Origin of the sequence: Portibacter marinus (assembly GCF_021533195.1) — a bacterium.
Taxonomy (GTDB): Bacteria; Bacteroidota; Bacteroidia; order Chitinophagales; family Saprospiraceae; genus Portibacter; species Portibacter marinus.
The window spans coordinates 1-57,671 of the sequence record NZ_JAJNKB010000006.1 but is presented as its reverse complement, the minus strand read 5'-3'; the positions used below and the strand labels follow the sequence as shown (position 1 = coordinate 57,671).

The following is a 57,671-nucleotide window of genomic DNA, read 5'->3' as shown; positions in this document are numbered from 1 at the left end:
TCGCCTCTCCATCATATTATATTTTTCAAGGTGGAAGTAATCATGGATACACCCTATCTCTTCTTACTTCATCCATCGATCCCTTTATTTATGCGGGTGGAAGCGGTGATGGATACGACATGATTCTGAATCTTCGTGAATTTACGTGGACTGGCGCAGTTGGTACAGGTTGGAATGTTGTAGACAACTGGAATTACAGTACGATACCAGATATCAATAGAACCGTTGTTGTTCCGGCAAATGCTATTAATTGGCCCTACCTAAATTCAGGAACTCTTGCCATCGGTAGTAATCCTAATGGAGGTGCCTTCACTGCGGGAAGATTATGGATTCAAAAAGACGCCCAACTCTATACAAGAATTAACAACTTTATAGAAAACTATGGACAACTCCGAATTGACGGGATCATGGAGGTAAGAAATTCTGCAAATGATAGCTTTATCAATTGGGGAGATGGAATTATTTCTATAGGGAAAACTGGTCAGTTAATCTTTACCAATCAATAAGTCTGCAACGAACTTTATACTTTGCTTCTCGTTCTACTGTATAGAAGATCATTTATGCCTCAACTGCTCGAACAAGATGATAAAGGAATATACTGTGCCGTGGCAGATGTATATATTGATCCCTGGAAGCCCGTAAAAAAGGCATTTGTTACTCATGCTCATGCAGATCATGCAAGGCCCGGATCGGCTCAATATGTTTGCGTAGACGCTTCGCGAGAAATCATCAAGCACAGATTAGAAGCTACGAACGTCGATTCACTTCCCTTCGGAAAACCCATAACCGTTAATGGCGTTAAGTTTTCATTTCATCCTGCAGGACATATCATAGGATCTGCACAAATCAGGGTAGAACACAAAGGTGAGGTTTGGGTGGTTTCAGGTGATTATAAAACTGAAAATGATCAGCTTTCCGGAGGCTTTGAGCCCTTAAGATGTCATACTTTCATTTCCGAATGCACCTTTGGATTACCAGTCTTTAATTGGCAACCACAAGAAACTGTCTTTAATGAAATCAACAAGTGGTGGAACACCAATAAAGAGGATGGCAAAGTCAGTTTTATTTCAGCTTATTCACTGGGTAAAGCCCAACGGGTCATTAGTGGTCTGGATGGAACGATCGGTCCCATCTATTGTCACAATGCTGTTGAAAACATTAACGAAATAGCCCGGGCTGAAGGTTTTGAGATCCAGGATACGATGCGTTTAAATATTGAAATGGATAAAAAGAGCCTTACAGGAGGTTTAATTGTTGCCCCACCAGGATTTATGAATTCAAACTACATTTCGAGGATGAAAAACGTTGATCTGGCTTCTGCTTCAGGCTGGATGAATCTGCGCGGTGCTCGTCGTCGCAGAGCTGTTGACCGGGGTTTTGTATTAAGTGATCACGCAGACTGGAATGGCCTATTAAGCGCCATCTCAGCTACAGAAGCGAGCAAGATTCTGGTAACACATGGCTATGTAAATGTCTTTTCTAAGTATCTTCAGGAGTTAGGCTATGACGCACAAATTCTCCAAACGGAATATGAAGGGGATGAAGTAGAACAAGAAGTTGTTGCTGATGAAGGCGTTTAGTACACTATTTACTAAGGTTGAACAGACAACCTCTACCAATGCTAAAGTACAAGCTTTGGTAGAGTTTTTTCATGAAGCTCCTGATGAAGATAAAATTTGGGCCATCGCTTTATTTACACATCGAAGACCACGGAGAACGATCAGCACCACTTTATTAAGAGAGTGGGCTGCGGAATTGGCTAATATTCCCGCCTGGCTTTTTGAAAACAGTTATCATATCGTAGGAGATCTAGCAGAAACAATTGCGCTTGTCCTACCGGCCAATGAGCATCAGATTGATAAATCTTTGAGTCAATGGATTACCGAAATATCTGAACTGAAAAAACAAGACGATTCGGTCAAAAAAGACTGGATTATTACTGCCTGGTCGGGATTGAATAAGAATCAACGGTTTATTTTAAATAAATTGATCACCGGAGGGTTTAGGGTGGGTATCTCCCAACGGCTCATCACCAAAGCACTGGGAAAGTATTTGGAAGTAGACGACAGTAAGATTGCCCATCGACTGATGGGAGATTGGTCTCCATTTGATACAAGTTTCGAAGAACTGATGCTTTCTCAAGATTTTAAGGATGCTATTTCCAGGCCGTATCCATTCTATTTAGCTTATGCCATAGAAAAAGAATTGGAAGATTTGGGGTCTGCAGACACATGGAGTGCTGAGTGGAAGTGGGATGGTATTAGAGGTCAATATATTTATCGAGAAGGCGAGATCTTTATATGGTCTAGAGGAGAGGAACTGGTTACGGACCGTTTTCCTGAGTTACACACGGTTCCAAACGGCATCAACGAAAACTTCGTTATAGATGGGGAAATATTGGCTTACTACGAAGATCAACCGATGAATTTCCAACATTTGCAAAAAAGAATCGGTAAAAAAACCGTAGGGAAAAAATTAATTAAAGATGTTCCGGTAGTATTCATGGCATATGATCTGCTCGAGCTCAACGGTCAGGATATGCGTCACAAAACCTTTGCAGAAAGGCGATCACTATTAGAAGATTTAGCATCTCAAAGCAAAAGTGAACATCTCATTTTGTCTAAATTGATAGAATTTAATGATTGGGATGTCCTGCGGAAGCTAATTAAAGAAGCGAGAGAACGTAAAACGGAAGGGTTTATGTTAAAAAACCTGGCCTCTCCCTACAGAAATGGACGTAAAAAAGGAGATTGGTGGAAATGGAAAGTCGATCCATACACGATAGATGCAGTCATGACTTATGCTCAGCGTGGTCATGGTCGTCGGGCAAACCTCTTTACTGACTTCACTTTTGGGTTATGGAATGAGGAAGGAAACTTAGTCACTTTTACGAAGGCCTATTCAGGATTAACAGATGTTGAATTTCAAGAAATCAGCAGATGGGTTCGAAGAAACACCTTGGAACGTTTTGGTCCTGTGAATGCAGTTAAGCCTGTCCACGTATTTGAAATTGCATTTGAAGGAATACAAGAATCCAGGCGACATAAATCTGGAGTTGCGCTCCGTTTTCCCAGAATTTTGCGTTGGCGAAAGGATAAAAAACCAGAGGATGCCAATACCCTCGAGGATATAAAGCAACTGTTACAGGAATAGATTTTTTTATGAATTCAGCATTAAAAAATATAGCTAAAATCATCCTCTCGGGTGATCCTTTAAGTTCAAAGTCTTTATAGATTTAGAACTTAATATTTAACGCTATGAGACCATTATTGTTAATTGCTTTTATGCTTACCATCCTTTCACTTCATGCAACTCAAATATATTGGACCGGAACCAATAGTATTGCATGGGACGATGGCGGCAACTGGGATTTAGGACGAATTCCTATCGCCTCTGATTCTGTTTTTACTTTCTATGGCGACAACATAGCTATACCTGTAGGCTATACCGCCAGAGCGAAGTATGTGCGCCTGCTTGGAAACCTTACCATTAATCCTTCCGGACAACTTATCATTAAGGACGGAGCTTTTGATGCCTGGGGAAACGTTACCAATTATGGTACCATCAAAGTTCAAACTTCGCCAAGAGAAGAAATTTACTTTAGAACTCAAGCTTCTGATGTAGAATTTCATAATTATGGAGAAATTCTTATTGATCAGGCGGCTGAAGAAGGTTTGTTAATATGGAATGGCCAGGTTTTTACGAATCATAATGATCCAACTTTACTTGGAAAGGTAACTATAACCAATTGTGGAAAGGCTTCTCTGCATTTATTGATAGGTACTTTTGTTAATGAAGGCATTCTTCAACTTGGTTCCACTACAGAAGGTATTGCCCTTAAGATTGAAAATACATTATCTGAGTTCATCAATAATTCTTGCGGAAAAACCGTTCTTCTCAACGGTTTATCCTTTATCGAGGGTAGCTTTACTAATTACGGTTTTTTTCGGCAAAATTTCGATGGTGATAATGATATAGATGCCTCAAATACATTTTTGGCTAATTATGCTTCAATTGAAGATATCAACAATAGCTTCAATGTTCTAGACTTCGACGTTCAAAGTATATGGACAAACGAAGTTTCGTCCGAAATACGAACAGGTGATACCTCAGTATTTTTCGTACCGTCTTTGCCAAGCGGTTTCGTAATTTCCGACGTATTTGCGGACGCCTTATTAACTATAACCGCTGGTCCTGTTGACCTCACAACTAATACATGGGTTCCAAACGCTAATGCAAATGGACTTACTCGCTTTTACTACGAAATAAACGACAATTCGAATTGTAAAGATATCGTGCAATTTGATGTATCGATGCCTGTAATCGCTGTGACATATTGGGTGGGTCTAGAAACAGGTAGTTGGCAATTTGGATTTAATTGGAATACCGGCATTACTCCAACGATTAATGATAATGTGGCCATTTATGATCCCACAGTCACCGTCAACATACCTTTAAGTTATCAAGCTTTCGCAAGAACATTGGATCTGCGGGGAAAATTAAACATAACAGCTCTTGCATCTTTTGAGCTGGATGGACAAGGAGATAATGTGGGGATTACCACTTCTGATGGCGCAGAAATTGTAAACAATGGAACGCTCCTAATATCTGATGTTTTTACAGGTATTAAGGCTACTAATACTACTATCATAAATAATAACACTACATCCTTTACTCAAATTTATACTGAGGGTATCGATATTCGAACCAATTCACCGGGATCGAGTGAGCTTAGCAATAATGGTACCCTACAAGTTAATAATGCTAATTTAATTGATGCGGATGAAACGCCTTTTTTCAATAGAGGTTTATTGCTTGTGAATGAACCGATAGGCTATGCAATCAATTGTGAAAATCTCATCAATACGGGAACAATAGAAATTACTGGTGCCAATAAAACGGGTAAGGGCTTTTTAGGAACTATTATTAATCGGTTTGGAGCTAGTATTATTGTTGATAACCTTGATAACGGTTTATATTTTCAAGGCGGGGATAATTTTGGTGTTATTTCAGCTCACAACTGTAATACTGGAATTACTATAGATGGCGATTTTAGCAATTCTAGTACTGCAACCATGGATATTACTGGTTGCAATATCGGTGTTTATCATACAGATGAGGACTTTAATAACTTTGACGGTGCTCACATACGCATTCTGAATTCTGGTCAAAGCGGTTTTGTACAATCCTCTTTGTCGTCTCAAGCAAAGTTTTATAACAAAGGCTTTTTAGAAATCTCGGATTCAGAGCTTTACGGTATAGAGTGTTTAAAAGACGTGTTTAACCAAGATAACGGGAAAATTACGATCACAAATTCAGGAAACAGTGGCTTGTTTGTTTATGCACTTTCTGCAGAATTTTTCAATGAAGATCAAGCCATAATTGAGATAAAAAATTCTACGCAGTACGGTATTCTTATGCAAGGTGGCACATTCAATAATAAAGACAACGGTCAAATCATTATTGATACTGCTCAGATGGCAGGAATACTTATCGATGAATTTACTACTGGTGGAATAGCACCTGGTGTTTTTACAAATTCATCAACTATAGAAATAGGTCGAGACTTTTCTGCCACTGGAATTGAAATAGAACCTTTTTGCTCTTTCACTAATGAAGCATGCAATGGTAACATCTGTAATTTTGGAACCTTTGTAAACGATGGGACATTCACAAATGACGGTATTTATAGGCACTTGGGTTACGGGATCAATAACTCGACGTTACCTATTTCAAACAACGGTATTCTTTACGATCCTAATCATACCATTCCACTATCCAATATTAGTAATCTAAACGTGGTCATTCAAGAAAAAAATGGAAGCTTTGATGAAGAGGAAATAATCCCTGCCTTTCTGAATGTCAACTATCCTTTGGATCCAAACTTTGAAATAGAATCTCCTTTTTATGTAGATGGTCAATTACAAACAGTAGGAGGACAATTTAATACGAATATAAATGAATTTATGGTTGCCAATGCAGCAGTAGGTGCTTCCGAATTTTATTTTAGAATTAGAGCTCTGGGATGTCCTTCAATGGATATTGATACCTTCAAACTTCCCTTGCAAAATCCCATTAATAAGATTTGTAAACAGCTCACTTGGAATGGTGGTAAAGGTCAATGGACAGATGCTTCCAAATGGGATATTGGAAGGACACCTTCCACATGTGATCAAGCTTCAGTAAATGGAATTTTAGATTCTGTACTTGTATTTGATACAAACACCATCACCATAGACGCCATTCAAAATTTTGGTTTTCTGCAAATTTCACCTTCTTCTCAAATTGATTTATTAGGAAGTGCGACCCATGGTATTAGGAATCAGGGTAGAATTATAAATAATGGAACTTTGCAAATCGTAAATCCGACATTGAACGGTTATTTCGGTGAAAGTAACTCTATCTTCACGAACAATGGCACTCTTAATGTCTTTAATCCTATGCAAGCTGCAATTCGACTGAAGGGTAATTCTATTTTATATCAAAAAGGTCTATTAGACATTCAATAAATCTATTAGAACAATACCTCGGACGGATATTCGTAAGAGTTTATAGATTTAGTCGAATCGAATCTTGTATTGCTAAAATTTAAAGTGTCGCCTACGCGTTAAATTTTAATGCGTAACCAATTGATCCTTTTTCACACCCACACTATATGATATAGCGATACACTGAACCCTTTGTTTATATCGTTATGATTCTCTTTTCTTTTTATCCTCGTCTTTTTATTCCTCTATTATTAGGTCTCTTACAGATAGGTGCTATATACAGTCAGGACAGCCTTGCTTATAAACATTTACGTTTAGCAGAAGAATTTGCTGAAGCGAATAATGAGGCACTTGCAACCAAACATTTTAACAAAGCCTATGAGTTTTCAGTCTTTGACTACACCATACAACAAAAGGCCATGGACTTCTTCTTTAAGAATAAAGATCTTGAAAATTTAGAAAAGTTTTTGAGGTTAGACATGATGTCAAATAGCAACCATAATGGAAAAGCGCTTAAACTCTACTATCGAGGCATCATCGAAATGAAAGGTGGTGTTGAAAAATTTCATGATGCTTACCAATCCTTCCATCGAGCCAAATATGAAATTGAACGTTCTGAGTTTCCAGATTTAGACCTTTGGGCAGATATTCTTGTGGCTTGTGGTTATTCTAAGGTTGTTACACGATCTCTTAGCAGTGATGGAAAAGGATATTACTTCAGTATTTTAAGAGTAGAAGACTTTATAAATGCGTATACCTATTATAAAAAGGCGACGATTTTGGATCCTGAGCATGAAATCGCTCTTAAAAATTTAGATACCGTCGAAGTTCGAATTCTAAATTGTGGTAAAGAGCTTCCCATTAATGGAGCCTTCACATTCGAAACAGAAGCATTAAAGAAGAGAATACATCAGGACAGTATAAAGAAAGACTCTCTCAATCTGATAAATCAATTACGCTCCATCAATTTGCAACATCTTCCAAAGCAAATAGGTCAGATGATATCTTTGGTCAATAATTATGATGAAATCGTACTGGTTATGGATATTTCAGGATCTATGGATGATCCAGTGGATTGGGCTCAGCAAGTAAGCAGATTCATGGTTATGCAGGAGTTAAGTCTGGCAATCCTCAAGCAAGCGAATGTCAGAATCAATATAGGTGCTATCACTGTAGGGGGTGAGTGTGGTTTAGCGCCCATATTGAAGTCTGGAATTGGGGAAAATAGAAGACTAGAGTTGAGCAATTTAATCACTAGGGTAAAACCTTACGGGTGGACACCATTAAATAGGATGCTTAATGAGGCTAGTCAGTTATTTACTTCAGCATCAAACCGGAAAACTGTTCTTTTGATCTCTGATGGAATGGATTCATGTAAAGAGGGTATCAAACTATGTGACACCGCAGTGAAATTACATCACTCTGGAATCGATCTTTCTGTATTTTCCTTTCTATTTGAAGGAACTAGCTATGAAAATAATTTTGCTTACCAAATCTACGAATGTATGACAGAAGCTGCCAATGGCAAAATTTTCTACTTAGATGAAAATGGGCATGTGGTCGAGAGAAAAAAGAAAGAAAAACGCGAACAATTTGTAGACTTTACACTGCCTGCATTCATCAATACCAATCGTTACCGTGTCATAGATTGTCTTTGCGAATTTGACTGGGAACCGGTTAGAAATTCTGATCATATAATGAAGCAATAGGATGCCAGCTTTTTATCATTAGTTTAGGTGCTCGCAAGCGGTCCACCATGCATCCGTAAAATCTCTGTTAAAAAGTATCTTCCAGTCTTTTTTTCTATTTTTTCTGATAAGTGATATTAACTTTTGTTGCCTCGGACTTAACAGGTCCGATGGATCTTCATTTTCGCCCAGTCTTACATTGATTTTTTGAGCTTGATATTCGCTCATTGGCAAGTGTTTGTAGATACTATTTGCCAGGTAATACTTCGGTGTCTTGTCTGCTCTGTAAGATTTGAGCATTCTGGCTTTGCGATTTGTTAATTGATAAGCTAACCTTTGCTCATCCGGATCATTGGAATAAACTTGATCAGCACATTTTTGGTTGCTGGCCTGACTTACTATTGTAGAATAATTTACCAAGTCCGGATTGTATTTGAATCGAACAACTTCCTTTCCATCCATGAATCCCGCTTCCGTCTCTGCCACACCTTTGATATTTCCTATGATCTTTTCACCGGTCCAAAAACAATACATAGAAACATAGGATTCCTTCAGCTGTCCTTGCTTTACTTCCAATTCTTCTCTGAGCAAGTGTAAATATTCAGGAACGATCTTATTGGATTCTAATAAAGCATTGATCATGGTTTGTACAACTCCTTGCTGACTGTAGTTGCTGTAAAGTCTACGAACAATATTTTTACCATTTTTATCCACGATTCTAACTACAGGATTGTTCCATGTAGGCTCATTATACTTTTCTAAAACGCTCTTATCCGCACCACCTTTATTATTATAGATGACGAGTGGAATAAATTCATCTTCAATGGCTTCCACAATCAATGGATGACTTAGAACATGGTTGCCATAATTCTTGCACGTCGAACACCCTGGAACTTCTTGAAAGAGAATAAACACAGGTTTATCAAGGTTCTCGGCGAGTTTAAGTACTTCATTATAGTTTCTGTGCCAAGTTACTTTTCCCAGTTCTTCAGGATTAGAATTTACGGGTGTTTGAAATAGTGACCACAAGCTGAGCAGGAGATAAATCATGATTTTTCTTTTAAAACTTTCACCTAATTCATAAAAGTGCCAGAAAGAGGGCATAAAGCTGTTAAATGTATCCCAGAAAACAAAAATGGCCGTGACAAGAATGCAACGGCCATTATATATGCACTGACTAGTTATAAATTCTATACAAATTCAACAATTATCAGGAATTGTTTGTAATTACACTGGGCTAGAGAGTATCGTTCGATCTAGTTGATAGTATAAATGACAAATAAAGAGTCCATACAATTCGCCTCCTCATGGTTCAATGCCAATCAATGGCAAGTATACCCATTTCAACGTAACGCTTGGACCCATTTTTTAAATAAGTACTCGGGAATTGTCAATGCACCAACCGGAAGTGGTAAAACTTACTCCTTGCTGATTCCGGTCCTCTTAGATTACCTGCAAAGAAGAGAATTGGCTGGAACTGAAATAAGAGGTTTGCAATGTATATGGATCGCTCCAATTAGAGCATTGACCAAAGAAATTAAACTTGCCGCTGAAAGAGCCATCGATGGTTTTGGATTAGATTGGAGGGTAGAAATCAGGTCAGGTGACACATCGACTACTGATCGAAAGAAGCAGTTCGAAGATCCTCCTGAGATATTAATAACTACTCCTGAAAGTTTGCACATTATACTGTGTAACAACAATTACCCTAAGCTATTAAAGCATCTAAAAAGTATCATAGTAGATGAGTGGCATGAATTAATGGGATCAAAGCGTGGTGTCCAGGTTGAACTCGCCTTATCACGAATAAAGAACATAACAGAAGACCTTAGAATCTGGGGTATTTCAGCAACCATTGCTAATTTAGAACAAGCTAAAACTGTACTATTGGGAGTCACTGATACAGATAGCAATTCAGTGATTATAAAAGCCAATGTAAAAAAGGAGATTGAAATTAAGTCCTTAATACCAGATCAAATTGATAATTTTCCCTGGGCTGGTCACCTAGGAATTAAAATGTTGGACCACATCATTCCGATCATCTACGAAAATACGACTACCCTTGTTTTTACTAATACCCGTTCCCAATGTGAAATATGGTATCAGAAAATCTTAGACCGTGATCCTGAACTGGCTGGATTGCTTGCCATGCATCACGGTTCATTGAGCAGAGAATTAAGGGAATGGGTAGAAGAAACTTTACACCAGGAAAAATTGAAAGCTGTAATTTGCACCTCTAGTCTTGATCTAGGCGTAGATTTTAGACCTGTCGAAGCTATTATTCAGATCGGCAGTCCTAAAGGTGTTGCTAGATTTCAACAGCGAGCTGGGAGGAGTGGACATGCTCCTGGTAAAGTGAGTAAGATTTACTTTGCTCCTACACATTCTTTAGAATTAATGGAAGCCGCAGCATTGCGATATTCTATAGAAAATGAGATCGTGGAGGAAAGAATTCCATACATCCGATCTTTCGATGTGCTGATTCAATATCTGGTTACACTTGCAGTTTCAGGTGGATTCAAACCCGATGATATATATAAAGAAATTAAAAGCACTTTCTGTTATGAAAGTGTTACCCGTGAAGAATGGGATTGGGTTCTTAATTTTTTGGTCAATGGTGGTGACTCTCTTCAGGCATACGATGAATACCAAAAGTTAGGGGTTTCTAATGGCGTCTATAAGGTATTAAACAAAAGAGTGGCGACCATACATAAAATGTCTATTGGAACCATAGTGGGATCTGTTAGTATAAATTTAAAGTATGCCAACGGCAAAAAGATAGGTACCGTAGAAGAATACTTCATTTCACAATTTCTTCCTGGCGATGTTTTTTGGTTTGCAGGAAGGCCTCTGGAATTAGTCAGATTGAAGGGCTTAGATGCACAAGTAAGAAAAAGTACTAAAAAATCAGGTAAAATTCCCTCGTGGCAGGGTGGTAGAATGTCTTTGTCGTCGAATTTAGCCGAAGCTTTACGATCTCAATATGTGAATCTAAAGAAAGGTAATTACGATCTATCTGATCCTGAGTTGATGACCCTAAAGGATTTATTTGCTAAGCAGGAAGAAATTTCCCACGTACCTGACGAAACAGAATTCTTAATTGAGTATTTTCAAACGAGGGATGGTTTTCATCTTGTGATGTTTCCATTTGAAGGTAGATATGTTCATGAAGGACTGGCAGCATTAATCGCTAGACGCCTATCGTTCAAATTACCCATTAGTTTTTCACTGGCTATGAATGACTACGGTTTTGAATTGTTATCCGATCAATCTATTGATGTAGCAAAATATATCACCCATGATATTTTCTCTACGGTTGAATTATTTGAAGATATACAAGCGAGTATCAACGCCATTGAGTTGGCCAGAAGGAAATTCAGAGACATCGCTAAAATTTCAGGTTTACTGTTTGAAGGATTTCCAGGCAAAACCAAAAAAGAAAGGCATCTACAAACAACTTCTCATCTATTGTTTGATGTCTTTCGAGAGTATGAACAAGACAACCTATTGTTCCAACAGACCTTTGAAGAGGTTAGAACCTTTCAATTGGAGGAAGACCGAATGAGAAAAGCCTTAAAAAGAATTGGTCAACAAAAATTGATTATATCATACCCAGATAGACCTACACCTTTCGCTTTCCCTATCATTGTCGACAGTTTGAGTCGAGATAAACTGACATCTGAAACACTAGAAGATAGAATAAGGAAAATGACTATAGAATTAGAAAAGTAATAAACATTATATTATTTTATAATATATAAGTACTTAAAGCATAATTTTAATTTAATTCTTTTATCCACATTTTATATGTTAATCCATGTTGGTAATGCCCTACTTATCCACTTATATAAGTTACCAACACTGTTTCATATTAAAAAAATTAATATATGAATTTTTCTAATGTTTTTATGATCACCGGAAGTGACTTTACTCACTTAAATTTTCTCAGTTAGTTATCAAACGAATGGTTTTAAACATTCCACAAGTCAGATGTTAACTTAATATGTATCAAAGCATTAATACTAACCTATATGTTGGTTTATAAACATAAAATGATAGTAATCAAAATCGGTAATAAGTTGTTCAATTATTACAAACAAACTAACAGTGCTGATAGTAATGATTCCTTTATTAATAATATAGAATTATTATAATTAGAGAAGAAAGGATATTGAGAAATTAAAAGTGCTTGTAGAGTTTTAAATTTGCAGAAGAATGTCAAAAGAAATAGAAATGGAGGTTTCGAAATGGGTTAAGATCTGGTTGTATGTGGGTTTAATAATGCTGATGGGACAAATCATTATCGGAGGTATTACTAGACTTACGGGCTCTGGACTTTCCATAACGAAATGGGAGATCGTAACAGGAACTTTACCTCCTACTAATGAAGCCGCCTGGGAAAAGGAATTCGACTTGTACAAAGAGACACCACAGTACGCAAAAATAAATGAAGGGATGAGTATGAAAGAATTCAAATTTATTTACTTCTGGGAATATTTCCATAGACTGTGGGCCAGAGCTATGGGCATTGTCTTCATGGTACCCTTTATCGTTTTTGCAGCAAGGAAAATGTTGCCTAGAAGTTTGATGTGGCGTTTGGGACTGGTGGTACTACTAGCTGCTTTAGCAGCTTCATTTGGATGGATTATGGTAGCAAGTGGATTGGTGAATAGACCTTGGGTTAATGCTTATAAGTTGACATTGCATTTGTCTATAGGTATTTCTGTATTCATAGCTTTGTATTGGGCAGTCTTAAATGTTGAAATTCCCATAATGAGAATTATAGAAAAGCAGACCAAGTCTATGGCTAAAGTGTTAGTAACGTTGTTGATAATTCAGATTTTATTAGGCGGTTTAATGAGTGGTATGAAAGCTGCATTGTTTTATCCTACCTGGCCTGATATGAATGGAATGATTATTCCACAAGTACTTTTCAACACTTCACATTGGAATGTGGAAAGCATCATCAATTATGATACTAATCCTTTTATCAGTGCATTGGTCCAAGTTTTACATCGAACTATGGCTTACATAGTATTTGGGTATGGATTATATTTTGCATGGAAATTATTTAGAAAGAATCTGGGGAGATACTCAAGTATTCCATTGGTGATTTTTGTGCTTTTGTTATTAGTTCAAGTACTCTTAGGTATCATTACTTTAGTGATGAGTAAGGGGAGTATTCCAGTATTTTACGGTGTAATGCATCAAGGATTCGGGATTCTTCTTTTGGCTAGCGCAGTTTATTTTTTATTCATGTTTCGTAAGAAACTCATTCATCCTTAGCCAGGCTTTGTAAAAAATCATCGCTGACATTTGCCTGTAGAACTACTTCGGTTGTTCCGGATTTTAAAAATTCCAAAGAGTCTGCTGCTCTTCTCGTTAGATCTATTATTCTGTCTTTTGCAAAAGGTCCTCGGTCGTTAATTTTAACCATGATAGATTTGCCATTTTCAAGATTGGTTACTTTTACCTTTGTACCAAATGGCAGTACTGGATGAGCAGCTGTTAAAGAATCCTGATAGAAAACTTCTCCACTAGCGGTTTTTCTTCCTATAAATAGATTGGCATAAAATGACGCTTCTCCGATTTCTTCGTAGTTGTATGAAGGAGAGCAATTAAATATCAGTAATAGGACCACTAAAATGAAAAAGGAAGATGATTGCAAATTGGTTTAATTTAGTTTGATACTAATTTATACTTTTATTACATGAAAGATCTCTGTTTCTTCATCTTTTTATGTTCCACGTGAAACAATGGCTAGGCTTGAAAGTTTCAGTCATCGTGAGGCTGTCCATTGTGCATTAGCAGTGAATATTGATAAAATTGAATTCACATATGATAGAAAAAATCCGAAATACTCTAAAATCACCTTTCAAAAGTCACTGGCTAAGATTTGAAGTCATCGATCTACATACAGGAGGTGAGCCACTTCGAGTAATCTTACAGGGATATCCGGAAATTAAAGGAGCCAATGTTCTGGAAATGAGAAGGTATTGTGAAGAGTATCTGGATGATTTTCGGAAATTGTTAATGTATGAGCCTAGAGGACATGCAGATATGTATGGTTGTATTTTGACTCCTCCAAATGATGAAGGTGCTGATTTTGGGATCATATTTATGCATAATGAAGGATATTCAACCATGTGTGGTCATGCCATTATTGCCATTTCTAAACTAGCAGCAGAGATGGAATGGATTACAATTCATGATGGTGAAAATATTTTGAGAATTGATGCACCATGTGGAAGGATTGTAGCCACCATTGTAATAAAAAGGGGAAAAGTAGAACACATTAGTTTTCAAGGTGTACCAAGTTTTGTTGTTGGATTGGATTTGAAAATTAAAATAGCAGAAATAGGCGAGATCGTGTATGATCTAGCTTATGGTGGAGCTTTTTATGCTTATGTAGATCTAAAGAAAAATAATCTTTCTTTTCATTTAAATAAAGACCACTATCGACCAATTATTGAATGTGGTATGAAAATAAAGAATGCCATCATTGAAAGTAAATTAAAGATTGCACACCCATTTGAGCAAGATCTAAGTTTTTTATACGGTACGATTTTTATTGATCATTCAGTGCAAAAGGGTATTTCAGATAGCGTCAATGTTTGTGTTTTTGCAGATGGAGAAGTGGATAGAAGTCCAACGGGTTCTGGTGTGTGCGGCAGGATGGCTATTCATTTTCAGAGAAATGAAATTGATATTGGCGAAAAGATGAAGATTGAAAGTATAACCGGGTCTGTATTTGAGGGTTGGGTTCGAAAAAAAATCGATTATGGTGAATACAAGGCAGTTATTCCTGTTGTATCTGGATCAGCATATATTACAGGTCAACATACTTTCTGTTTGGATCCGGAGGATTACTTTCAAAAAGGAATTTTACTCAGGTAGCTGTAGTTATTCAAGGCCAGCAAAAAATACAAATTAGCATCAGCTGTTAATACAATACATTCAACCGGATGTAAGTTGAAGAAAATGTTGTATATAATCGAACTGTAATACAAAAGGATTCATAGAAAAGGTATGCTAAATGAAGAGTTATAGACTAGTCCTGGACAATGTGAAAAGTTATCTTTCTATTTTATATTTGATTGTTCGATCATCTCCTTTTTACTCAAACTTCTTTAATTGAACTGCTTTACTCAATTGTCTGGAAGCTGTCTCAGTCGAAATTTCCTTAAACATAGCGAGATAAGATTTTCGCGAAAATTCTTCATTTTAGAAATTTTATATAAAATAATCAATCCATACTTCATCCGATAATTGGATTCTTTGAGACCCAATTATTTGTTGAAGTGATTAGTTTAAAATGTTAAGCATATATTCAATAAATACAGTTGATACTCCTTGTTTATCAGATATTGATAATAAATATAGTATTGTGACTGTGTGTTTCTAACTTTTTCCTCATTGGGTAAAAATTCTAATAATGGATTTTTTTTCATCATAATGATAGTCTGCCATAAACGAGCCATCCTTTCATTGCCATCCATGAAAGGATGTATAGTTTCCATTTCATAATGAAACACACAACTTTTTATCATCAGATTATCTTCTCTTGTAGCTAAATAATTAAGCAGCTCACTCATTAGTTGAGTGATGTTTGTCAACACATTTGGTTATAAATCGGCCTATATTCTCTACTAATTCTTCCATTAATTAGAAATGTGGACATAAATAAGGATCTATGTAATACGGATCAAACTGATCGAATTGGTTGTAAGCATTTATTGCATTCTTGACTTCCAATATATCTTTTGAAAGGCCAATTACTCTCTTATTTTTAAAAAGCGTGGTTACTTGGTCTAGGGTTAAAGTTTTTCCTTCGATTTTAAAGGAAGATTGGATTGACTTGATTCGATTTTCTTTTCTCACATTGGTTTTAGGCTTTCGTAAATAGGTGGTATCTACAACTCCTAAAAGTTTTCCTATTTCTGTTGAAAGATTAATAATTTCAGGAGTTCCATCATGGTATTTTGAATCGCGATAGTATCATTTGATAGCATAAGTATACATTGTATTAGATAAATGATTTGAAATACTTTCAAATGATGCGATCATTCATTTGACCTAACTAAGTTAGATGACTTATTGTGGAGGAGATTTATATAAAAATGAATATGATCAAACGAACTTTCACATTTATCTTAATGATGAGATGTCAATCTTGACAATTCACATTATGTGACGTATCAAATGGTAGAAGAGTTCTCAAAATGATCACGAAACCATTTCCTAAATCCATAGTAATCAGTTCCTAGTTGATGATATACTTCGTCAAGGTGTCGTAGTTCACTCAGTCGTTTTGGGATTTCAATAGACACATTTAAGGTATCTTCGACTGTCTCCTTAAACTTGCTAGGATGTGCAGTTTCTAGGAATATGATGGGACCCCTAAAATGCGTCTCTTGTAGATATTCTACTGCAGCAAGATATCCAACTGCACCATGTGGATCCATTAGATATCGATATTGCTTGAAAACTTGCTTGATTGCTTGTCGCGTTTGCTCATCAGTATAAGAGTATCCTTTCAATTTATTTTTTACATTGTTCCACGTGGAACCTAACAACTTTTTAAGTCTTGGGAAATTCGAAGGGTTTCCGACGTCCATAGCATTACTTATAGTAGCCCGAGATTGTTGGGGTTGGTACTTCCCGGATTCTAAATATGCCGGAACAATATCATTTATGTTGGTAGCCGCCACAAAATGTTTAACGTTTAGCCCCATTTGATACGCTATGATTCCTGCTGTTATATTGCCAAAGTTACCTGAGGGTACAACAAATACCACTTCTTCTGCTGCTTTTAATTGAGCCACAGCATTAAAGTAGTAAAACGACTGCGGTATTAATCTTGAGATATTAATAGAATTAGCTGAAGACAAAGTAAAATCATTACTTAATTTCTGGTCTAAAAAAGCCTTTTTTACAATTGCCTGGCAATCATCAAAGGTGCCATCGATCTGTATTGCAGTTATATTTTGTCCTAAGGTAGTCAGTTGTTTTTTCTGAAGTGGACTTACCTTACCCTTTGGAAATAAGATGACAACTCGAATGCCCTTTACACCTAAAAATCCAGAGGCAACAGCACCACCTGTGTCCCCAGAAGTTGCTACCAAAATGAATAATTCACTGTCTTCTTCTTTAAAATACTTCATGACTCTTGACATGAAGCGTGCGCCAAAGTCTTTGAAAGCCAACGTGGGTCCATGAAAAAGTTCTAATGAGTAAATATTATCATGAATTGGTACTATAGGTGCTTGAAAATTTACAGTTTCACGGACTATCGATTTTAATATATCGTCAGGTATACTATCTTTTAAAAGTGTTTTAGCTACTATGTAAGAGAGTTCCTCAAAACTATAACTTTGCAAATTTTGTAAAAATGAGGAACTTAATGATGGAATATCTGAGGGCAAATATAAGCCATTGTCCGCAGGTAAAGATTGCAACACTGCTTCTTTTAAATCAACCTTTAGGGATTCGTTATTTGTACTGTAAAGATCCATATTCATAATATAGTTAAGCATTCAGAATCTAGCACAAGATAGCTCCTTCCTTATTGATCTTGGAATGAAAAATAGTAGATTCGATTTTACTATCAGAAAATACACGCTGCATGGCATTTGCTGCGTTTTCTGCAATTAAACTGTTGTCACAAATGGCAAATATGGAGGGACCGGCACCTGAAATACTGCAACCTAAGACTCCTTCAGATAAGGCTGCGTTTTTTACTTTGTAAAATTGTGGTATAAGATGCGCTCTTTGAGGTTCTATGATTACGTCAGTCAGCGAGTTCCTGATAAGATCAAAATTAGATGTTTGCATTCCCAATATCAGTCCGGCTAGGTTTGATGACTGTGCAATATGCTTACTCATCTCGACTTTATCCTTTAATATACCTCTTGAATCTTTGGTCAGAATTTCAATGTGAGGATGAATGACCACGATATGTAATCCCCGTGGAATATATATCTTGTAAAAATCAAGACTGGGAGTATCGCGAATCAAGATCATTCCACCTAGTAATGAAGGTGCAACATTATCCGCATGATATGCCCCATCTGCTATTTGTTCACCCAGTACAGCAAATGGAAGTAACTCTGATTTACTAAGAGGTCTTCCCAGAATCTCATTGACAGCCATAGCACCAGCTGCCGCGCTAGCAGCGCTTGATCCTAAACCAGAACCAAACGGCATTTTTTTGTGGATTTCCATTTCTATACCCCCTTCGTATTCCAGATATTCCAAGAGCTTTATAGCGGTATATCCTGCTGTATTCTTCATAGGATCGTAAGGTAATTTGCCCCCAGTAATCGTACTGATCACAAATCCTTTAGTATCCTTTTTTCTAATAATAATCTCATCTCCAGGCTGCTCAAGTGCAAAACCTAATACATCATACCCGCATGCTACATTAGCCACCGAGGCTGGAGCAAAAACTTTTAATCCTGACATCTAAGTAAAACTATTACTAATTCCAATAATTTCTGCGAAAACTCCTGCTGCTGTTACATCTGCACCTGCTCCCGGACCACGAACCACTAATGGCAATTCCTGGTATCTTTCAGTAGTGAAAATGATCATATTGTCACTACCTTTCAGACCATAAAATGCATGATCTGCATCTACTGATTCCAGTTGTATGGTGGCCATATCGTTTTCATACCTTGCGATCATTCTTAATTTTTCATTCTTTGATTCCGCCTCTTTGACCAGTTTTGCGAAGTGCTCGTCATTCTTGGCCAATTCATCATAGAATGCTTCCACGCTTTCTGCTTTTCTACAAGATAGCGGAAGGATATACTCCACTTTAACATCTTGCATTTCAATTTCTGCTCCACTCTCTCTAGCCAATATGGTAATTTTACGTTTAATATCTCCTCCATTCAAATCCTCTCTGGGATCAGGTTCTGTATATCCAAGTTCCTGAGCTTTTATAACGATCTCTGAAAAGGTATCTTCTGATGAAAAGGAATTGAAAATGTATGATAATGAGCCCGATAAAACTCCTTCTATTTTCTTAATTTTATCACCACTGTTGATTAAATCTTTGAGTGTATTCAAAACTGGCAAACCTGCTCCAACGTTGGTTTCATATTTAAATTTCACACCTCTTAATTTGGCAAGATTTTGAAGTTTCTCATAATATTTAAAAGAGGAGGAAGCGGCAATTTTATTGGGGGTCGATACCGAGATGATATTGTTTAAAATGTATTCGTACTTTTCAGCAATTTCCGGACTGGCAGTATTATCTATAAAAATGGCATTCCTCAAATTCAATTCAACCATCTCATAGGAAAACTGATCCATTGAAAATGTTTTTCCTTGCTCCAAATCTTCCTTCCATGAAGAAATGTCAATTCCATGCTCGTTCATTATATATTTTCGACTATTCGCGATACCAACGATCTTTAAGTCAAGATTCCTTTCCTTAATCAACTTATTTTTCTGCTTGTCAATTTGATCAAGAAGGGTAGAACCTATCAGACCTACGCCGATCATAAATACATGAACTGCTTTGGTTTCCGATAAGAAAAAAGACTCATGTAAGGCATTTAATGCTTTTTTTTCATCTTCCTGATGTATGACTACCGAAATATTTAATTCTGAAGAACCTTGAGCGATTGCAATGACATTGACCCCATTTTGTCCCAGCGATTTAAATAATCTTCCTGCTATTCCTGGTGTTTCACGCATATGTTCCCCAATGATAGCAATGACAGATAAAGCTTCTTCTTTTTTAACATGATTAATAGACCCACTTTTTATTTCGTGTTCAAATTCTTTTTCAATGGCAATGATTGCTTTTTTGACTTCTTTGGGTTGGATAGCAAAACTGATGGAATGTTCAGATGATCCTTGCGTGATCAAAATAATGTTGATCCCTTGTCGGGCAAGTGAGGTAAAAAGCCTTCCAGCTGTACCAGGTACTCCAAACATACCTGCTCCTTGCAAAGACAATAAGGCAATATTGGAAATGGAAGAAATCCCTTTGACTGGCTTTTGGTTTTCGCCCTTTTGGTTTGAAATCAATGAACCCCGATGTTCAGGATTAAATGTATTTTTTATGTAAACCGGTATTTTAGCCTTCAGCGCCGGTTGTATGGTAGGAGGATAAATGACTTTCGCACCGAAGTGTGACATTTCCATCGCTTCTTCATAAGTCACTGTTGGTATGGTGAAAGCATCTGGTACTTTTCTTGGATCGGCTGTAAGGATTCCATCGACATCAGTCCAGATCTCAATACATTTCACATTTAATGCAGCACCCAAAATAGCAGCTGTGTAGTCTGAGCCGCCTCGACCCAGAGTAGTAGTCAATCCACCAGTATGGGAAGAGATAAATCCAGTGACTACTTGTATATTGCCTACATTGGAATAATGCTCTTCAATGGCCTTATTGGTTTTCTCAAACTTTACATTTGCCGAACCGAAAGACTTATCCGTTTTAATAATCTTTCGCGCATCTAAAAAATCTGATTTTAGGCCTTCATTGGATAATACATGGCTAATAATGTAAGCTGAACATCTTTCTCCGAATGATAAAACATAATCCATTGTTCTGGGAGTAGCCTCCATAAGTAAATGTATTCCGTCCAGAATGTTTTTCAATTCATGATATCTTGACGCTAATCCATTGAGCGTTTTCTCCAGGTTGTCATTCTCTAAAAGTAATTTTGCACATTCATTATGGCGAAATTTAAATTCATCAAAGTAGGATAAATAGTCTTCAGAACCAGAGGCTGCCACTTCACTCATTTGTATGAGAAGATCTGTTATACCTCCCAAAGCAGAAAACACAACTGTAAATGGGTCTTCCTGAGATTTTAGTATTTCAATTACTTTTTTGATTCTTTCAGCACTTCGAACAGAAGATCCACCAAATTTTAAAACTTTCATTTCTGTTTATTTAAGAAATCAATTGCAATTGCATTTATTTTTTCTGTTTCGATAAGAAAACCGTCATGACCAAATGCAGACTCTATAAAATGTAATTCGCTGTTAGGAATATAATGATGTAAAAATTCCTGTTCCTCTATCGGATACAGTATATCAGAATTTATACCAATAATTAAACTGTTGGCCACAATTTCCGATAATGCTTTCTCAACACCACCTCTATGCCTTCCGACATTATGAGAATCCAATGTATTTAACAAATAATAATATGAGAATGCATTGAATCTTTTCGTTAGTTTTTTTCCCTGATATCTGATATAACTGTCTGATTTATAGCTAATTAAGGTGTCATCTTTATCAATTTGTGCGTTGATAAAGCTCTTATACGTGCGATAAAATAACATTCCTACACCTCTGGCCGTTTCTAAGCCCTGCATTCCGGCATCATCTTTATCCATTTTCCAGGTTGGATCTGTTTCGATGGCCATCTTGTGCACAGTGTGTATGGCTTTTCCCCAAGATGATTCTGCAGCACTAGTTGCAATATATACTGCAGAATCAAAATCTTCCGGATAAGAAGCATTCCATTCCAGTAAAACACTTCCACCCATGGAACCTCCGAGACCCATGGAAATTTTAGGAAGACCTAGATGTATTTTCAATAACCTGAAACAAGAAACAATATCTCTGATTGTCAAATAAGGAAAATCATAGTAGTATTTGCCTCCATTAGGCTTTTCACTTAAAGGACCGGTAGATCCATAGCAAGAACCTGGCATATTGGCACAAACAATAAAATCTTGAGTGGGATCAAGCATTTTTCCTTTACCAAAAAGTCCAGACCACCAAGAGCCAGCATCAGAATTTGCCGTCAAAGCATGGAAAACCCATTTGACATTGCTGCCATTGGAATTCACTTTACCATAAGTATGGTAAGCGAGGTCAAAGGGAAAATGGACACCACCAAATTCTGTAACAATCCCTTCCTTACTGGAAAACAGTTTCATATTATACATTTACAAGAACTTGAAATGTACTGAGCAAAAAATTCTTATTGATTAGAAATGGAAAAACTGGTAAGTTTTAACATACTTATCTAACTGAAAAAATTCAATCTAATCAGCTAGGAATTAGCACCTTGACAAAAGAATCAGGTTGCTAAGGTTTCAAAGGGCCTATTCCCTCCACCTTTCTTGATAAGTACAATTCAAAGAACTTTACATTTCTCTTACGATAGTACAAAGCAAAGAATAATTCAGGAGAAACTCTAATATTCTTAGGGTTATATAAATGACTTAAATCTTAACTGGTACATTCTCAAATTAGAGACACACAAAACCATTGACATCTATTGATACAATAAGTCTCATGTAATTCCATATTTTTACTACTTCTTACTCTTCAAAATTCAATATTTGGAAATCACTTAGTAAAACGTCCTTTAGAAGAGTGTAATCAACATTTTGAACTGCCAGGTTTGAGTTGATGGCTAAACAAGCTGCTGTTGCTGCTGACTGACCCAAAATCATGAATACTGGTTCCATTCTGATTGATCCGAAAGCTATATGCGATGCAGAAAGACAAACCGGAACCAATAGATTAGAGCATTCCTCTATTTTAGGAACTATGGCTTTATAACTGATGGGATAAGGCTTAAACCCTCCGACTTCTACATCACCTTCATTCTTTACAAATCCACTGGAATCTATATACCGTTGCATGTGGTGTGAATCCATGGTATAAGCACCCATTCCTATAGACTGTTCAGCAGTGATGGAGTCTTGCCGGCAATGATGTTCTGTCATTACAAAATCACTAACCATTCTTCGTGCTTCTCTGACATATAATTGCGGAGGCCAATGGTCATTTTCGATAAATTCATCTTTAGCATATCCCCATTTGCTAAACTTGTCTCTAATATCCCCGGGAATTCGTAGATGGTTAGCCAATGTCCACATCAGACCTTTTTGATAAACTACATGTTGGGTGATTATTTCTGCCCTGGTTGTGTAATCTGCCTCAGGATACTGAAAATTCATGCCAATATAGTCCGAGGAAAAAGGTCCTTTGTTATTAGAATCTGTTTTATGATTGGGCATCATTGACATAATAAAAAAAGGTCCATCGTAACCGGCTTCTATTGCTCTAAAAAGCAACTCATAGTCGGATTCATTGTATTGATCAGGTTTAGTAAAAGGTACCCTGTTTTCGGGCTCATTAGTGAGACACATTCGAAAGCAATAGGCCTGGATTCGCTGGTCACCGGTTCCATCTTGAGCTACTTGTTTGTTCATATTGGACATAAGACCACTTGATGGATCATTCTCTACCACATAAGGACTGACGCCATCCGGGAATTGATGATAAATGGCATATTTGGTCTGTACCCCATTTAGTGTCTCGTTATATTGTAGGTTTGATTCTCTTCCGTAAGTGTATGAAACACCACTCTGAGCCATTAAATCACCCTCGTAAGTCGCATCAATATACACCTTAGCTTTGTATACATTTCCGGATTCCATAACAATACTTAGAATAGAGTTCTCATTTTTAACCAAACCTTTGTCAAGTTTCAATCTCTCATTATAATCAACTTTAATGTCGAATTCCGCTAACCAATCCTGATAAATCTTCATGGCCACCTTTGGCTCAAAAGTCCACTGGGTAGTATCTGAACTGTAATTCAATAAATAATCTGATCTTTTCTGATAAGGCCAGTGGTCTGGATTTTGATAAGATTCGAATACCTTATGATAAAATTCCCTGGATAGTCCTCCTATTACATGTTTATTTCCTATATCGGTACTACCCAGGCCACCTGTGGTGAGTCCTCCTAGATGAGAGGTAGGTTCGATAATAACAACAGACTTACCCATTTTTTTGACTTGAATGGCAGCTGTAATACCAGCAGATGTAGCACCATAAATGACTACATCATATTCTTTGATCTGAGCATTGATGCTGACAATCACTGCAAAAAAGAAGAATATTAATGAGTATATATATTTCCTGGTCATCAGTTAGCGTTTAGCATTTCTGAATATACAACATAAAGTGTTTCTAGGAGAGGCTAATTAGTATAAAGGGCGTTTTGATGTTATTCGAATCAGCTGTGCTGAGTTTAAGATTCAGACAGCTTGAATAAGTTGATCATTTCGTTTTCCTTTTCGCGCATTATTCCAGATTCCTCTTCAGTTTTATCCTTATAGCCTACAAAATGTAAAAGACCATGAGCCATTACTCTCAAAAGTTCTTTTTCAAAAGTAGTATCGTGATCAATGGCATTTTCTTTAACCCTGTCCACGCTGATAAAAATATCGCCCTCTAATGCATTCGGTGCCTCTGAATAAGGAAAACTGATGATATCCGTGTAATATTCATGATTTAGATAAGTACGATTGACCTGCAAAAGATATTCATCAGAGCAAAAAATATAGTTGATAGCTTCGATTTCCTGTCCTAGATGTTCCATGATTACATCAATCCATTGCTTGAATTCCGCTGGGTTGTCAAGCGTAAATTCAGTTTCTTCATAAAAAAAGTGAACAGACGGAAAGGAATGAGACTCAGTCATCATTATAAGTAGAACTGCATTTCTACAGTTCTACCATTATTTCTGTAACTGACTATATCTGATAGCTGTTGTATTAGAAAAACGCCTCGACCTCCTAATTTTTCCAGATTTTCCTCCAATGTTGGATCCGGTACATCATCTGGGTCAAAGCCATCGCCCTGATCGCTGACTTGTATGGTAAGTGTTCCGTTCTCTTTGTGCAGCTCGATCTTAACTTCTTTATCTTTGTTTTTTCGATTCCCGTGAATAATGGCATTGTTCACAGCTTCGGTAACACTGATTAAAATGTTTGGATAAATACGTTCATTTATCTTGAGATCTTTAGCAAAACGCTTGACGAAGTATTCAACTTCTATGATTTTTCCAGGATCAGACTTTAATATTAACTCTGTAGGATACATGATAGACCTATGTCCTAGTTATTTTCTTTTAATGACTTGTAGTATTCCTCTACCAAGTATTTATAATAAGGTTTTAATGAAGGGGAAACGGTTTTATACATTTCTACCTCAGACTCCTTCTTTTTAATATATTCTTCAATTTGCGGAGGATATTTTCTTTGTTTTTCAGTTGTACGCTCCGCTAATCTCTTCTCATCTAACTCTCTCTGCCTGTCAGCTTTTTCAGCCTCTAATAATCGAGTGACAATATCTTGCTGTCTTTTCAACATCTCATTGTTCAACCTCTTGTTTACAAGATCAGTTTCTATCTTGTCCATTTGTTGAATCATCTCCTCCAACCCTTGAGAGCTCTTTCCTTGTTCATCACGCCCTTGTTTAATTTCTTCCAGGGCCTTCCTCAATGCTGCCTGTCTGGCCGCAGCCTGAGCAAACTCTTTGGACATCCCTTTTTTGCCGCCTTCTTTCTGTCCCTGCATCATCTCTTTCATTTTCTCACCTAAACCCTGCTGACCTTCTGTTATCTTGTCCATAGGCACTGAGCCTTGATTGCCTTTTCCACCTTTAGATTGTCCCTGCCCTCCTGGATTCGGACAACTTCCACTTCCTGCCATTGAAGACATTTGTTGTTGCATATTCTCCATGGACTCAGCTAACATGACCGCAAGATCATTCGTATTCTTCATGACTCGTCTTTGATTATCATTAGCGAGTGGTTTTTGTCTGTTTTCCAGATTTTCCAGTGAAGCATTCAAATTAGATTTAATTTCTGAAACCTTATCAGTTACAAAAGTCTCAATTTGATTGACCCTTTTACTTAATGCTATCAACGAATCCTGAATCAAGGAAAAGTCGTCTTTTAGCTTAAATTGCTCCTGAACAAGTGAAACATACTTTGGAGTTGTAGAATTAGTTCGGGAAACATTCTCTATTAAATCTTCCTGATCAAATGAAAGGTCCACTAGATTCTCAAGAAGTTGCCTCAATGCAGCAATATCTTCTTGCATTTGTTCCATCTCTCCGGCCTGCATTGCTCCTGCCATTTCACTGGCCATTGATTTCATTTTTTCAGCAGCTTTCTTCTGAGACTTAGCAGCATCATTATTCTGTTTTTCTCCCAACTTTTCTTCACTATTCTGCATCTCCTCTTTGATCTCTTCGCTTTTTTCCTCATTATCCTGTCCGAGATCTTTCGGTACTTCTAACTCCTCATTTTTCTTTTCTAGTTCTTCAAGTTTCTCTTCTAACTTTTCAAACTGCTCTTCAATATTTTGCTGCTCTTGCTGCAATTCTTCTTGTGATTTTTCTTCACTCAAAGTTTCCTGACTGAGTTTTTCCTGCTCTTCTGCAAGTTTTTCCAACTCCTGAATCAATTCATTCGCCTCTTTTTCTACTTCTAGTTGCTTAAATAACTCCAATAATCTCTCCATATTTTGCTCCTGTCTCTCATCATTCATCTCCATCTCTTCCATCATCTCCAGAGCATTATCTTTCTCTAGCTCCTGGAGCAACTCTTGTATTTGTTCCATTAACTCCTCCATTTCCTTATTCTGCGCTTCTTCAAAGAGCTCCTGTAGTTTTTCTTGTTTTTCCTGAAGTTCAGGATCTTGTTCCTGCATCTCTTCCTGATTTTTCAGGTTTTCTTCAAACTTTTTCTTTGCTTCCTCTAATTTTTTCTGTAATTCCTTTTGCTTTTCAAGCATTTCTTCCAACTCCTTGCGATCCTGCCAGTCCAACTCATTCTTTTGGAGTAACTTTTCTTTTAGCTTTTTCAGTTCTTCTTGCAATTTTCTGGATTCCTTCATCGATTCGAGCAAATCTTTCTTAATTTCCTCTTCATTGATATTCTCCATTTCCTTTAGTTCCTCAATACTGGCCTTGGAATAAGTCATGATACCTGTACGGGCAGATTTGCTACCATTAACACCGTCATTATCAAAGACTTCAAAGTAGAAACTGACGTTGTCGCCGGATTCAAGTTTTAAATCATTGATATCAAGTAGATAGTCATAAGAAACTTGAGTGTTCTTTGGGTCGGGAAGTTTGGTGCTCACCAATGGCATCGTTTGACCATTGGCCTTCTGAATCGTATAGTTAAAAGAAAGTGATCTCAGACCATAATCGTCTGATGCATTTCCAATAAAATAAATGACGTTCTTTTCGACAGTATCCTGAATCTTTTCAACAGAAATCGTGGGACTCAAATCAGGAATGACATTTACTGAATAGGAGGTGCTGTCACCCTCTGGAAGGAAATTATTAGAGACGTAAATCTTATAGAAAACATCTCTCATCAGCTTCTTAGTTTCAGCAAAGCTATTAGGAGAAGTCTTCTTACTTTCTACTCTTTCCTGAGAATCACTGAATCGGAAAGAAACCATTTCCGTATTCTCTACGTTCATATTCCATTTCACGACTGTTCCTTGTGGAACTACGAAATCTCCAACGCTATTAAGTGTTTCATCTTTTCTACCTGTGTAAGAAGGATAATCCAGAGTCACGGAAAAATCGGTTAAGTTGGGCTTTTTCAGTACGTCAAGTTTGTACTGTTCAGATTGAATATTACCAGAGAACAACTTGAAGTCGGTAGCTTTTTGAATGTTTCGAAATACGTATGTAAAATTACCGTCTTTGTTCTCTTTGAGTCGATATTGATAACCATCTACATCTATAAATACTTCCTGAGGCCTTACTTCTCCCTCTACGCTTACTGATAGTGGGTAATCATCGTATTGCAAAACCTCTAGCTGGTCTTTGTCAATGATAAATTTAAACGGAGCATCTTTTTCAAAATGTCGGTTGTTGTTAATGATTCTATGTGTAGGGTCTGTGATTAAAGACGGAGCAGCAAATACCAGAATAATCAGAAGCATGAAGGGAGGTAGCGCATATTTTAAGTATTTCCTGTTTTTGCTCAGGTCAATGGCAGATTGAAAAGGAACGATTTTTATCTCCTCTGATTTTTGATCAATACTGGCATTGATCAATGCCGCACTTTCAAAATTATTGGACTGTTTTTTCAATTGTAAAACATTCAGTAGTTTATCCTGGACATCTCCAAAATGATTACCAATGATACTGGCAGCTTGCTCATGAGAAATAACATTTCCGAGTCGAAGATAATTTAGCAGAGGAATCACTACCCAAACGGTCAATAAGCCGACCATGGAAATCAAATAACCATAAAATAAAAACTTTCGAACCCCTGTCGAAAAATAGAATTGTGATTCAAGAAGGGTGAAAACAATGAAAGCAAGCAAAGATATACTCAAAAACAACAGACCGCCTTTCAGCATCTTATTGGTATAGTATTTCTTAATAAAAGAATCCAGCTTTCGGATTAACAGGCTATAATTATCTTCTCTTCCTTGCATTTGCTACATTTTTGCTCCAGGTTAAAGTTATTCCCCGGAATATTAAAAACCAATAAAGTGCCAAAAAGATTTCAGCTCACCCCGAAATACTCCTTCAATTTAGCACAAAACCCACTTAGTATCAAGTAATTAAAGTGTTATTGCGGTATTTATTATGTAAAACGTTATTTTTTCGACAAATGCATCCACCATTAAAAAAAAATTGGCATACCTGAAAATTCAAGTAAGCCAATTTTAGTTTCAAACGAAAATAGGTTTAAGCTTTAGAGAAGCTTTTATACCTCATTTGCAATTGAGGATTCTTTTCAATTTCAATGATCTCTTTTATCGCTTGATCAATCTTCTTTTGGATTTCTTCCATAGCTTTAAAGCTGCTTTCATCTTTATCTTCACCCATATTAGCTGAAAACATTTGACTTAGACTGTTTAGACTGCTTGTTGCCATAAATCTCTTAAAATTCGATTTATCCTTTTTACCGAGATCGGCCAAAAAGTCTACACTTCCGGAAAGGTCTTCTGTTGAAAGATTCTGAAGATAAGCAGCGTAGCTTCCAAATACAGGGTAAGAATTGTATCCACCTAAACCTAAAATCTTAGACTGGAAATAATCACCATATTTAGGATCATCAGTAGTTGAAAAAATATCTGAAAGCCCTGAAACAATATCGTAATTTTCTTCATTCATCAAACCTTCTGCCAATTCCAAACCTTTTTCTGGATTATGGGTGTAAAGTAAGTTCAATGCAGCTGCTATAGTGGGATAAGCCCTCTCTTGAGCAATTACCTTTTCTGCAAAGTTTGCTAAGGAGGGATCACTCACTTCTGTCAACTTATTAAGTGCAACCGTTCTTACTTGAGATTTATCATCATTCAGTGCCATATCCTTAATTTTATTGATCATCTCATCATTATTAGGATTGATTTGAGTAATCGCAAATCTTCTAATGGTGTAAAACGAATCATCAAGTGCTTCCTGGAAAACAGACTTGGCTTCAGGATATCCTTTAAGTGCATTCATAGCATCCGCCCGATCTTGGTAGGAATTCGTATTTCTGTATTGGAAAATACTTTCTTGAATAGATAAATCTTCTTGTCTTGTTCCTAAAATCACGTTGTCCGCATCAAAGTTGACAAATGCTGGTCTTTCTGTCATCTCAAACTCGAAAGTCTCCTGTCTTTCATCTACCCAAATCTTTTCAGTAGTCTTTGATCCATCTGCATTATAGAAGTCAACTTTTACGGGAAGAGTAAAAATAGCTCGATGAGAGGATGGATCTTGTTTTTGATTAACAGTAAGCTTATAAGAACCATCAGTATAGCCATGGATGATTTCTAAATCAGGATGACCTTTATCAAAATACCATTGATTAAAAAACCAATTCAGATCCTCACCAGTTACAGCCTCGAAAGCCAATCTTAAGTCATGAGCTTCCACAGCGGTATAGGCATTGTCTTCTAAGTATTTTTTCAATGAAGCTCTAAAAGCTTCCTCACCTACATAATTTCTGAGCATATGTAATACCAATCCACCTTTATTATAACTGTGTGCGTCAAACATTTCCTCCTTATCATCATACTCAAAATGAATTAAATCATGGGTTCCTTGATTCTGAGCTGAACCGAGATAACCTCTTAACTCGTTACTTCTGAGATGATCTGCCGCTTCTTTACCTCTTTTATATTCTTCCCATAAATATTCACTATAATTAGCAAATCCTTCATTCATAGTTAGGTTAGACCAGGATTCACAAGTCACATAATCACCGAACCAATGATGGAACATTTCATGTGCTACAATGTAATCGTTGTTATTATCGATCAATTCTCGTTCGGTTTTTTGAACAAAATCGCCGAAAATCACACCTGTGGTATTTTCCATTGCCCCTGAAACATAATCTCTCACGACAATCTGAGCATATTTATCCCATGGATATTCTACGCCTACATAGTCAGAGAAAAAAGTCAGCATTTCTGGAGTATGATTAAAGATTTTAGAAGCATCTTTCTCGTATTTTTGTTCTACATAATAGGACAAGGGCACATCTTTCCATTGATCATCTACTTTGGCAAATTCTCCTACTGTGATCATAAACAAATAGGGTGCATGGGGTTGCTTCATGTTCCAGTAATCAGTCCTTGTACCATCACCATTGTCCTTTGAACTTTCAAGAACACCATTAGACAAAGTCTTGAAACGATTCTGTACAGTCAAGTACATTTCCTGTGTGGTTCTTTCATTGGGCTTATCCACTGTGGGGAACCATCGGCTGTTATTTTCAGTCTCACCTTGTGTCCAAATCTGCATAGGCTTATCCGGATCTTCTCCAAGTGGATTGATAAAAAACAAACCTTTATCAGAAGTGATTGCCGCACTTCCGCCTTCTGGATTTTCTTCTGGCTTGGCAGTATAGTCAATTACCACTTCTGCCATTTCACCATTTTCATAAGTTTTGTCAAGGTCAATGGTAATTTGTGCACCATTGTATTGATATTTCAACGGAAGACCTGTTTGATTGTTTTTCACACTATGGATGTCGAAGCCGATAGCATCAAAAACAGCTTGATCTATTGGATAGAATATGGGATCGAATGTTAAAGTTGCTACCCCCAAGACATGTTGTTTTTCCCAGTCAAAACTTAGCTCTAACTTAGTATGATGTATGTCCAGCGTTCGTTTGTGAGAAGGCCTGTAAACTTCCGGGACCAAATCTGGTTCAGGTGCAGTTATTTTGGGCGCCACGACCATCATAGTGTCCAGAACCCTTTCTTCATACTCTACAGGTGCTTCTGCCACTTGCCTGGTTCCAGTGCATGAGATGGATATCACCAATAAGAGTAGATATAATACTTTATTCATCATCTTTATTACGTTGTTAATTTTTCTAGTAAACTTTTTATTTCCAGTATAGTAACGTTTATCTTTTTTTCAATTTGATTAAATAATAACATTCTGGATTGTTGTGCATTCAGACTAACCGGCTGAGACATTTTTTTAACCCTGTCAAACCAATCCTTGGTAAAAGCAATCAGTTTTTCATTGCTGGAAAGCATGAAATTAGGGTTGTTGTAGGTAGTGAAAACCTGGTCATGGTGGGCAGAACAAATCAACATGATATTATTTGTGTACGAAAGTTCATTATGATAAAGATCGTAATCGCCACTGTCAGCGGTCACCTCCTTTCCCGGAAAAAACTTTTTGCCCTTTTCTGCCATTTTCAGCAAATGCTTAATGAGCATCCTCATTTTTTCACATAACACCAAAGCCTCTTCAGGATGTTCAAAAAAGCCGCTAATTAAGAAATATTTAATTTGGTTGAGCGTATTGGTCATGATGTTCTCATTCCAAAGTTCTACGTTTGGAGCTCTGAAATAGTGTTCTAGTATCTCTGTAGTATGTTCTTTGATGAGGTGGCTACCGGAGAAATCATTGATACTAAATTTTAAATTCTCGTAGCCCTTCAGGTTCCATAATGTTTTAGCGTGAAGAAACATCTTAAAATTGGACAAATCATTATCTAGAAAGTAATAGAAGAGATGCAATTCACTTGTAGCGTGGTGTATCTTGACATCAGGCAAAGTGGCCAGAGAAGTCACAAATGACTTGATAGGTTCTAAAAAATCGAAAAAGGATTTGACAGTTTCTCCACTAGTGGGCAAGTGAAAGTCCACGGTCAATTTATCAGTATGAACCAATTCATCAAAACTGACATCGAATTTTTTCATCAGAACAGCCAAATCATAAATGGACAAAGCGGTCGTGCCATTTAGTCTTTTATATATGGCCGGCTTACTGAGCGAGAGTGTATCTGCGATGAGGTCTACCCATTGATCTCTGCCCCCGACTTTATCTTTGATCTTATTGAGAAGGTCTTCCTGAAGTTTAAAGGCATCCATTGAATTGTGCTTGGGTTGATAAAGAGTTGTATGGCATCCTATACCGCCACGTCATAATCTCTCAACGCGTTGTTCAATGAAACCTTTTTATCAGTGGAAGGTTTTCTCTTACCGATGATCAATGCGCAATTGACATTAAACGAACCTGCAGTAAAATTTTTTGTGTAGCTACCAGGGATAACAACGGAGCGTTCTGGAATTTCACCTTTAGTGGTTACGGGCTCGGAACCGGTAACATCTATGATATGTGTCGACTTGGTCAACGTTACACCTGCGCCTATGACTGCTTCTTTTCTGACGATAACCCCTTCTACTATAATACATCTTGATCCGATGAAGCAATTGTCTTCAATAATTGTAGGCGTAGCTTGTAGTGGTTCAAGCACGCCACCTAAGCCCACTCCTCCAGACAAATGTACGTTTCGCCCTACCTGAGCACAAGATCCAACAGTTGCCCAAGTATCTACCATAGTTCCCGATCCAACGTATGCTCCAATATTGACATAACTAGGCATCAGAATGGCACCCTCCTCAATGAAAGACCCAAATCTTGCTATAGCATGTGGCACCACTCTTACGCCCTGCTTAGCAAAATTTTGCTTAAGTGGTATCTTGTCATGAAACTCAAATGGTCCTACTTCTATGATTTTCATGCTCTGAATGGGAAAATACATGACAACAGCTTTTTTGATCCATTCATGTACTTTCCATTCACCGTCTACAGGCTCGGCAATTCGTAAGAGACCTTGATCTAACTTACCTATAGTACCTCTTATGGCGGCTTGAATTTCCTGAGATTTTAACAGTGTGCGGTCTTCCCAAGCCTCAAGAATACTTTCTTTTAATTTTTCTATCATATTATGTAAATAAGAAACTGAATGCTATCAATTGTGAAATTATGCCTATCAAGTATCCGATACTTACTTCCTTCAAACTATGAGCCTGAAGTAAAAGTCTCGAAGTTCCAACTACTCCTGCTATAAACAAACTCAGAAATATCAGTATATCCGTACTTACCACGTAGGAGCCTAAACTGCCCAACTCTAAACCAAAACTTTCATAGCTAAAGTTATACTTTATCAGCAATATACCCACGAAAAATCCACCTACTCCAGTTGTGTGCAGACTAACTTTAGTGAAGAGACTAAAAAAGAATGTAAGGAATAACCCTATGGTGGAACCTAGAACAAAAATACTAAAAGCCAAAGGTATGGTCGTATTCTCGTATATATTGACAAACAACCATAAGTAAAAACCACCAGTAATGATTAATGGGATGATTCTCTCTGTCCTTTCTTTTAAATGTATGGAATTTACAAATCCCATTGCACGCATTAACATCACTGTTAATCCGGGCATAATAATCGTTAGCATCACCACATAAATGATCAATATATTTAGTGCCCTTTCATTTTGAACAGAAAATAAATAAGGATTAATGATCAAAAGGAGCATCAGCAGATACGAGATGATGATCAGGGGGTGAAAAATAAACGATATGACGTGGGCGATGTACTTCATTAAAATAGAAGCGCAAATATAGTTATTCTGCTAGAACTTGAATTTCAACACGTCTATTGCGTTTGCGCTCTTCTTCTGTAGCATTATCATTAAGCGGAAACTGATCACCAAACCCGACGGTTTCTATGCGTTCTGGTGCAATCCCTTTATCTACCAAAAAGGCTTTAATTGCCTCTGCTCGATCTTCCGAAAGTTGTAAAAGTAGTTGTTTATCGCCTACATTGTCGGAATGTCCTTCTACTCTGATCCGTAAGGCAGGAACATCTTTAAGTACCTGTACTAATTTTCCAAGTTCAGTAAATGATTGAGGCAGCACTTTTGATTCAGATCGCTCGAAATATATATTTCGCAATGTAATTTTACGCTTTGTTCCAAAGGGATAAGGAAGCTCTACGACCTGGTTGGGATCTTTGTCAGCCTTTCTAACGTAAAGATCAAGGTTAAATTTTGTGACCTCATCACTTACGATTTCAAATGGATCGATAATCTTTTCATCTCCTATATATCCTCTTTTTAAGACTTTAAATTTTACCAATTCGTTTTCTGTCAATGTAACTTCGTACTGACCGTTGTAGGTTCTAAAAAAGCCGTCGAAACCCATCACATGGGCTTTTCCCCAAAAAATTTCGCCCCGGACAGGCTGAAGCGTTTCCTCGTCAATTATTCTGATCACAATGGTCAAAGGTTTTTCCAGAATCTTAGGTGCAGTCAGATGATATCTCCATATGTCACTTGTACCATCTCTTTTAGAAGTAAAATAAATGTAATCACCCTTGGCATCGAGGTAAGGTTGGGAGTCATCATGTTCAGAATTGATAGGAACCGGGAGTAGTCGAGGTTCAGACCAATTTTTATACGTGTAATCCAATCGATCTGCTACGTAGATGTCCATGCCACCGTGACCTCCAGGTCGATTCGAAGCGAAATACAATTTTCGTTTGTCTTTTGATAAAAACGGTGCAGTTTCTCTGAAGATAGTGTTGATTGGTGCATTTATTGGTTCTGGTTTGCTCCACATATTACTCCTGATCCTTATGGAAAGGTAAATGTCGGTCTCACCCTTACTGTCAGGCCTCTCCATTGCAATGAAAAGTTGCTCTGCATCAGGGCTCATGGTCATACTAACCTCATTGCCCAGATTATTAAAATCATAAACATCCATTCCCTTAGGAAATGCAAAGCCCCCACTTTCTTCCATTTTAACTTTAGAAAATCCCTTACTAATACCACCTTCTTCATCAAAGCGGTTCAAAACGACCAACGCATTCTCAGAAGGGAAGGTTGCCAAAACACTATTGGGATAGGCATTGTTTATGGGGTATCCCGGATGTTCAACCCTTTTAAAAGTCTCTTCAGCCTTCCTGGCATAAAAAATATCCTGATTAAAAGATGAAGTTTCTGGATCTTCAATTTCATCTCCGGAAATCTGGGAAAAAATTCTGGCCAACCGTGCTTTAAGGGTGTTTTTCTCTACTTTTTTACGGGATATAACATTAATGAATTCCGGATCCCCTGTTCTGGTGAAATATAATCTGTTATTATCCTCGCTTAGTACAGGGCCAAGCTCATCATACTTGTCTGTATTAATGGAAGATGGCAGTTTCTCTAATTGCTTTTGTCCCCAGGAAGGATAAAAGCTCACTATGAGTAAGATGAATAGGATTAATTTCATTTTCATTGACCAAAAATCAAGCAAATATCATCTTTATTTAAAAGCTTCTTGTCTTTTCGATTGCGGAATTAAAGTTTTTTTAACTAAAAAATCGAATTTTATGTTTGCGATTACTGTTTTGAGATATGAAAACTACAAATAAGTCGTTTTAGATTAAGAAATGAAGCACATTAAAAATATATCCATTCTTTTATTAACCATCATGGCAGTATCGCTAGATGCTCAGACGGTTTCTGAAGAAAAGAAAGTAACCATAAATGGTCAGGTAATGACCGCACTCATTGCCGATGGCGATACACTTATCATGGCTGACCTGGAAGATGTTAGTATTACTTCACCCAGAAGTTTTGACAACGCTGAAGAGTATAGAAAGTATTTATACTATCGTAAGTGCGCCAATAAAGTTTATCCTTATGCCAGAGAGGCGATTAAAATATTTAGAGAGATGGAGGAAGCCACTTCCCATCTTAATAAAAGGAAGAGGCGAAGACATATCAAGCAATTGCAAAAAGATCTTAAACAGGAATTTTCGGATCCATTAAAGAAGTTAACCCGAATTCAGGGACAAATCCTGGTAAAAATGATTGAAAATGAGCTTGACACAGATATGCACAGCTTGCTAAAAGAGCTGAAAGGGGTTTTCTCGGCTGGCTACTGGAATCAAATCAGTAAGATTTACGGATACGATTTAAAAAGAGGATATGTGATAGGCGATGATCCTATTATGGATGCTCTTCTTGAGGATTTTGATATTTCCTACAGTTTCAAATAAAGGATCGATGATTTTCCATTAAGTTTGTATAATGGAAAATTACGATAAGCTTAGACTCGCAGATAGTAAGAATGTCAATGGAAAAGTGACCTGGCATAGTCCTTCTAACCTTGCTATCATCAAATATTGGGGTAAACATGGTATTCAATTGCCTAATAATCCATCTCTTAGTATGACCCTGACCAATGCTATTTCTAAAACTACTGTTGAGTATCAACAAAGAAGTAATTACAGTGGTGGAGCGGAGGTTACCTTTGAGTTCGAGGGCAAACAACTCCCTAAATTTCAGGAAAGAATTAAGAGGTACCTCACATCAATAAAGCCATTTGTTCCTTTTATAGAACAGTTGCAGTTTGATATCAAAAGTGAAAATACTTTTCCTCATTCTTCAGGAATTGCTTCTTCTGCCTCAGCAATGAGCGCTCTGGCTTTATGCATAACCACAATTGAGGATGAACTATTCAACTCCTTGCCAGAAATAGAGGATTTTGAAAGAAAAGCATCTCTACTGGCCAGACTGGGAAGTGGAAGCGCATCCCGTTCCATCTTTGATAGTTGGGCCTTATGGGGTAAAACAGGAGATGTAGAAGGCTCTTCAGATGAGTATGCCATTCCTATGAAGGAAAAAGTGCATCCAACTTTCCATTCTTTACACGACGATATACTTATTGTAAGTTCTACAGAAAAGTCAGTTTCTTCTTCAGATGGTCATGCTTTAATGGATACAAATACATATGCATCTACAAGGTACGATGAAGCAAAACGACAGCTTTTTTATCTTCTGGAAGCCCTCAAACAAGGAGATATAGAACGTTTTGGTAAAATTGCAGAACAGGAGGCCATGAGTTTGCACGCACTCATGATGGTTTCCAACCCTTCGTACATCTTGATGGAACCAGCTACCCTGGCTGTCATAAAGAAAGTGCGTGGATATAGAAAAGATACTGGAGCTCACTTATATTTCAGTCTTGACGCGGGACCCAATGTACATTTACTTTACCCGGATAGTGAAGCAGAACAAATCAATGAATTTATTCAAAACGAATTAAAACAATACTGTGTTAATGGATTAATCATTAATGATAAAGTTGGGCCAGGCCCTATTCAAATTGATTAGTTATGATTAGACTAGTAAGCGCACTCATGATTTATATGTTGACGGCTTCTTGTGCAATCACCGCGCAAGACAAAAAAGGCACGGATATTCAGTTAGAAAATGAAAGGTTTAAGAAAATGATCGATCGAACCATTGATTTTTCTGTTCCGGTCATAAGTGTGGAAGAACTCCATGGTCATATGGATGAATATGTAATCCTGGATGCAAGGGAGCGTGAAGAATATAATGTTAGTCATATTCCTAAAGCGCTTTATGTTGGCTATGAAGAGCCGGAGATAGGGATGATCAAATCTCTGGATAAAAACAAAAAATTGGTATTTTATTGCTCTATTGGGTACAGAAGCGAAAAGATTGCAGAGCAGGCAAAAGCTTTGGGATTTTCAGAAGTTTACAATCTATACGGTTCCATTTTCGAGTGGGCCAATAAAGGTTATGAGCTGGAAACAACCAGCAATGAAAAAACAAAGAAAATCCACGGTTACAATTGGTTGTGGGGAAGATGGATCGACAATGATGCCTATGAAAAAGTGTATAAATAAAAATGCCTTCGATCAACAGGTGATCGAAGACATGTAGCTATTTGTTCTCAAATAGGTCGGGATTACAATCCCAATTTTCCTTTTACTAAGTTAGAAACGTCTGTAGTTTCATCTGCATATAGTACAAACCCAACACTACCATCGAAAATATAAGTGTATCCATTTTCCTTGGCTACCTCATTAATGGCTTGTGTGATTTTATCCATGATAGGCTTCATCAATGTATTCTGCTTATCTACTATTTGCTGTTGGCTGGTTTGCTCATACTGAGCCAGTTGCATTTCTTCCTCCTTCAGTTTCTTAGCTTCTTCTTCTAATTGCTTGGGAGAGATCTCACCTTGAGCCTGCTTTCTCTCTAGATCCTGGTACTTAGTCTGCAAAGAAGTAATCTTTTGCTGGTATACCTTCTGTAATTGATTACCGAAAGTCTCAATATTGGCAGAAGCCTCCTTTACTTCTGGTAACAATTGGATGATCTCCTGTGAATTCACAATACCAAATTTCTGAGCATTTGCAAAAAATCCGATACACATGAATAAAATTCCGAGTATGATAGTCTTTTTCATAATCTACTTTAAATATATGTTTATTCTAATAAGGCTGCAAAAATAAAATTTTATTTTAAACCCAGTTTTCTTTTAACGTCTAAGGTTTTGTCGTATTCATCGCTGGTAAATAAAATACCCGCAGAACCTGCTTTGTCGAAAATAATATCGTATCCTCGATCGCTTGCAAACTCCTCAATGGTAGCAAATACTTTTTCCTGTATGGGCTGGACCAATTCTTGTCTTTTCTTAAATAAGTCACCTTCTGGCCCGAATTTCTGCTTTTGCATTTCACGGACTCTCTTTTCAGCCTCCATGATTTCGTTCTCTTTTTCAGTCTTTTGTTCGTCACTTAAAAGCACTTGTTCCGCTTGATATTTATTGTACATACTTTTGATCTTATCGTACTCAACACCTATTTCCTGCCTCCATGCAGCTGCGATTTTGTCAACTTCTTGCTGGGCAACTTTGTACTCTGACATATCTCCAAGTATCGAATTAACGTCTATTATAGCAATTCTTTGAGCGTTAGAACTAAAGCTCATCGTTATTACCATAGCAGCTAGGACTAATATTTTCTTGATCATAACATCTGTTTTTCAATTTTGAAATTGAGCGAGGCAAAAATACGATTTTCTCGCTCTTGTTCTTATAAGACTGAATCAGGATCTAAAAGTTTCCTTATTATCAAAATGTTAAGGTTGCATTCAAATTCTAATCCACTGTTAATTAACGAATTGTAGCCTTCCTCAGTAGAAAACACTTCAAATTTTAACGATAGTTTAACGCATAAAAAAACCGGACCAGTTTATTACTGGTCCGGCATTACATAGTTATGCAATTTTACATGAGATCCTACATCATGTTTCTTTATAGCATTAAAGCCATTCCAAATTCTAATCGTCTGTGCAAAATATCTTCACGTCTTGTCTCCCATGAATTACTTAAAATATAATCCACCTTTTGAAAACGTAGTCCTGCGAAAAGATTGACCATTAAACCTCGGGATCCAAGTCTCAATCCTACATATGGATTGGTCATCAAACCTCCATCAGCTTGTGTTATGTTATATTCTTCCCTTTTAAACGCCATCCCATAACCCATTTTCATACCGACATAGGGCACATTGTTCCCTGAAGTTAAGTTTATTTTCGCATTAGCAAAAATTGGGAAAATTTCTCTACCTGGTGCCGCATAGTAATTATCCATTCCAAACCCACCCCCGAAAGCGACCATCGCATTCTTTTGATAGAGCAAGTTATAAGATAAGGTTACACCATTGCCATTATTGTTAGACAACAAGCCTACTTGAGCCTCGTGGAAAAATCTTTGTGTTTTCATCGGAATAACAGCTCTAGAAACGCTCCTTTCCTTTTCTTCGTGCATAACGATCCTTTTGATCTGATTCGCATAAAAAGTAAGTTCATTTCCATTCTTTAGTTTCATGGTTACGCTATCATCAGGATGATATTCGGTTATGGCGCCAACGATCTTGCTACCATGATTAAGAAAAATGAGGTCTTTGTAGATTAAAGATTCATTCTGAGCTTCCAGGTTTTGCAATCCTAAAAAAAGTAGAATGATCAATAAAAGTTTATTTAGTGTTTGCATGTTAATGGGTCTAGTTTTCAACCAATATGGAACTGATTAATGAAGGTCGCTTTGGATCTTTTACATTGTATTGGAAAAAACCATCACTACCTACCAGGAATAGCAGTTCTGAATTCAAAGAGATGACGTCGTAGGCATTGATATCCGAAAGATGAGCCAATTCGTTTCTGGTAATGGCTTCAGCATCGCTGGCATCAAAAACCTTTAACCCGAAATTGCCTTCACAGATAAATAAATTATTATCTCTGATGGCAAGACCATGTGGATGTTTCATATCATAAGATTTGATGAGGCTAGGTCTGTAAATGTTACTGACGTCGATAACATCGAGTTGGTTGTCAAATCCATTGCATTGGTTGCCATCTCTTAAAGTCACATAAGCAATGTCATCTTGCACTACAACAGGATCACAGGCTTGAGCATGTCTGAATTCGGCAGTCTGTAGTGGATTAGATGGGTCTGAATTATCAAAAATAAACATACCGGCATTACTACCGATAAATAATTTGTCTTGATAAGGAAAAATAGTTTCTATACCCCATCCAAGGTGCTTGCTAGTAATTCTTTCGGGATTTGCTTCATTGGCAATATCCCAAATATTCAAAGACGACTGATCAACAGTGTATAAGTAGTCATCATAGATCGTGAATCTGGCAAATGAGCCTCCTACTCCTGAATTACCTGAACTTGAAGATTCTCCAAAACTAAGAACATTATTAGCGTTAAAACCACCACGATCAAACGTAATTCCATTGCCTTCAGCAAACCACACCATATCATCTCTTCTAAAAAAGCGTTGCCCAAAATTCTGGTCCGAACAATCAAAGGTCTCGACAATATTTGATCTCGTGTGGTAAACCACATGTCGTTGATCAAGATTTTCATAAAGCCAATCCTCTTCAGGTTTGATACGATCTCGACTGGTCAGCACTGGATTCTTAATGTCTTCTATATTGATCGCCATGAGAAACAATGGGTTATCAGCGAAAAGGGTCTTATTCTTAATGGCCATGTCGAAATTTCCTGGAAGATTATAAAAAGTCACATATTTAGGACTGCTTGGATCAGCATTGTCATAAATATGAATTCCCACACCCTTCTCATTAATGAATAAGTAGTTTTGATAGAAATATATTTTACCGGGATTTTCAAGAGATCGCCCGTCTACGGTCCTAACATCATAAGCCAATTCCTGTCCGCTCATGTACACAGGATTGTATCTGACGTATTCTCTTGTGGCATCGCATTTGTCCTCGAGGCAGGATTGGCTGAGAAGGCCAAGGAAAACAAAAGCGCATAATAATTTTAAAGTTTTCATTAATTCTATTTTAAAGTTTTTTCAATGAAGCAAATGGGTAAGCATTACCTCTTCAATTTTAATCATGCTTTTACGCGTAAAAACATCTATTCATTAAGACGGAAAAGGGTTAAAAAGGGTTGGTAGACTTGACTAATTATTGTTCAAGAAAAATGAATTGTGCCCCGAGCTCACTGATTACAAATAAGCAAAGATGGGTGTCTGTATCCTTGTATGCCTCCTTGAACTTGTCAATATTTTCTGAAGGAATCAGAGATTTAGAGTGAAATTCTTCGAGACTGGAAGCGTGAATATTCCAATTACCCTTCGACTTTTTCTTTTCTACGATAGGAATTCCTACTTCGATAGCGTGTTGATGAAAAACAAAAATAGGGTATTTAGATACATCTTTAGTCATGATGATGTCCTGAGCTTTGATCAACACATTGCGATAAACTTTCAACTCATTTTCTAACTGGAGTAGTTTTTCAGCATCTTCAGCCATTGGTCTTTAGTTTTAGTAAGGCAACACTTTCTACATGATGGGTATGCGGGAACATATCCACGGGTTGTATTTTTTCCAAGGTATACTTTTCTGACAATAATCCTATATCTCTAGCTTGGGTGGACGGATTGCAACTGATGTATACGATTTTAGGAGTTTCTAACTTTAAAAACATATCCACTACCTCTTTATGCATTCCCGATCTCGGGGGGTCAGTAATGATGATATCCGCTACTCCGTGATTTTCGACAAATCTATCTGTCCACAGGTCTTTCACATCTCCTGCGTAAAAACTGGCATGATGGATCTGATTGTGCGAAGCATTTTCTTTAGCCCATTCAATGGCTTCCGGAATCTCTTCGATTCCGACGATAGACTTGCATTGGTCTGCTACAAAAAGAGCGATACTTCCTAGACCTGTATAAAGATCGTAAACATTATCATCCGGTTGAATATTTGCAAATTGCCTGGCAATCTGATATAATTTCGCAGCTTGTTTAGTATTGGTTTGAAAAAATGACTTGGGTCCAATTTTATATTCTAGAGGGCCCAATCTTTCTTTCAGGTAGGGTTCACCATGAACATGAATGGGATCGAGGTCGTAAAAGGAGGAATTGTTTTTAGGGTTTATGATGTGAAACATGCTGACGATTTGAGGAAACTGAGAAAGGACAGCTTCTGTGATATTCGCCATCTTTTGCTTTTCTTCTCGACCAAAAATTAAAATCAGCATGACCTCTCCTTTAAGATTGGTCCTCACCACCATTTCACGAAGAAAACCGTGATTTCCTCGGATATCATAATAGGAATATGCTTCAGAAGACGTGAAATCCTGAATAAAATTTCTGATTTGATTAGAAATATCGACTTGAAGATGGCAGGTGTTGATGTCAACGATTTTATCAAATACTCCTGGTCTGTGAAACCCTACCGCTTTGGATTGCTCAATGTCTTCTCCAGAGGCTACTTCTTCTTCCGTGATCCAGCGCTTGTTTGAAAAGCTATATTCCAATTTGTTGCGATAAAGCCTTAAACTTGTATTTCCTAAAATGGGCAAAAACTCGACGGGCTCTACTTTAGCGATGCGTTTTATCGCATCCCGCACCTGTTTTTCTTTATGCTCAATTTGAATTTTATAATCTAGATGTTGCCATTTGCAGCCGCCGCAAATGCCAAAATGCTCACAAAATGGTTCTACGCGATGTTCAGATTTTTCCGTGACCTCTGAAACAAAACCAAATGGAACCCCTTTCTTTTTCCTTTTAATCACAGCATTGACCGTATCACCAGGTACACCACCTTGTAAAAAATAAACGGTACCATTTTCATCTCTTCCCACACTCATCCCCTTGTCAGCGATTCCGGAAATGGTGATGTCTTTAACCATTTTTGCCTTCTTCCTTCTTCCCATTACTCTACAGTTATAAATTCAGTTCTTCTGTTTAATCTTCTTCCTTCTTCAGTTTCATTTGTACTGATCGGCTGAGATTCCCCCAATCCCCTGTAAGATAGTCTTTCAGACTGAACCCCTTTTCTGGTCAAGTATTCATATACCGACTTTGCACGGTTTTCTGAAAGCAATTGATTATCCTCTTCCGGCCCTACATTATCAGTATGTCCTCTTATTTCTATTTTCAAATCTGGATTTTCTTTTAATAAATCTACCAGATGGTTTAGTTCAAAAAATGATTCCTCCAGGAGCTCAAAAGATCCGGTTTCAAATAAAACGTTCTTAAGAATAACAGGCTCAGGGTCAGCTTCAACTATCGGTTCTACTTTTTTCAAATAGATATTGACTTCAAATGCAGTTTCTGAGGTGGATGGATTGTCTAATTCTATCCTTTCGGAATGGAGATAATAATTCTCCTTGTCAATGTTTATACTAAAGTTCTCGCCTACAGGTAGAATAACTAAAACTTCGCCTTCGGAATCTGTAACCCTGGACCTCGCTAAACGGCTGGAGGACTGAATATCCACCCTTGCGGCCAAAGGGTTGTGAGTTTTTGCATCATAAACGTTTATTCTTACGAAGCCTACAGGGTCTGCTGATGATGCTTTCGGCAGCTCGAAAGTATATATATCGGTATGATTTCTATCAAAACCTACTGTGCCACTACCTTTGGAATAATAAGCGGTTTTTCCATCCAGGCCGACGATCATGGCTCCTTCATGGTCTTCGGTATTGATAGGATAACCCAAGTTAACCGGATCTGACCATTGGCCATCGCTGCCTAGCTCAGATTTAAACAGATCAAAACTTCCCATGCCCGGATGTCCATCAGACTTAAAGTAAAGCGTCTTTCCGTCAGGGTGTAAAAAAGGTGATTCTTCTTTGAAAGGGGTATTGATCACTGGTCCAAGATTCTGTGGTATCAACCACTTGCCTTCCTCATTTCTTTTGCTCCACCACAGATCGCTTTCACCATGGCCACCAGGTCGCTTGCTTGCAAAAATAATGATTTCACCATCTGCCGAAATGGAAGGTTGACTGTCCCAGGCATTGCTGTTTATTGCATCAAAAAACGTGGGCCGACTCCAAACCCCTTCTTTTTTAAAAGCAGCATAAATGTTACACCCTCGAGGGGTTCTATTCCGACCATCTGAACAGAAAGTAAAAAGTATCGTTTTTCCATTGGCAGATATGGCATGTGCGCCTTCGTTTTCAAGCGTATTTAAATTGGGAAGCAACTGTGCTTCTGTCCAGTTGTCCAGGGAGTCCTTTTCTGCATAGTAGATATCTTCCTGGTTTTGGGTCACTCTTGTGAAAAATAGTTTTTGGCCGTCGGCAGTCAGGGAAGGTAGATACTCAGAATAGTTAGGACTATTAATCGCTTCCGGTAGCATAACGGGGTCAAAAGGTAAAGGATTTGCAAGGGCATACTTTCTAAATTCAAAATCCCTTATTTTCTTTTCAACTTCGTTTCGGTATTCCGGTCTGATCTTTTTATCTTTTAACAAGTAAACCTTATAGGTGTCAATGGCTTCCTGGAAATTTTTACTGGCCTCATAACTTTGCGCCAATGCCTGGTAAGCGCGAACATTGTATGTGGAATCCAGGTCAATGGCAGATTTAAAATGATCGATGGCTTGCTCGTAACTTTGATTGCTGTAAAGTAAACCACCAAGCTGAAGGTGGGCATCAATAAACTTAGACTCTTTTTCTAACGCCTTCTCTAGTTTGTCAATGGCTTCTTCGACCTTATTTTCTGAAATACATTTCTGTGCTTTTTCATACAATTTCGAAAGAGCCTTAGGTGCATTGTTTTCAGTGACGATAGACTGGCCACCTAAAACCATTGGCACAAAAAACAAAAACAGTACAAAGTATTTGCTATTCATACTTAAGTTAACGAAACGAAGATATAGGAATGTTATGCCATCTGGGCAGCAAGTTTCTCAGCATTGTCGAAACCTAGCTCTTTAGCCATCTTAATGTCCTTAATAGAACCGTTCTTACCGGCCTTCTTCTTAGCCAGACCACGGTAGAAGTACTTCTCTTTTTCTGGAATCTCATCGAGCTTACTCCTTTCCGCAATTGATGCATTAAATGCCTTGATGGCTTCTTCATATTCTTCTAGCTCCACCAGAACTTTGCCGTACTTAAACTGAACTGCTGACATCCACTTTAGATTAGGGCTGTCTTCCTCGAAAGAGCGGTTGCTAAACAACTTCAGATCGAAAGCGGCTTTCTTGTACTCCTTAAGTTTAATATGACAATCCGCCTTTAGTCTGCGTGCTTTCCAATAGATACTCTGGAGGGCTATTGATTTTTTGGTTGCCATATCAAAATCAGCTGCAGCTTCTTTCCAATTTTCATTGATCATGTGGACTTTACCTCTTCCATAGTAGGCTGCGGGATTTGTATCGTCGATTCCGATGCTTTTATTATAGTCTCTTAAAGCATCATGATATTTTTTGAGGATAAAATTGACTTTTGCACGGCGCTCATAAGCCTGAGCATGACGATTGTATTTTTCAATGGCTTTTGTGAGGTGCTTGATCGCTTCCTGTTGTTCTCCCTCTGACTTAACCAACTTTTTACCTTTCTGGAAATATTGAACAACGGCTTTATCAGATTTCGGTTCTACGTGAGAGTGTGCAAGCACTGTTCCCGTATCTGTTAACCACCCATCTATGCTTCCAGATATGGCAAACTGCGCACAATAGCCAAGCAAGTCCATGGTGTTTTTGAATGATTTTTGAGTGACCTGTCCCACGAATCTTTTGAGGTCCATATAGAAGCCATCTTCAAAGAAGATTTCTTCTTCTTTGAACAGTATGTCATTCTTATGGTAGTTCTCTGTTCTGTAATTGAACATCTTCACTACCTTTTCATAACTCTTAGCATTTCCAAATTCAAGTCTACCCTGAATAATCGACTTAATCCACATTAATCTTAATATTTACTAAAATTAAGTTATTCATGGTCATAGGTGTCACCGCGTTAATTCATGAGGGGAAACATAAAGGTCTTAAAAAAGATTGTAAATCAAAAGTTTATTTAGGATTATGCCCAAACTTTACAGCCTTCTGTACAATTTGTGCAGATTTCAATCTGGTCGCGACCTAAAAGAATCTGACTTCTAAATTGTTGGTATGCATCACCCTGCCATAATTCACTAAAACTCTGTTCCTTGAGATCGCCAAGTTTGTAAGTGGCATCTTTATCAAAACAACAAGGAACCACCATCCCATCCCAAGTAATGACGCATGATTGCCACAATCGCCAGCAATGATTCAACAACTCGTTTTTAACTTCGTATTTACCATTGGCCTTCTGTCGATATCTGGCATATTTATCAATAGACGGAATCAGTGGGTTTCCATTTTCATATTCATACACTTGTGCGGTTTTCAGTTTGACTTCATCAACCCCTACCTCTTTAGCCAGTCTGTAGATTTCGGGAATTTGGTGTTCATTAGGCTTAACAACTAAAAACTGAAAAATGATGTGAGGATTAGAAGCTTTCAGCTTCTTTTTCCATTTAACCAGGTTTCGTGTTCCTGCTAAAACATTGGCCAGGCTTCCTTCTTTACGATATTGTTCATAAACTTCCTGTGTGGTACCATCTACACTAATGATGATGCGATCTAGTCCTGATTCTATGGTTTTCCTGGCATTTTCATCGTTTAAGAAATGACCATTGGTGGAGGTGATGGTATAGATGCCTTTTTGATGCGCATAGTTGACCATATCTAAAAACTTTGGATTAATATAAGGTTCCCCCTGGAAGTAGAAAATGAGATACATCAGGTCATGATAAAGCTCCTCGATGGTGTCTTTAAAGAAATCCTCTTTCAGATTACCGGTAGGTCTGGAAAAGGCCCTTAAACCAGAAGGACATTCCGGACATCTGAGATTACAAGCCGTCGTTGGTTCCACGGAAATGGTAAACGGCATCCCCCATTGAGTGGCTTTCCGGGTGTATTTAGTATAGTAAAATGAGCTTAAAACTTTTGCTGCATTAGCAAGTTTTCTAGGGGTAAGTTTTCTTGCGAAGCGCAATGTATCTGATGCATAAAAAGTCATATACCATATCGATCTTTAAGGATATTGACGTGATACTTGCAATGTCCTGCTATAAAATAACCTATGGTACTGGATTTTACTTTGTAACCACTGGCTGTCCCCTCGTTTTCAAGTTCGGTACCACCTAACATTTCATACAACAAAATGTTAGCAGACCGTAAATGTTCAAAACATTGTATCAATTCACCCAAACTGGTATTTTCAGGATTTACTCCAGACATGTAATCGTTCTGATCAAAGCCTGGCAGTGATTGTTTTTCTCCCCTGGCGATCGCAAGGCCTCGATACCCAAAGACCATTTCTGTATCAATAATATGAATCAATACTTGCTTGACCGTCCATTTGCCCTCGGCATAGCGAAAATCAGATTTGTCATCTGGAATATTGCGAAAACATCTCAGTGCATATGCTTTCTCTTTTTTCAGTGTTTCGATTAGAGGAGCATCCTCTAGCGTGTCGATGTAGCCTTTATAAAAAATCGGGTATTCACCCTTTTTAGGTTTGTGATTTTGAATCATTTCACAAAGATAATCATTATAGATTTGTCAGGATCTAAGCTGAACAAACACATTTTTGTTTTTGGAGTCAGCGGATCGTTTAGTTAGACTTGGACTAAAATTTGCTTTATTAATAAAAATGTTCAAAATGGGATCTTATGTTCCAATTCATCACTAATTTCTTTAAGCATAGAAAAAAGCGTAAAAAGCCTGATCCAATGAAGTATTTAATTGTAGGTTTGGGAAATATGGGTGCAGACTATGAGGGCACAAGACACAATGTGGGCTTTAATGTAGTAGAGCATCTTGCGAAAGAGCACAATGCAGAATGGAAGGATATGATGTTAGGTGATCTGGCTGAAATTAAACACAAAGGAAGAAAGATCATTTTGCTTAAACCGTCCACTTATATGAATAGAAGTGGCAAAGCAGTAAATTATTGGTTGCAGAAAGAGAAAATTAAAAACTCAAATTTGTTGATCATATTAGACGACCTCAATCTACCCTTCGGCAGAATTAAGATCAAGCCAAAGGGCAAAAATGGTGGTCATAATGGTTTAAAGGACATTGATCAGATGTTGGGTGGAAATTTGTATGCCAGATTGCGAGTGGGTATTGGTAGTGATTTTCACAAGGGTCAGCAGGTGAATTATGTTTTAGGTCAATGGACCGATGAAGAAAGGAATGATCTGGATAAGATTATAGAACGTGCTGCTGCTGCTGCACTGAGCTTTACAGCGATCGGCATTCATTTCACGATGAATGAATATAATTAAAGGAGACATCGGGCTTATGATTGCGCTTCTGGGACTTATAGTGAACATGCAACAATCTAGTTAGCATTTTATTTAAATATTTATTACCCACCTATATTGTCATAATGACAATATTTGTTATCTTAGAGTCATTATGACATTCCACCCCTTTTCTCAAACTCTCATCAATCCCTCCCCGGAGGAAAATCTAATTCCCTCCTTGTCCGTTGACTGTGTCATCCTTGGATTTGAAGATGATCAGTTGAAAGTGTTATTGATTCAACATCATGGCGGACCCAAAGATGGAGAATGGGCGTTACCTGGAGATTTTGTTCACAAAAACATTGACCTGGAAAGCATGCCATACGAAGTGCTAAAGCGACTAACAGGGATCGAAGATATTTTTGTCGATCAATTTGGAGCCTTCGGTGCATGTGAAAGAGTAGACTACAGAAGAATCATCACGATAGGGTATTATGCGCTGATCAGCCCGGGCAAGTATGAATTAAAGATTGGAAACGGAGCAAAGAAGGTACAATGGTTTGCAGTAGATCGAGTTCCTTGTTTGATTTTTGATCACAATGAGCTTGTAGAGGCGGCCATTCGTCAATTACAAATGGATCTTGATATCAAACCGATTGGAAACAACTTGCTACCCGAAGAATTTACATTGACCCAAATGCAAAAACTCTACGAAGCCATACTGGGAGAAAAACAGGACACCAGAAATTTTAGAAGGAAAATTGCTAATCTAAAAATCTTGAAAGAAACAGGGAAGGTAGATGACTCGGCTCCACATAGAGCTCCCAAACTTTATCAATTTGATCAATCAAAACTAAAATGAAGTACGCACTTGGAATAGACGTAGGAAGCTCTTCAGTAAAAGTGGCTGTTGTGGAGGTGGACTCAGGCAAGTTAAGGGCAACTGCGCAGTATCCTAAAACAGAAATGTCCATGATCACCGAAAAGAAATCTTGGGCCGAGCAAGATCCTGAAATGTGGTGGGAAGCTTATTTAAAAGGTCTGGAAGAGGTAGGAAAAGAAAAGGGAATACTCGCTAATGTCACACACATAGGCATCTCCTATCAAATGCATGGTTTGGTATGTGTCAATGAAAAACAGCAGGTATTGAGACCTTCCATTATATGGTGTGACAGTAGGGCGGTTGAAATAGGTGATCAAGCATTTAAAGAGATCGGTTCGACCTTTTGTCTGGGTTGTTTATTAAATAGCCCTGGCAACTTTACGGCATCCAAACTAAAATGGGTAAAAGAAAACGAACCTGAAATTTATAAGCAAATCCATAAAATCATGCTTCCCGGTGATTACATAGCTATGAAGCTCTCGGGAAAAATTTCCACGACCATAAGTGGATTATCAGAAGGTGTATTTTGGGATTTCGAACACCAGGAAGTTAGCAATCAAATCATGAAGCAATTTGGATTTGACCATGACCTTATTCCTGAATATTATCCCAGTTTTTCAGAACATGCTGTCATCTCTGATGAAATAGCGCATGAGCTAGGACTTAACCCAGAAGTCAAAATAACTTATAAAGCTGGAGACCAACCCAACAATGCTTTATCGCTTAACGTCATGGAGCCTGGTGAAATCGCGGCTACTGCCGGAACCTCAGGTGTGGTCTATGGAGTCGTAGACGCTTTATTTGTAGACGAACGCCAAAGAGTGAACAGCTTTGCTCATGTTAATTACTCAACAGATCAACAAAGAATTGGTGTCTTATTGTGCATCAATGGTGTAGGAATTTCCAATGCATGGGTCAAAAGAAATTTTGGCTTTAAGGATTATGAAGAAATGAATAATGAAGCGGAGTCTCTAGATGCCGGGTCAGAGGGTTTATTCTTTTTCCCTTTTGGCAATGGAGCAGAAAGAATGTTGGGCAACAAAAACATAGAAGCCAGCATAGAAGGATTAAATTACAATATCCACAGCAGAGCACATATTGCCAGAGCTGTACAAGAAGGAATCGCATTTGCATTTGCTTATGGTATGGAAGCATTTAAAGAAAACAATATAGAATTGACGACCATAAGAGCAGGTCGGGCTAACATGTTTTTAAGTGACCTTTTTGCCCAAACTGTATCTGACCTGATGGTAATTCCTATAGAATTATACAATACAGATGGTGCTATCGGTGCAGCCAGAGGGGCACTGATCGGAGGAAGAGTGTTGGATCAGAAACAGGCGTTTTCGAATCTGCAAAGAGAAAAAACTTATCAACCCACTTCTCGTTCTTCCTACCTCGACATTTACAAGGAATGGAAAGATAAATTGACAAATAAACTTAAAAATAACATCTAATGAGCAAGACGTATTTTCCTCAGATTGGAAAAATCACTTTTGAGGGCAAAACTTCGAAGAATCCCATGGCTTATACCCACTATGATCCAAGTAAGAATATTCGGGGCAAAAGCATGAAAGAGTACTTTAAATTTGCCGTAGCCTATTGGCATAGCTTCTGTGGTACAGGTGCAGACCCATTCGGACCGGGAACCAGAAATTTAGAATGGAACAAAAGCGATGACGCATACAAACGCGCAACAGATAAAATGGATGCAGCCTTTGAATTCATTGGAAAGTTAGGCATACCTTATTATTGCTTTCATGATGTTGATTTGATAGATGAAGGAGATACCATTGCGGAGTATGAGAAAAGGATGAAATTTATTACGGACTATGCACTTCGTAAACAGGAAGGAACCGGAATTAAACTATTATGGGGAACAGCTAATTTGTTCTCACACTCGCGATACATGAATGGGGCATCTACCAATCCGGATTTTGCCGTTTTGGCACGAGGTGCGGTTCAGGTGAAGAACTCCATAGATGCCACGATTAAATTGGGTGGTCAAAACTATGTTTTCTGGGGTGGGCGAGAAGGCTATATGAGTCTGCTTAACACAGATATGAAACGCGAGAAAGAGCATATGGCCACTTTTCTTAAGAAAGCCCGTGATTATGGTCGGGAGAATGGTTTCGAAGGCACTTTTCTAATCGAACCTAAGCCTATGGAACCGTCGAAACATCAATATGATTTTGATGCAGCAACATGTATCCAGTTTCTTCAGGAACATGACTTGCTGGATGACTTCAAATTGAACATTGAGGTCAACCATGCTACGCTCGCTTCACATACTTTCGAGCATGAGCTGCAAGTGGCCGCAGATGCAGGAGCGTTGGGAAGCATTGACGCCAATAGGGGAGATTATCAAAATGGCTGGGATACGGATCAATTTCCGGTTGATTTGATGGAGCTTACTCAAGCAATGTTGGTCCTGTTGGAATCCGAACCATTGACAGGAGGGATTAATTTTGATGCTAAAGTGCGAAGGAATTCAACAGACATGGAAGATATGTTTATTGCCCACATTAGTGGAATGGATAATTTTGCAAGAGCGGCGCTAATTGCTGAAAATATACTAAAGAATTCAGATTATAAGTCACTGAGAAAGAAGAGATATAGTTCATATGATAGTGGTGTAGGAGAACGATTTGAGAATGGTGAAATTGGTTTTGAAGAGCTGAGAGATTTTGCAATTCAGAATGGTGAGCCGGATCAGATTAGTGGTCAGCAGGAGCTGTACGAGCGGATTATAAATATGTATATTTAGAGTTAAAGAGTTAAAGAGTTAAAGCCCTTCTTTCTATTTTTCTGCAAAGTATTGTGAAGGGCTTTTTTTGAGCAACCGTTATCGCACAAAATACACTTTGGCGATCTTATCTTCTTCTATTTTATAGATAGCAATCGCGGTGAATGGCCCAGATCCTTGCACACCTGTAATGCGCTCATGGTCGATAACGGTATTTCCATTGACAATTCTATTGACCAATTCACAATGTAGATCAGGATTGTTTTTAAAGAAAGAAGCATAACCTTCTCTCATTTCTTCTTTGCCCTTAGTCCTTAAGTCGTCAGGAAAATTATAGATTTCAATATCATTGCTGTACGGCTCCAAAAAGGCATCGATATCTCCGGCATTATATGCATTGAGCTGTTGCTGTGCCAATATTGCTGGCGTAACTTCCAGAATTTGCGATGCCTGATGCACCTTACCGCTTTTAACGACCATTTCGATGTCTTTTAAATTTTCAAGATTTTCTAATGGATTACTATTGAGGAGAACCAAATCTGCGACTTTGCCGATCTGGATGGAACCTAAAGTTTCTTCTTTGCCAACGGCTATTGCACCATTAATCGTTGAAGACCTGAGCATTTGCAAATTAGACAATCCGGCCTCTTGCATTGCATCTATTTCATCATAATAAGAGCTGGCGTGTAGTGTGCCAATGTTGCCTGCATCTGTCCCTGTAGCTATCGTGGTGTGATATTTGGTTAATAGATTGAAATTGACTTTCGTTGTACTATCGATGTATTCCTGACGTTCTAAAACCATAGGATAGTTGTCTTTCCAGCGCTGAAATTTGTCTTGAGCCGGTAGGTGTTCAGAGTCGAAAATTTCGCCCAAAATAAATGGGTTAGAAACCTCAAAATCTGTTTTGGTAGGTTTAAAATGACCTGAAAGCGTCCTGGAATAATTAGGGCCAACGACCAGTGTGGGTATGTAGACGACATTGCTGTCAACAATCATTTGGACAAATTCTTCATCAATCATGCCTTCAGCATCTGCTGCACTATGCACCAAGACGTCTGCTCCAGCCTTGACTGCAAGTTTGGCCGTATTTAGTTGTGTGGCATGCATAAAAACTTTGAAGTCATTTTTCCTACTTTCATCAACAGTAGCCTTCATAATGCCAAGAAGCTCTTCAGAAGAAATTCCCGGCAATGCAATCCCCCAAACCTTTATAAAGTCGGGCTCATATGGTATTTGTCTTCTTACAAGCTCCCGGGCCTCCTCCTCATTGTTGACTTTTATGATGGGAGAGTCTTCTATGTCATAGGCTGGAGGCTGGTAAGTAGAAACTAATGGGCCTGTCAAAAATAAATTGGGATAATCTGGATCATCTTTGAATTCCTCCCTGATGGAATAATTGGCCATGGGACCTCCTATATCAATGACGCTGGTAATGCCTAATCGCAAATATCTTTTCAATAGGTCACCAGCATTTTCTCTAAGAAACGATCTTTCTTTTTCATAAGGTTTAAATGCTGTCAGGTCAATGGCATCGGGACGGGTATAGATAGCTCCAGACTGAAATAAGTGTATATGGGAATCAAAAAGTCCAGGAATGATATAGTATTCTGAAGCATCTATGACTATAGCATTGTCGTGTACAAATTTGTTTTCAGAAATATTTTGAATAATGCCATACCGAATGAATAGGTGTCCATTTTTAAACGTTCCTGAATTCAAATCCAGATATCGGGCATTTTCTAAGACTAGCGTTTCTGGTTCTTGCGCCCAAACACTAAATGGGAGAATTAAAAAAATAAAAAGCACTGCTCTAATCATTGGTATGGACTTATTCTGAGGAACTAAGATATAAATTTAAAAGCCTAAATTATTAAATCAATAAAGGTGAATCCACCATCACCCGCTTTTCATGATTTACAAAACATGGTTATGTGTTAGATGATTAGATGCTAATGTGAATGTCGGCGCGGATACATTTTTCTAAATAACAACATTTGTTGACAACAAATATTGATAAAAACAAATTATGTTTGTGCTGTTGTTCATCATGAATAACTCAAACATTGACAAAAACAAAAATATTTAAAATGAAAAAAGGAATTTTATTGATGCTTGCAACTTTTACGATAGTTGCATTCTCATTTAGAAACGTTGTGATAGAAAACTATACAGCTGATGTAACAAAAAGTGAAATTAACTGGAAAGCTTACAAAGTTACTGGTCAACACGAAGGAACAGTTGAACTACAAGATGGTAACCTTGAGTTTACTGATGGCGCATTATCTGGTGGTAGTTTCGTTGTTAACATGCCTACCCTTGTGGCAACAGACCTCGAAGGTGAGTGGAAAGGAAAATTAGAAGGTCATTTAAAATCAGAAGACTTCTTTGCAGTAGATAAATATCCGACTGCCAAGTTTGTTATTACTAAAGTAGCTCCTAAAGGAACTCCCGGAGACTATAAAGTTTACGGAGACCTTACCATTAAAGGCAAAACCGAACCTATTGATTTTTACGCAAATGTAAAAGAAGAAAATGGCGCTAAAGTAGCCACTGCTAAATTAGAAATCGACCGAACTAAATATGATGTCAGATACGGATCAGGATCTTTCTTCTCCGGTTTAGGAGATAAAACAATCTATGATGAATTTGACTTAGATGTTATGATCGTAGCAGAATAAAAATTGAATTTAGAGCTGGAGCATTTTTTTTTGATCCGGCTCTAATTCTTTTATATCCATATGAAACTAGAAGAAGAAATAAAACAAAGCAAATTCAATTCAGAGCACCACAAGCTCGTTTTGAATTTGATGTACACCTTTAACTGGCTAGAGAAGCCTATCAAATTTGCGGTCTCTAAACATAAAATTACCATTCCTCAATACAATATCCTACGGATACTTAAGGGGTCATCGCCAAATCCACTCTCTCCCAGAGACATTAAAAAAGTCATGATCCACAAAAAATCGGACTTGACCAGATTGTTGGACCGCTTAGTTTCTAAAGATTTAGCACATCGAAGTATTTGTCCATCAAACCGAAGAAAAATGGACATTACCATCACAGAGAAAGGGCTTGAACTCTTAGAAAAATTGAATCCTGAGATTGCCAAGGTCTCCGATGAAAGAATAGCTAAAAACATATCTGAAAGTGAAGCTATAAAGGCGAATGAGTTGATTGATAAGTTGAGAGGTTAGACATTTTTAGTAACTTCGCGGCTTCATAAAAAAACAATATGGAGCGTACTAAAATTAAAACCTTACTATCCTCCGGAGAAATCGGAAAGTCAGTTTGTGTAAAGGGTTGGGTCAGATCATTTCGAAACAATCAGTTTATAGCCATTAATGATGGTTCGACCATCAAAACCATTCAAGCCGTAGCCGGGTTAGATGATTTTGAAGAAACGCTCAGAAGAAAAATCAATGTAGGAGCTGCAATTGGTGTTATTGGTCAATTAGTAGAATCAAAGGGTCGGGGACAAAGTGTGGAAATCCATGCTACTGAGATCACCATTTACGGTGAGGCAGATCCCGAAAAGTATCCTTTGCAGCCCAAAAAACATAGTATGGAGTTCTTAAGAGAGATTTCTCATCTTAGATTCAGAACCAATACTTTCGGAGCAGTATTTAGGATTAGACATGCTGCTGCATTTGCCATTCATAAGTTTTTCAACGATCAAGGATTTTTGTACTTACATTCTCCTATCATTACGGGTTCTGATGCCGAAGGTGCAGGTGAAATGTTTAGGGTCACCACGATCGATCCATCAAATCCACCAAGAAAAGAAGACGGTTCCATAGATTATCGCAAGGATTTTTTTGCCAAAGAAACCAATTTAACAGTATCAGGTCAATTAGAAGCAGAGCTGGGGGCATTAGCTTTCTCGGATGTCTATACATTTGGTCCAACCTTTAGAGCTGAAAATTCCAATACATCTCGTCACTTGGCTGAATTCTGGATGGTAGAACCCGAAATTGCCTTTGCAGGACTGAAGGAAAACATGGATCTGGCTGAGGAGATGCTCAAATTCATCATTGACTATGTCATTCAGAACTGCGAAGAGGATTTAGAGTTTTTAGAGAAGCGCCTTTTGGATGAAGAGAAGTCAAAGCCTCAAGCTGATCGATCTTCGATGACACTAAGAGAAAAGTTACAATTTTGTTTAGATCATGATTTTGTAAGGCTCACATACACTGAAGCCATTCAAATTTTGAAGAATTCTAAGCCAAATAAGAAAAAGAAATTTCAGTTTATCATTGATGAATGGGGTGCAGATTTGCAGTCTGAACATGAGCGGTATTTAGTCGAAAAACACTTTAAAAAGCCGGTGATATTAACAGATTATCCAGCTTCCATTAAGGCCTTTTACATGAGGCTTAATGAAGATGAAAAGACGGTTGCGGCTATGGACATTTTATTTCCGGGAATTGGAGAAATAGTGGGAGGATCAGTGAGAGAAGAGCGATATGAGGTATTGAAGAGCAAAATGGAGGCAAATGATATACCTGTAGAAGAAATGAATTGGTACTTAGATACCAGAAGGTTTGGAACTTGTCCACATGCGGGTTATGGGCTGGGGTTTTCGAGAATGATATTGTTTTTAACGGGGATGGGTAATATTAGGGATGTTATTCCATTTCCGAGAACACCCGGGAATGCTGGATTTTAGAGAGTCGGTCTGGAAGATTTCGCTATATGTATACATGTTGGTCAGAAATGGAATAACATGGCCGCCCATCCGCTTTCGCGGTTCGCTCATTTGAAGCCCTGTCGGACTTCACCCGAAGGGAACATTCGCTCTTCATTTCCGAGAACACCTGGGAATGCTGGATTTTAGAGAGTCGGTCTGGAAGATTTCGCTATATGTATAGATGTTGGTCAGAAATTGAATTCCATGGCCGCCCATCCGCTTTCGCGGTTCGCTCATTTGAAGCCCTGTCGGACTTCACCCGAAGGGAACATTCGCTCTTCATTTCCGAGAACACCCGGGAATGCTGGATTTTAGAGAGTCGGTCTGGAAGATTTCGCTATATGTATAGATGTTGGTCAGAAATGGAATAACATCGCCGCCCATCCGCTTTCGCGGTTCGCTCATTTGAAGTCCTGTCGGACTTCACCCAAAGGGAACATTCGCTCTTCATTTCCGAGAACACCCGGGAATGCTGGATTTTAGAGAGTCGGTCTGGAAGATTTCGCTATATGTATACATGTTGGTCAGAAATGGAATAACATCGCCGCCCATCCGCTTTCGCGGTTCGCTCATTTGAAGCCCTGTCGGACTTCACCCGAAGGGAACATTCGCTCTTCATTTCCGAGAACACCTGGGAATGCTGGATTTTAGAGAGTCGGTCTGGAAGATTTCGCTATATGTATA

Annotated in this window: 45 protein-coding genes and 1 riboswitch (1 of these 46 running past the window's edge); of the genes, 18 read left to right on the top strand and 27 right to left on the bottom strand. The window is 37.9% G+C overall.

What is annotated here, in order from left to right:
- The 5 genes from L2567_RS14170 to L2567_RS14150 all read left to right on the top strand — a co-directional run.
- Positions 1-506, top strand: the 3' portion of a protein-coding gene (locus tag L2567_RS14170) for a hypothetical protein (RefSeq protein ID WP_235298453.1). Its footprint begins 214 nt before the window's first position; the window shows 506 of its 720 coding nt (coding positions 215-720); the start codon falls outside the window, past its left edge; its stop codon occupies positions 504-506.
- Between the two features lie 54 nt (positions 507-560).
- Positions 561-1,580, top strand: a complete 1,020-nt coding sequence (locus tag L2567_RS14165) for a ligase-associated DNA damage response exonuclease (protein ID WP_235298452.1) — start codon at positions 561-563, stop codon at positions 1,578-1,580.
- Complete coding sequence (locus L2567_RS14160) at positions 1,567-3,153, top strand: ATP-dependent DNA ligase (RefSeq protein ID WP_235298451.1); 1,587 nt, start codon at positions 1,567-1,569, stop codon at positions 3,151-3,153. Before L2567_RS14165 ends, L2567_RS14160 begins: the two co-directional genes overlap by 14 nt.
- A 104-nt stretch (positions 3,154-3,257) precedes the next feature.
- Positions 3,258-6,509, top strand: coding sequence for a hypothetical protein (locus L2567_RS14155; RefSeq protein ID WP_235298450.1), 3,252 nt, complete (start codon positions 3,258-3,260; stop codon positions 6,507-6,509).
- A 185-nt stretch (positions 6,510-6,694) separates the two neighbouring features.
- Positions 6,695-8,197, top strand: coding sequence for a vWA domain-containing protein (locus tag L2567_RS14150; protein ID WP_235298449.1), 1,503 nt, complete (start codon positions 6,695-6,697; stop codon positions 8,195-8,197).
- An 18-nt stretch (positions 8,198-8,215) separates the two neighbouring features.
- Here the strand turns inward: L2567_RS14150 and L2567_RS14145 are convergent, their stop codons facing one another.
- Complete coding sequence (locus L2567_RS14145; protein ID WP_235298448.1) at positions 8,216-9,226, bottom strand: VPGUxxT family thioredoxin-like (seleno)protein, type 2; 1,011 nt, start codon at positions 9,224-9,226, stop codon at positions 8,216-8,218.
- Between the two features lie 222 nt (positions 9,227-9,448).
- On the opposite strand from L2567_RS14145, the gene L2567_RS14140 reads away from it, so the two are divergent.
- Positions 9,449-11,908 (top strand): ligase-associated DNA damage response DEXH box helicase, encoded by a 2,460-nt coding sequence (locus tag L2567_RS14140; protein ID WP_235298447.1) that lies wholly within the window; start codon positions 9,449-9,451, stop codon positions 11,906-11,908.
- 483 nt (positions 11,909-12,391) lie between these two features.
- A complete protein-coding gene (locus tag L2567_RS14135) occupies positions 12,392-13,462 on the top strand; it encodes a COX15/CtaA family protein (RefSeq protein WP_235298446.1) in 1,071 nt (356 codons plus the stop codon).
- Here the strand turns inward: L2567_RS14135 and L2567_RS14130 are convergent.
- Positions 13,449-13,844, bottom strand: coding sequence for a septal ring lytic transglycosylase RlpA family protein (locus L2567_RS14130; RefSeq protein ID WP_235298445.1), 396 nt, complete (start codon positions 13,842-13,844; stop codon positions 13,449-13,451). The genes L2567_RS14135 and L2567_RS14130 overlap by 14 nt on opposite strands.
- A 170-nt stretch (positions 13,845-14,014) precedes the next feature.
- Between L2567_RS14130 and L2567_RS14125 the strand changes: the two genes are divergently transcribed.
- Positions 14,015-15,073 (top strand): proline racemase family protein, encoded by a 1,059-nt coding sequence (locus tag L2567_RS14125; RefSeq protein WP_235298444.1) that lies wholly within the window; start codon positions 14,015-14,017, stop codon positions 15,071-15,073.
- A gap of 413 nt (positions 15,074-15,486) precedes the next feature.
- Here the strand turns inward: L2567_RS14125 and L2567_RS21335 are convergent, their stop codons facing one another.
- The 14 genes from L2567_RS21335 to L2567_RS14060 all read right to left on the bottom strand — a co-directional run bounded on the left by L2567_RS21335 (position 15,487) and on the right by L2567_RS14060 (position 35,524).
- Positions 15,487-15,726 (bottom strand): Fic family protein, encoded by a 240-nt coding sequence (locus tag L2567_RS21335; RefSeq protein ID WP_406626704.1) that lies wholly within the window; start codon positions 15,724-15,726, stop codon positions 15,487-15,489.
- Positions 15,727-16,374: 648 nt separating this feature from the next.
- Positions 16,375-17,691 carry a threonine synthase gene (gene thrC, locus L2567_RS14120; protein ID WP_235298443.1) on the bottom strand — a complete coding sequence of 439 codons (1,317 nt, stop codon included), beginning with the start codon at positions 17,689-17,691 and terminating at the stop codon, positions 16,375-16,377.
- Between the two features lie 28 nt (positions 17,692-17,719).
- Positions 17,720-18,640 carry a homoserine kinase gene (locus tag L2567_RS14115; protein ID WP_235298442.1) on the bottom strand — a complete coding sequence of 307 codons (921 nt, stop codon included), beginning with the start codon at positions 18,638-18,640 and terminating at the stop codon, positions 17,720-17,722.
- Positions 18,641-21,085 carry a bifunctional aspartate kinase/homoserine dehydrogenase I gene (gene thrA, locus L2567_RS14110; RefSeq protein WP_235298441.1) on the bottom strand — a complete coding sequence of 815 codons (2,445 nt, stop codon included), beginning with the start codon at positions 21,083-21,085 and terminating at the stop codon, positions 18,641-18,643. It lies immediately after the preceding gene.
- Positions 21,082-22,092, bottom strand: coding sequence for a homoserine O-acetyltransferase family protein (locus L2567_RS14105; RefSeq protein ID WP_235298440.1), 1,011 nt, complete (start codon positions 22,090-22,092; stop codon positions 21,082-21,084). The genes thrA and L2567_RS14105 overlap by 4 nt, the downstream gene beginning before the upstream one ends.
- Before the next feature lie 82 nt (positions 22,093-22,174).
- A riboswitch (SAM riboswitch) is annotated at positions 22,175-22,288 on the bottom strand.
- 191 nt (positions 22,289-22,479) lie between these two features.
- Entirely contained in the window at positions 22,480-24,102 is a 1,623-nt protein-coding gene (locus tag L2567_RS14100; RefSeq protein ID WP_235298439.1) for an FAD-dependent oxidoreductase, read from the bottom strand.
- A gap of 104 nt (positions 24,103-24,206) precedes the next feature.
- Positions 24,207-24,659, bottom strand: a complete 453-nt coding sequence (gene ybeY, locus L2567_RS14095) for an rRNA maturation RNase YbeY (protein WP_235298438.1) — start codon at positions 24,657-24,659, stop codon at positions 24,207-24,209.
- 2 nt (positions 24,660-24,661) lie between these two features.
- The gene (locus L2567_RS14090; protein WP_235298437.1) at positions 24,662-25,060 is read right to left on the bottom strand and encodes an ATP-binding protein; all 399 of its coding nucleotides are present in this window, start codon (positions 25,058-25,060) and stop codon (positions 24,662-24,664) included.
- 14 nt (positions 25,061-25,074) lie between these two features.
- A complete protein-coding gene (locus tag L2567_RS14085; RefSeq protein ID WP_235298436.1) occupies positions 25,075-28,431 on the bottom strand; it encodes a DUF4175 family protein in 3,357 nt (1,118 codons plus the stop codon).
- Positions 28,432-28,687: 256 nt separating this feature from the next.
- Positions 28,688-31,288 carry a M1 family metallopeptidase gene (locus L2567_RS14080; RefSeq protein ID WP_235298435.1) on the bottom strand — a complete coding sequence of 867 codons (2,601 nt, stop codon included), beginning with the start codon at positions 31,286-31,288 and terminating at the stop codon, positions 28,688-28,690.
- 8 nt (positions 31,289-31,296) lie between these two features.
- The gene (locus L2567_RS14075; protein ID WP_235298434.1) at positions 31,297-32,325 is read right to left on the bottom strand and encodes a hypothetical protein; all 1,029 of its coding nucleotides are present in this window, start codon (positions 32,323-32,325) and stop codon (positions 31,297-31,299) included.
- 38 nt (positions 32,326-32,363) lie between these two features.
- Positions 32,364-33,182 carry a 2,3,4,5-tetrahydropyridine-2,6-dicarboxylate N-succinyltransferase gene (locus L2567_RS14070; protein ID WP_235298433.1) on the bottom strand — a complete coding sequence of 273 codons (819 nt, stop codon included), beginning with the start codon at positions 33,180-33,182 and terminating at the stop codon, positions 32,364-32,366.
- A 1-nt stretch (position 33,183) separates the two neighbouring features.
- Positions 33,184-33,846, bottom strand: a complete 663-nt coding sequence (locus L2567_RS14065) for a hypothetical protein (RefSeq protein ID WP_235298432.1) — start codon at positions 33,844-33,846, stop codon at positions 33,184-33,186.
- Positions 33,847-33,868: 22 nt separating this feature from the next.
- Positions 33,869-35,524, bottom strand: a complete 1,656-nt coding sequence (locus tag L2567_RS14060) for an OmpA family protein (RefSeq protein WP_235298431.1) — start codon at positions 35,522-35,524, stop codon at positions 33,869-33,871.
- A 154-nt stretch (positions 35,525-35,678) separates the two neighbouring features.
- On the opposite strand from L2567_RS14060, the gene L2567_RS14055 reads away from it, so the two are divergent.
- From L2567_RS14055 to L2567_RS14045, 3 genes are read left to right on the top strand one after another with little or no spacing between them, the layout of a single operon-like run.
- Positions 35,679-36,290: a DUF4294 domain-containing protein gene (locus L2567_RS14055; RefSeq protein ID WP_235298430.1), complete on the top strand. Its 612-nt coding sequence runs from the start codon at positions 35,679-35,681 to the stop codon at positions 36,288-36,290.
- Positions 36,291-36,321: 31 nt separating this feature from the next.
- On the top strand, positions 36,322-37,407 hold the full coding sequence (locus tag L2567_RS14050) for a diphosphomevalonate/mevalonate 3,5-bisphosphate decarboxylase family protein (protein ID WP_235298429.1): 1,086 nt from the start codon (positions 36,322-36,324) through the stop codon (positions 37,405-37,407).
- 2 nt (positions 37,408-37,409) lie between these two features.
- Positions 37,410-37,946 (top strand): rhodanese-like domain-containing protein, encoded by a 537-nt coding sequence (locus L2567_RS14045; RefSeq protein ID WP_235298428.1) that lies wholly within the window; start codon positions 37,410-37,412, stop codon positions 37,944-37,946.
- A gap of 62 nt (positions 37,947-38,008) precedes the next feature.
- On the opposite strand, the gene L2567_RS14040 is transcribed toward L2567_RS14045, so the two are convergent.
- The 10 genes from L2567_RS14040 to L2567_RS13995 form a co-directional block, all read right to left on the bottom strand.
- On the bottom strand, positions 38,009-38,512 hold the full coding sequence (locus tag L2567_RS14040; RefSeq protein ID WP_235298427.1) for an OmpH family outer membrane protein: 504 nt from the start codon (positions 38,510-38,512) through the stop codon (positions 38,009-38,011).
- A 50-nt stretch (positions 38,513-38,562) separates the two neighbouring features.
- Positions 38,563-39,078, bottom strand: a complete 516-nt coding sequence (locus L2567_RS14035) for an OmpH family outer membrane protein (protein ID WP_235298426.1) — start codon at positions 39,076-39,078, stop codon at positions 38,563-38,565.
- Between the two features lie 283 nt (positions 39,079-39,361).
- A complete protein-coding gene (locus L2567_RS14030) occupies positions 39,362-40,102 on the bottom strand; it encodes a hypothetical protein (protein WP_235298425.1) in 741 nt (246 codons plus the stop codon).
- Between the two features lie 10 nt (positions 40,103-40,112).
- The gene (locus L2567_RS14025) at positions 40,113-41,420 is read right to left on the bottom strand and encodes an LVIVD repeat-containing protein (protein ID WP_235298424.1); all 1,308 of its coding nucleotides are present in this window, start codon (positions 41,418-41,420) and stop codon (positions 40,113-40,115) included.
- A gap of 136 nt (positions 41,421-41,556) precedes the next feature.
- Complete coding sequence (locus L2567_RS14020) at positions 41,557-41,904, bottom strand: hypothetical protein (protein WP_235298423.1); 348 nt, start codon at positions 41,902-41,904, stop codon at positions 41,557-41,559.
- A complete protein-coding gene (gene rlmD / locus L2567_RS14015) occupies positions 41,897-43,315 on the bottom strand; it encodes a 23S rRNA (uracil(1939)-C(5))-methyltransferase RlmD (RefSeq protein WP_235298422.1) in 1,419 nt (472 codons plus the stop codon). The genes L2567_RS14020 and rlmD overlap by 8 nt, the downstream gene beginning before the upstream one ends.
- On the bottom strand, positions 43,315-45,243 hold the full coding sequence (locus tag L2567_RS14010; RefSeq protein ID WP_235298421.1) for an OmpA family protein: 1,929 nt from the start codon (positions 45,241-45,243) through the stop codon (positions 43,315-43,317). Before L2567_RS14010 ends, rlmD begins: the two co-directional genes overlap by 1 nt.
- Positions 45,244-45,275: 32 nt before the next feature.
- Entirely contained in the window at positions 45,276-46,295 is a 1,020-nt protein-coding gene (locus L2567_RS14005; RefSeq protein ID WP_235298420.1) for a tetratricopeptide repeat protein, read from the bottom strand.
- 116 nt (positions 46,296-46,411) lie between these two features.
- Positions 46,412-47,434, bottom strand: coding sequence for an SPASM domain-containing protein (locus L2567_RS14000; RefSeq protein ID WP_235298419.1), 1,023 nt, complete (start codon positions 47,432-47,434; stop codon positions 46,412-46,414).
- The gene (locus L2567_RS13995; RefSeq protein ID WP_235298418.1) at positions 47,431-47,952 is read right to left on the bottom strand and encodes a DinB family protein; all 522 of its coding nucleotides are present in this window, start codon (positions 47,950-47,952) and stop codon (positions 47,431-47,433) included. The genes L2567_RS14000 and L2567_RS13995 overlap by 4 nt, the downstream gene beginning before the upstream one ends.
- Positions 47,953-48,149: 197 nt before the next feature.
- Between L2567_RS13995 and pth the strand changes: the two genes are divergently transcribed.
- From pth to xylA, 4 genes are all read left to right on the top strand, one after another.
- Positions 48,150-48,707 (top strand): aminoacyl-tRNA hydrolase, encoded by a 558-nt coding sequence (gene pth / locus L2567_RS13990; protein WP_235298417.1) that lies wholly within the window; start codon positions 48,150-48,152, stop codon positions 48,705-48,707.
- A gap of 133 nt (positions 48,708-48,840) precedes the next feature.
- Positions 48,841-49,530: an NUDIX hydrolase gene (locus L2567_RS13985; protein WP_235298416.1), complete on the top strand. Its 690-nt coding sequence runs from the start codon at positions 48,841-48,843 to the stop codon at positions 49,528-49,530.
- A complete protein-coding gene (locus tag L2567_RS13980) occupies positions 49,527-51,008 on the top strand; it encodes a xylulokinase (protein ID WP_235298415.1) in 1,482 nt (493 codons plus the stop codon). Before L2567_RS13985 ends, L2567_RS13980 begins: the two co-directional genes overlap by 4 nt.
- Positions 51,008-52,318 (top strand): xylose isomerase, encoded by a 1,311-nt coding sequence (gene xylA / locus L2567_RS13975; RefSeq protein WP_235298414.1) that lies wholly within the window; start codon positions 51,008-51,010, stop codon positions 52,316-52,318. The genes L2567_RS13980 and xylA overlap by 1 nt, the downstream gene beginning before the upstream one ends.
- A 78-nt stretch (positions 52,319-52,396) precedes the next feature.
- On the opposite strand, the gene L2567_RS13970 is transcribed toward xylA, so the two are convergent.
- Positions 52,397-54,118 (bottom strand): amidohydrolase family protein, encoded by a 1,722-nt coding sequence (locus L2567_RS13970; RefSeq protein ID WP_235298413.1) that lies wholly within the window; start codon positions 54,116-54,118, stop codon positions 52,397-52,399.
- Between the two features lie 269 nt (positions 54,119-54,387).
- On the opposite strand from L2567_RS13970, the gene L2567_RS13965 reads away from it, so the two are divergent.
- Genes L2567_RS13965 through asnS form a run of 3 tightly spaced genes read left to right on the top strand, consistent with a single transcriptional unit; the run spans position 54,388 to position 56,966 of the window.
- A complete protein-coding gene (locus L2567_RS13965; RefSeq protein ID WP_235298412.1) occupies positions 54,388-54,978 on the top strand; it encodes a YceI family protein in 591 nt (196 codons plus the stop codon).
- Positions 54,979-55,038: 60 nt separating this feature from the next.
- Positions 55,039-55,494, top strand: a complete 456-nt coding sequence (locus L2567_RS13960; protein ID WP_235298411.1) for a MarR family winged helix-turn-helix transcriptional regulator — start codon at positions 55,039-55,041, stop codon at positions 55,492-55,494.
- 38 nt (positions 55,495-55,532) lie between these two features.
- Positions 55,533-56,966, top strand: a complete 1,434-nt coding sequence (asnS, locus tag L2567_RS13955) for an asparagine--tRNA ligase (protein WP_235298410.1) — start codon at positions 55,533-55,535, stop codon at positions 56,964-56,966.
- Positions 56,967-57,671: the final 705 nt, after the last annotated feature.

Excerpts from the sequence above, each read along its gene's own strand:
- L2567_RS14165 (WP_235298452.1), top strand. The coding sequence starts at position 561 with ATGCCTCAACTGCTCGAACAAGATGATAAAGGAATATACTGTGCCGTG.
- L2567_RS14160 (WP_235298451.1), top strand. The coding sequence starts at position 1,567 with ATGAAGGCGTTTAGTACACTATTTACTAAGGTTGAACAGACAACCTCT.
- L2567_RS14155 (WP_235298450.1), top strand. The coding sequence starts at position 3,258 with ATGAGACCATTATTGTTAATTGCTTTTATGCTTACCATCCTTTCACTT.
- L2567_RS14150 (WP_235298449.1), top strand. The coding sequence starts at position 6,695 with ATGATTCTCTTTTCTTTTTATCCTCGTCTTTTTATTCCTCTATTATTA.
- L2567_RS14145 (WP_235298448.1), bottom strand. The coding sequence starts at position 9,226 with ATGATTTATCTCCTGCTCAGCTTGTGGTCACTATTTCAAACACCCGTA.
- L2567_RS14140 (WP_235298447.1), top strand. The coding sequence starts at position 9,449 with ATGACAAATAAAGAGTCCATACAATTCGCCTCCTCATGGTTCAATGCC.
- L2567_RS14135 (WP_235298446.1), top strand. The coding sequence starts at position 12,392 with ATGTCAAAAGAAATAGAAATGGAGGTTTCGAAATGGGTTAAGATCTGG.
- L2567_RS14125 (WP_235298444.1), top strand. The coding sequence starts at position 14,015 with ATGATAGAAAAAATCCGAAATACTCTAAAATCACCTTTCAAAAGTCAC.
- L2567_RS21335 (WP_406626704.1), bottom strand. The coding sequence starts at position 15,726 with ATGATAAAAAGTTGTGTGTTTCATTATGAAATGGAAACTATACATCCT.
- thrC (WP_235298443.1), bottom strand. The coding sequence starts at position 17,691 with ATGGATCTTTACAGTACAAATAACGAATCCCTAAAGGTTGATTTAAAA.
- L2567_RS14115 (WP_235298442.1), bottom strand. The coding sequence starts at position 18,640 with ATGTCAGGATTAAAAGTTTTTGCTCCAGCCTCGGTGGCTAATGTAGCA.
- thrA (WP_235298441.1), bottom strand. The coding sequence starts at position 21,085 with ATGAAAGTTTTAAAATTTGGTGGATCTTCTGTTCGAAGTGCTGAAAGA.
- L2567_RS14105 (WP_235298440.1), bottom strand. The coding sequence starts at position 22,092 with ATGAAACTGTTTTCCAGTAAGGAAGGGATTGTTACAGAATTTGGTGGT.
- L2567_RS14100 (WP_235298439.1), bottom strand. The coding sequence starts at position 24,102 with ATGACCAGGAAATATATATACTCATTAATATTCTTCTTTTTTGCAGTG.
- ybeY (WP_235298438.1), bottom strand. The coding sequence starts at position 24,659 with ATGACTGAGTCTCATTCCTTTCCGTCTGTTCACTTTTTTTATGAAGAA.
- L2567_RS14090 (WP_235298437.1), bottom strand. The coding sequence starts at position 25,060 with ATGTATCCTACAGAGTTAATATTAAAGTCTGATCCTGGAAAAATCATA.
- L2567_RS14085 (WP_235298436.1), bottom strand. The coding sequence starts at position 28,431 with ATGCAAGGAAGAGAAGATAATTATAGCCTGTTAATCCGAAAGCTGGAT.
- L2567_RS14080 (WP_235298435.1), bottom strand. The coding sequence starts at position 31,288 with ATGAATAAAGTATTATATCTACTCTTATTGGTGATATCCATCTCATGC.
- L2567_RS14075 (WP_235298434.1), bottom strand. The coding sequence starts at position 32,325 with ATGGATGCCTTTAAACTTCAGGAAGACCTTCTCAATAAGATCAAAGAT.
- L2567_RS14070 (WP_235298433.1), bottom strand. The coding sequence starts at position 33,182 with ATGATAGAAAAATTAAAAGAAAGTATTCTTGAGGCTTGGGAAGACCGC.
- L2567_RS14065 (WP_235298432.1), bottom strand. The coding sequence starts at position 33,846 with ATGAAGTACATCGCCCACGTCATATCGTTTATTTTTCACCCCCTGATC.
- L2567_RS14060 (WP_235298431.1), bottom strand. The coding sequence starts at position 35,524 with ATGAAAATGAAATTAATCCTATTCATCTTACTCATAGTGAGCTTTTAT.
- L2567_RS14055 (WP_235298430.1), top strand. The coding sequence starts at position 35,679 with ATGAAGCACATTAAAAATATATCCATTCTTTTATTAACCATCATGGCA.
- L2567_RS14050 (WP_235298429.1), top strand. The coding sequence starts at position 36,322 with ATGGAAAATTACGATAAGCTTAGACTCGCAGATAGTAAGAATGTCAAT.
- L2567_RS14045 (WP_235298428.1), top strand. The coding sequence starts at position 37,410 with ATGATTAGACTAGTAAGCGCACTCATGATTTATATGTTGACGGCTTCT.
- L2567_RS14040 (WP_235298427.1), bottom strand. The coding sequence starts at position 38,512 with ATGAAAAAGACTATCATACTCGGAATTTTATTCATGTGTATCGGATTT.
- L2567_RS14035 (WP_235298426.1), bottom strand. The coding sequence starts at position 39,078 with ATGATCAAGAAAATATTAGTCCTAGCTGCTATGGTAATAACGATGAGC.
- L2567_RS14030 (WP_235298425.1), bottom strand. The coding sequence starts at position 40,102 with ATGCAAACACTAAATAAACTTTTATTGATCATTCTACTTTTTTTAGGA.
- L2567_RS14025 (WP_235298424.1), bottom strand. The coding sequence starts at position 41,420 with ATGAAAACTTTAAAATTATTATGCGCTTTTGTTTTCCTTGGCCTTCTC.
- L2567_RS14020 (WP_235298423.1), bottom strand. The coding sequence starts at position 41,904 with ATGGCTGAAGATGCTGAAAAACTACTCCAGTTAGAAAATGAGTTGAAA.
- rlmD (WP_235298422.1), bottom strand. The coding sequence starts at position 43,315 with ATGGGAAGAAGGAAGAAGGCAAAAATGGTTAAAGACATCACCATTTCC.
- L2567_RS14010 (WP_235298421.1), bottom strand. The coding sequence starts at position 45,243 with ATGAATAGCAAATACTTTGTACTGTTTTTGTTTTTTGTGCCAATGGTT.
- L2567_RS14005 (WP_235298420.1), bottom strand. The coding sequence starts at position 46,295 with ATGTGGATTAAGTCGATTATTCAGGGTAGACTTGAATTTGGAAATGCT.
- L2567_RS14000 (WP_235298419.1), bottom strand. The coding sequence starts at position 47,434 with ATGACTTTTTATGCATCAGATACATTGCGCTTCGCAAGAAAACTTACC.
- L2567_RS13995 (WP_235298418.1), bottom strand. The coding sequence starts at position 47,952 with ATGATTCAAAATCACAAACCTAAAAAGGGTGAATACCCGATTTTTTAT.
- pth (WP_235298417.1), top strand. The coding sequence starts at position 48,150 with ATGAAGTATTTAATTGTAGGTTTGGGAAATATGGGTGCAGACTATGAG.
- L2567_RS13985 (WP_235298416.1), top strand. The coding sequence starts at position 48,841 with ATGACATTCCACCCCTTTTCTCAAACTCTCATCAATCCCTCCCCGGAG.
- L2567_RS13980 (WP_235298415.1), top strand. The coding sequence starts at position 49,527 with ATGAAGTACGCACTTGGAATAGACGTAGGAAGCTCTTCAGTAAAAGTG.
- xylA (WP_235298414.1), top strand. The coding sequence starts at position 51,008 with ATGAGCAAGACGTATTTTCCTCAGATTGGAAAAATCACTTTTGAGGGC.
- L2567_RS13970 (WP_235298413.1), bottom strand. The coding sequence starts at position 54,118 with ATGATTAGAGCAGTGCTTTTTATTTTTTTAATTCTCCCATTTAGTGTT.
- L2567_RS13965 (WP_235298412.1), top strand. The coding sequence starts at position 54,388 with ATGAAAAAAGGAATTTTATTGATGCTTGCAACTTTTACGATAGTTGCA.
- L2567_RS13960 (WP_235298411.1), top strand. The coding sequence starts at position 55,039 with ATGAAACTAGAAGAAGAAATAAAACAAAGCAAATTCAATTCAGAGCAC.
- asnS (WP_235298410.1), top strand. The coding sequence starts at position 55,533 with ATGGAGCGTACTAAAATTAAAACCTTACTATCCTCCGGAGAAATCGGA.